A 56,458-nucleotide genomic window follows, 5' to 3' on the forward strand; every position below is an offset into this window, starting at 1 on the left:
CGCAGCGTCGAGCGTACGACGCGCACGTTCGACTACAAGCAGCCGCCCACCGCGTCGAATCCGAAGGCGACTCATCTGCCGACGATCGCGAACCAGGGCGACCTGCCGCAGCAGCTCGAAGTCTACGAATACACCGGCGCCTACACGTACCCCGAACAGTCTCGCGGCGACCATCTGTCGAAGCTCTGGATGGAGCAGCAGGAGTCGCTTGCGAAGCGTTTTCACGGCATCGGCGGCGTCCGGCGCATGGATGCGGGACGCACGTTCGAGCTCGCCGATCACCCCGAACACGACAAGGACGACGCGGGCCAGCGCCGCTTCGCGGTGATCGAGACGGCCTGGCTGATCGCCAACAACCTGCCCGTCGCCGACCGACAGGCCGGGTTCCCGCACAGCCTGCAGGCCGACATCGGCGAGCTCGTGCGGGCCGGCGGTGCGGACCTGTCGTACGTCCGGCATCCGGACGGCAGCGAGGGTATTTTCCAGGTCAGCATCGAGGCGCAGCGCACGACGGTGCCGTTCCGCAGCCCATTCGAGCACGCGAAACCGCCGATGCATCTGCAATCCGCGATCGTCGTCGCACCGCAGGGCGAAGAAGTCCACACCGACGCGCTCAACCGGGTCAAGGTCCGATTCCATTGGGATCGCCTGAACGACGGCGACGAGAAGGCGTCGTGCTGGCTGCGTGCCACGGCATCGGATTCCGGAAACGGCTATGGCGCCGTTCATCCGCATCGCAGCGGCGAGGAAGTGCTGGTCGACTTCCTCGGCGGCGACTGCGATCGTCCGATCATCGTCGGCAAGGTCTACAACGGTGCGACGAGCCCGCAATGGCACAGCAACGGCATCCTGTCCGGTTACCGGTCGAAGGAATATGCGGGTGCCGGCTACAACCAGCTGGTGCTCGACGACGCGACGTCGCAGAACCGCGTACACCTGTACAGCAGCCAGGCCAACACGCACCTGCACCTGGGCTACCTGATCGACCACACGGGCAACGATCGCGGCGGCTATCTCGGCAGCGGCTTCGACCTGCGCTCGGATGCATACGGCGCGGTGCGCGCGAACCGCGGGCTGTACGTCACGACGCACCCGAAGCAGCCGGCAAGCCAGCCGCTCGACGTGAAGGAAACGCAACAGCAGCTCGTCCGCGCGGAAGGCCTGATGGAAACGATGTCGGAGGTCAGCGCGCAGCATCAGGGGGAGTCGCTCGACCCCGGCCACACGGCGCTGAAGCAGTTCAGCGATGCGACGCAGAACAGCGTGAGCGGCAGCACCGCGGGCGGCAGGACCGCCGGCGGCGGCACCGGCACGGCCAACGCGTTCAAGGAGCCCGTGATGCTGTTCGGCAGCCCGGCCGGCATCGCGCTGTCGACGCAGCAGTCCGTGCAGTTCGCCGCGGACCGGCACGTCAACCTCGTCAGCGGACAAAGCACGCACGTCGCGGCCGGCAAGTCGCTGATCGCGAGCGTCCTCGACCGGATCAGCCTGTTCGCGCAGAACGCAGGCATGAAGCTGTTCGCCGGCAAGGGCAAGGTGGAAATCCAGGCGCAGGCGGACAACATCGAACTGACCGCGCAGAAGGCGCTGAAACTGGTGGCGGCCACGCAGTCGATCGAAGGCGCGGCAGCGAAAGAAATCCTGCTGACTTCCGGCGGCGCCTACATCCGCATCGCGGACGGCAACATCGAGGTGCACGCGCCCGGCAAGATCGACATCAAGGGTGCGCAGCACCTGTTCAACGGCCCCACGCACCTGTCGCAAACCATGCCGACGCTGCCGAACTCGAGCGGCAACTACGACCAGGCGTTCATCGCGCACTGGGCCGGCACCGACATTCCGGTCGCGAATACGCGATACCAGATGTTCTCGAACGGCACGCTGATCTCGGAAGGCGTCACCAACGCGGCAGGCGAGACCGGGCTCACGCAGAGCCACGTGCCGCACGACGTCGTCGTCAAGTTCTTGGGGAAATCGAATGGCTGACGTGCAACAGAAGGACAACGTGCTGGGTACCGGCGCGGGGATGCTGACGCCGACGGGGTACAAGGATCGGCCGAAGGTGGCGATCAATATCTGCGACAAGCATGTGACGCCGGCGGCGGATTCCATCGTTGGTACTTGCCCGTTCTACTACCTGCCGCTTCACGGCGAATACTGGGAAACGGTAGAGAAGGTCAGCGTGTCGAGCGCATGGGAGACCGTGAAGAAATTCGCAACGTCATGGGATCCGTGGAAAGACAAGAAAGTCGTCCATGAACTGCTGCATCGGCGAGAGGAACTGATCAAACCGAAAAGCACCGATTCGGACTGGTCCCGCCACGGTAATTTCATGATGCGCCATATCGGGTGCGGGCATAAGCCGCCCGATTACTATGTGAGTTACGGCTACTACTATTGCTCGGATTACGGCGCCAATCTCTATCCCGCCCTCACGATAAAAGGAAAGAAATGGCTGGATAACGCGCGCTGGTGGCTTCAGAAATACATCGAGATCGGGCTGTATCAGAACATGCAGGGAAACCAGATCGCATTCAATAGCGCGAAACCGGGAAACGGCAAGCTCTCGATGCAGGTGAAGCGATACGAACTGGAACTGGACAAGGGCGGAGATACGTTCAAGACCTTCGCCTTTGTCACTCACCCATTGGCGTATCTGGACGGAGGGCTGGCCGGCCTGCCGGTCTCGGATCTCATCAAGATCGGCAGGCGGCCGAACATCGAGGAATGGGCCGACGGGCGCACGCGCAAACAGGCAATCGACGCGGGCATTCCCGTCGCCAAGGCAAAGGCGCGCGAATGGAGCAAGGACGCGGTCGACAAAGCCCGCGAGTGGGGCTCGGACGCCACCGACAAGGCGCGCGAGTGGGGTTCGGACGCCGCCGACAAGGCACGCGAGTGGGGTTCGGATGCGGCCGACGAAGTTAATCGCGCGCTCGAACGTTTGCTGAAAAAGTGACATGCGAAAACACAAGCGCTGGAAATGGATCGCCGGTGGCCTCGTTGCCCTGGCCATTGCAACATACGGGTACGTAAATATGACGACGGGCTGGGAGACGATTTCGACAAGCTTCATGCGGGACGACGCGCCGTATGGCGGCGGCAACTTCCGCATCAAGGGCAACGACGTGATGAGCGTCAAGCTCGCCAATCCCGAAGTGACGTTCAAGCCGCAGGCCGAATCGAACGAGCCGCAGCGGCCCGAGCCGACCGAAGCATGGATGAACGACACCGGCGAGTTGCTGAACCGCATGACGATCAGCTTCTTCCGCGGCACGATCGACGGCGGGATGAAGCGCCATTTCCAGCAGGTTGGCCAGGAGGCCGCCTGGTGGTACTCGCCGGACTGGACCGTTCAGTTCATCAGCACGTCATGGATGAACTACAAGGCTCCCGAGGCGCACGGCGGCGACGCGCCGCAAACCACCAGGCTGTGGAAATCGAGCAATGGCGGCCAGACATGGTCGCAACTTCAATGGCCCGAAAACCGGAACATCGGCCGCCTGCTCTTTCTCGATCCGCAGCGTGGCTACGCGGCCGGCTGGGGCCCCCGCATATGGCGGACCGCGGACGGCGGAAACACGTGGCAGGCGATCGACGTGCCGGCCGATGCCCACAGCGGCAGCGACACGCGCCAGGATTTCAATGCAATCAGCCTCGGCCCGGACGGGGTTCTGCGGATCGCCTACTACGTCGCACAGACTGCCGAAGCGCCGGGTCACAGCGTGGTCGATCGGCTCGACTGGGGGCAGCACGCATTCGTGACGGATACCGTGCTGCCAGGCCAGGTCGTCACTGCGCTCGACACCACGCCACCCACGCCGGGATCAGGGTCACGTTATTCGTTGTACACGCTGTCGCATCTCGACAAGCCGCAAAACGGCGAGGGTCCCGACAACGGCCGCCGGACGGGCGCCATTTCCACGTGGACGAACGACCATCCCGAGGCCGTGCAGCAACTGCGCACGTTCGACGAGAAGCTCACGCTCGACAGCATGAGCATCGGTCGCAACGGCCTCCTGCTCGTCTATGCGACCGATCCGAACTCCGGAAGCGGCGGCACCGGCGGCGGCGCACCGGTCGACCTGACGTTCAGCAGCACCGACGCCGGCAAATCGTGGAATAAAACGACCGACAAGACCGCACAGGGCGGCTACTTCGACGCGCAGACCAACACGCTGTACTGGCTGCATGCCTATACGCTGAAGAAACGGACCTTCTGAAGCGCGCACCGGAAGCCTCGGTGGCCGGCCCTCGCTGCGGCTGCGCAATCGCGAGCCGCAGCGAACTGTCTCGCGTACGACGGCCCTGGCCGCACACGCATCAGCGGCCACGGTGCCTCGCGTCACTCGCCGCGACGCGGCTCGAACACGAACGGTTGCGTGAGCAGGAACGGATTCGCGGTGGCGCCGGTCTGCGCGCAGGTCGCATGCGTCATCGCGTCGACGGCCGCGCGGTCTGCCGCGGCATTGCGGCTGCTGGTCGTCACGGTGACGTTCTGGGCTTCGCCCGAGGTCGTCATCAGCGCGCGCACGAGCACGGTGACGGGACGCGTGAGCGGCTTCGCGCCATCCGGGTAGACGGCGCGCGGAATGCGGCAGGTCAGCTTGCTTTCCTGCGACGACGACAGCATCGCGCAGCCGGAAAGCAGCACGGCGACGGCAGGCAGGATCAGGATGGTCGAGCGAAGAGCCATGGTCGAATATCGTTCTTGAGTACTGTTGCGGACGATTGCCGCGCCGGCCGACATCGTCCGGCCGCATCGCGTGCATCGCCCCGCGCCGCGGCCATCGGACCGGCGCCCCGTTGCGGCCGCACGACCGACGGTTGCCCGGTCGCGATCCTGCTGCGCGGGTTCCCGGAGATCCGGGGGCAGCGTTCGTGCCGGCAACCCGCTCCGGGCGGCCATGCACGCGAACGCTTTCGCGCATTGTGCACGCGCCGCCTCGCGCGTGGCGGCGATTTGACAATGGTTGACGCGAATCGCGCCGTATCCGGCCGGCATCCATTCTTCGCGGGAAGCAATCGCCGCACCGTCCCGGGCCGCCATCGCTCCCCTGCTCCACCGCAATCCGACCGACGCCGGGATTCCCCGCCCGGCGCCGCGCGGCGTCACTCCGAATCGTCGTCCGAGTCGTCGTCGTCCGCGTCGGCCGGGACTTCTCCGTACTTCGCGACCACCGCCGCCTTGAACGCCTTCAGCGCCGGCTGCTGGTCGCACAGCTTGTACAGCAACCCAAGCTGCTGCGGCCAATCCTTCAACTCCTTCGCGAACACATGCAGGCGCGCAACCGTATCGAGCGCGTCGGCGTCGCGGCCGGCCAGCGCCTGCAGCGCCGCATAGCGGCGCAGCACCGTCTCGCCGGGCAGCAGCGCGATCGCGCGCTCGTGCGCGACGAGCTTGAGCGGCAGGTTGTCCGGCGAAATCGTCAGCAGCGTGGCCGCGCCGTAATCGCCCCACGCGCCGAACAGCAGCGACGGCGCGTCGCGGTACTGCGCGGCCGGTTCGCTGCCGTAGTACAGCACTTCCGCGCGCTGGTAGTCGCGCAGCACGGGCACTGCCGCCAGCACGCCGCCGACCGACAGCACCGCGAACAACCCGAACGCCACGCGGCCCGGCAGGATACGCAGCGGCTTCACGTCGAGCAGGCCGATCACGAACATCGCCGGCAGCAGGAAGAACATGTATTGCTGCGGATATTCGACGAGCGCATGCATCAGCAGGATGCCGATCAGCGCGAGGCCGAACACGCGCGTGCTCGACTGCGGCGCGCGCACCGCGCGCACGAACCATGTGACGAGCGCGACGACGAGCACGCCGAGGCCGACGAGGCCGGACTTCGCGAGCAGGTCGATGAAGATGTCGTGCGAGTTGTTCGCGATCTCGACACCGCCGAGCGTACGCACGAGCGCGAACTGATGCGACGGGAATTCGCCCCAGCCGACGCCGAGCAACGGATGCTCGCGGAACATCGCAAGCCCGTACTTCCACAGCGCGAGGCGCGGCGCGATCTGCCCCGCGTCGCGCATCCGGTCGGCCGCCGACTCGGCGAGCCCCAGGTGGAAGTGCACGTTGGCCCAGCGCACCGCGACGTTCACCGCGACGAAGATCACCGCGAGCGCGACCGGCATCAGCCATGCGCGGCGGTTGCCCGGCGCGCGGCGCGACTCGAGCCATGCCATCCAGAAACCCGCGACGACCAGCACCGCGACCTGCAGCCACGGGCCGCGCGACACCGTCAGCGCGAGCCCGACCGACAGCGCGATCGACAGCGCGAGCCACGCCCATGCCGCGAGCCGGCGCGTCTGCGCCAGATACAGCGCGCCCGCGAGCGCGAACGCGATGTAGGTCGCCAGGTGGTTCGCCTGCGCCATGTTGCCGTACGGGCGGCGATCGACCGCGATGTTGTACACGACGACGAACGGCGACACCGCGGACTCGAGATGGAACAGCTGAACGATCTGGCTCGCGACCGCGAACACCCCGCCGACGAGCAGCGCGCCGGACATCATTCGCGCGACGGCTTCGGCGAGCCCCTCGCGCGCGAGCGTGTAGCCGGCCTGCATCGCGACCAGCGCGGCGGCCAGATAGCCGACCGCCAGCCAGTTCATCGACGGCACCTTCAGCGGCATCAGCGCGACCTGCGCGATCAGCACCGCCGCGAACCCGAGCGGCGCGACGAACGCGGCCGGCGCGGCGAACGGCTCGGCCGGGCGGCCCGTGCGCGCGAGCAGGACGACGGAGAGCCCCACCAGCAGATACAGCACCAGCGCGGCAAATTCTGAATAGAAGGTTGGAATCGGATACGTGTGATTCGTGATCGAGTACGGCACGATCAGGGCGACAGCCAGCGCAACGAGCGGCAACGAACGGGAAAAAGTAGAAGGCATGAGCGAACCGGATGTCAGCAACCGGCGCACTATACAAAACTTTCCCCGCTCTGTGCGGGCCCGTCGCACCGTCACCCGACGCGGCGCGACCGGTGCGACCGGCGCAACCCGCCGGCACGGCGGGCGCCGTGCCGTGCACGCGGCCCCGCACTGGCCGGCATGCCCCCGCCCCTACGCGCGGCATTCCGCCGGCGCATATTTCGCGGGCAACGTCGCGGCCTCCGCCGGTAGCGGGCCCGCTCCCGGCGCCGGGAGCGACGACGCAGCCTTGCCGGCGGCAAAGCACTCCCATGCGATCGCCCCGGCCTGCATCGTGCCCTTTTTCAGCGGTACGCGCGCGGTCGGCGTATCGGCCTTGTCCGGCGCGGACGGCACCAGGACGAGCGTATTCGCGCCGGCCGCGGCGACGCGGGCGGTAAACGCCACCGTGATCTGGCCCGTGTCGCCGTCGATGACGACGGATTCGACGTTGCGGGTGGCGGCCGGCGGGCTATAGCCGCCGTCGAGGCCCGCGCCGCTCGCGGCATTGTCGGCGACCGCGAGCCGCGCGGACGACGCGAGCGCGAGCCCCTCGCCGACGCGCGAGCGCGCGAGGTAATCCTGGTACGCGGGAATCGCATAGGCCGCGATCACGCCAACGATCGCGAGCACGATCATCAGCTCGATCAGCGTGAAGCCGGCCGGCCGCCAGCGCGGCGCCGGCCGGCGCGCGCGCCGCAGATCGGCGGCGATGCGACGGAACAGGGAAACGGAAAAGGCTTCGAACATGACTGGCTCCGGAAACGAAAAACGCCTGCCGGATCAGGCAGGCGTTTCGATCGTAGCCAGCGGGCCGCGGCCCCGGCAGTCGGCCGGACGGCCAACGTCAATGCGCGCGCGGGACGCCGCGGCGGCGCCGGAGCGCGTAACCCGCGGTGACGACGAACAGCGCGCCGGCGATGCTCGCGCCGTAGATCGCGGCCTGCGTATCGAGTACCGGCCAGCGGTCGCCGACCGGGTCGTGCACCATCAGCCCGCCGGCGATCCAGCCCAGCAGCCCGGCGCCCAGCGCGACGACGACCGGAAAGCGGTCGAGCAGCTTCAGCACCAGCGTGCTGCCCCACACGATGATCGGCACGCTGACGACGAGCCCGAAGATCACCAGCGCCAGCCGGTGCGACGGATCGGCCTGCTCGGCCGCGCCGGCGATCGCGATCACGTTGTCGAGGCTCATCACGGCGTCGGCGATAACGATCGTCTTCACCGCGTCCCACAGCCGGTCGGCCGGCTTCACGTTGTCGTGCGCATCGGCGTCCGGCGCCATCAGCTTGACGCCGATCCACAGCAGCAGCAGGCCGCCGCCGAACTTCAGGAACGGCACGTCGAGCAGCACGACCGCGAATGCGATCAGCGCGACCCGCAGCAGGATCGCGCCGGCCGTGCCCCACACGACGCCGCGCAGCCGCTGGTTGGCGGGCAGGTTGCGGCATGCGAGCGCGATCACGACCGCGTTGTCGCCGCCGAGGAGAATGTCGATGATGACGATCTGAAACACCGCGCCCCAGTGGAGCGACGTCAGGAATTCAAGCATGAGCAGTATCGGGTGATCGGGTGCGGGGCAACGGCTGTCGAACAGGCGGCCCGGGTCAATGCCGGAACATGCATCGCGCAGCCCCGGGGCTTACAAATTCATTGCGCGAGCATAACAAAAAACGCCGGCGAAGCCGGCGTTTTTTGCAGGATGAACCACGCGGAAATTACAGCGCCTTCTTCAGCAGGCGACCCATTTCCGACGGGTTGCGCGTGACGGTGATGCCGCACGCTTCCATGATTTCCAGCTTCGCTTCGGCCGTATCCGCACCGCCCGAGATCAGCGCGCCGGCGTGGCCCATGCGCTTGCCCGGAGGCGCCGTGACGCCAGCGATGAAGCCGACGACCGGCTTCTTCATGTTGTCCTTGATCCACTCGGCGGCATTGGCTTCGTCCGGACCGCCAATTTCGCCGATCATCACGACCGCATCCGTATCCGGATCGTCGTTGAACATCTTCATCACGTCGATGTGCTTCAGACCGTTGATCGGGTCGCCGCCGATACCGACTGCCGACGACTGGCCGAGGCCCAGTGCCGTCAGCTGCGCAACCGCTTCATACGTCAGCGTGCCCGAACGCGACACGACGCCGATGCGGCCCTTGCGGTGGATGTGACCCGGCATGATGCCGATCTTCAGTTCGTCCGGCGTGATCGTGCCCGGGCAGTTCGGCCCGAGCAGCAGCGTCTTGCGGCCTTCGCGACGCATGCGGTCCTTCACTTCGATCATGTCGCGAACCGGAATGCCTTCCGTGATGCAGATCGCGAGATCGAGGTCGGCTTCGACCGCTTCCCAGATCGCAGCAGCAGCACCTGCCGGCGGAACGTAGATGACCGACACGGTCGCGCCGGTTTCGGCCTTCGCTTCCTTGACGCTCGCGTAGATCGGAATGCCTTCGAAATCTTCGCCGGCCTTCTTCGGGTTCACGCCCGCGACGAATGCTTCGCGGCCGTTTGCGTATTCACGGCAGGCGCGCGTGTGGAATTGACCGGTCTTGCCGGTAATGCCCTGCGTGATGACCTTCGTGTCCTTGTTGATCAGAATCGACATGTATTTTGACCTCTGTTCGATTGGCGTCGCGTGCAAACCGCGCCGCCATACCTATTCATTGAGCGCGCTTACTTGCCTGCGGCAGCCGCGACAACCTTCTGCGCAGCCTCTTCCATGCTGTCAGCCGAGATGATCGGCAGGCCCGAATCGGCCAGCATCTTCTTGCCGAGGTCTTCGTTCGTGCCCTTCATGCGCACGACGAGCGGCACGTTCAGGTTCACGGCCTTCGAACCGGCGATCACGCCTTCCGCGATCACGTCGCAGCGCATGATGCCGCCGAAGATGTTCACGAGGATCGCCTTCAGGTCCGGGTTCTTCAGCATCAGCTTGAACGCTTCCGTGACCTTCTCGGTCGTCGCGCCACCGCCGACGTCCAGGAAGTTCGCCGGCTCGCCGCCGAACAGCTTGATCGTGTCCATCGTCGCCATCGCGAGGCCTGCGCCGTTCACGAGACAGCCGATGTTGCCGTCGAGCGAGATGTATGCGAGGTCGAACTTCGACGCTTCGATTTCAGCCGGATCTTCTTCGTCCAGGTCGCGGTACGCGACGATTTCCGGGTGACGGAACAGCGCGTTCGAGTCGAAGTTGAACTTCGCGTCGAGTGCGATGACCTTGCCGTCGCCGGAGACGTTCAGCGGGTTGATTTCAGCCAGCGATGCGTCGGTTTCCCAGAATGCCTTGTACAGGCCTTGCAGGATCGCGCGTGCTTGCGGAATCGAAGCGGCCGGCACGCCGATCTTCGCGGCGAGGTCGTCGGCCTGGGCGTCCAGCAGGCCCGTCGACGGCTCGACGATGACCTTGTGGATCAGTTCCGGGTGCTTTTCGGCAACTTCCTCGATGTCCATGCCGCCTTCGCTCGAACCCATCAGCACGATCTTCTGCGAGATGCGGTCGACGACGAGGCTGACATACAGTTCCTGCTTGATGTCGGCGCCTTCTTCGATCATCAGGCGGTTGACCTTCTGGCCTTCCGGACCGGTCTGGTGCGTGACGAGCTGCATGCCGAGGATCTGGTTCGCGTATTCGCGGACCTGCTCGATCGACTTCGCCACCTTCACGCCACCGCCCTTGCCACGGCCACCCGCGTGAATCTGAGCCTTCACGACCCAAACCGGGCCGCCGAGCTCTTCTGCCACCTTGACGGCCTCGTCAACCGAGAACGCCGGCTTGCCGCGCGGTACCGCGACTCCGAATTTCCGCAGGATTTCCTTACCCTGGTACTCGTGAATCTTCATGCGTGATTCCCTTCAGTCTGAGAGTTGGATGAAATGTCGCTTAAGACGCTTCTTCGAATGATTTCCGTTCATTCCTTCGTGCTGCCCTCACCGGGCAGATCCGGCCGAAGCGCGCCGTACCACCGCGGGTAGTACTGCCGCACGACCTCGCCGTCGAACCGCAATGCCCGGCAGCGGCCGAGCTGGAAAGGCGGCTCGACGTGCTCGCCGTCATGGTCCGGCCCTTCGCCGCCCTCTTCGCGCACGTTCCACACGTCACCGGCGAACGCCTGGATCGCTGCCGTCGGCAGCACGGCGCACAGTTCGGTCAGATGGGAACAGCCCGCGACGCCGGCGAGCAGCCGGTTCGCGTTGCGGCGGAAATTGCGGAAGAGGTTGAGCCCGATGAGGGCCCGATAGGCGGGAGGGGCGGATTGACAGTGACCGGGATAGGGAACCCACTCCGAAGACGCTTCGGCGTCGACGACATTGAGGTCACGATCGATGGTCACGCGCAGCCAGAGTTCGTGGATCGGCAGGCCCTGGGGCCGGATGCCCGACGCAAGCGCGACATCGCGCGGCTTGTGGTCGGTCAGGCAGGCTTCGATGTCCCACAAGCCGTCGTCGCGCTCGTAGGCTTCCGCTCGGATTGCGCGTCGATGTCGCAACTGACGGGGCACGGGCTCGGATAGCGGCATGCTGGAGGTTGAGGCCGAAGAGGAAAACCCGTGGATTTTAGCATATTGGGTATTTGAGGCATCCGGCCGCGACGGCGGGTATTCCCGCCTGTCCGGAAACGGTTGCATTGCAGCAAAATCGCGCGCAGCGCGCGCGACCGAAGCGGTCAGTCGTCGATCGGGAAATCGTCGCCGACCTTCAGCAACTTCACGATGGTCGCGCTCGAAAAGCCGCGCGCGGCAAGGAAGCGCGCCTGCTTCGCGCGCTCGGCGGGCGTTTGCGGCAGTGCACCGAATTTCTTGCGCCAGACGGCCTGCGCGCGGGTCCACTCGGTCTCGCGCAACTGCGCATTCACTTCCTCGACGAGGTTGTCGCCGACCGCATGGCGCTTCAGTTCGCTGACGATGCGTGCGACGCCGACGCGCGATGCGCGGCGATGCACGAGGCTCTCGGCAAAGCGTGCATCGGACAGCCAGCCTTCCTGTTCCAGCGCATCGAGCACCGGCTCGACCGATTCGTCCTCGCCGACGTACGGCGCGAGCTTGCGCGCGAGTTCGGCGCGGCTGTATTCGCGCCGTGACAGATAGCCGAGTGCGCGGCCCTTCAGCGAACGTGGCGGTTTCGACGACTTGCGCCCGGTGGCGCCGGCCTCGTCGCCGGAAGCAGCGCTGCCTGAACCGCCGGCCGCACGGCGTGTGCGACGCGGATGCTGGCTGCTGCGCGTATACACATCTTCCTTGACCGACGCCGCCGCATCGGCTGCGCGCTCGCCCGGGAAGCCGACACCGGACACGCGACGGCGCGACCGGTCGTGCGCGTCGAACGATTCGTCGTCGTCGAACGGATCGACCGGTGCGGTGATCTCAAACGAAACGAGGGCATCGTCGGATGCCCTCGTCGCGGTGCGGTGCGCGGACTGACTGCCCGCGCCCCGCCGGTCGGCACCCGAGGATGCGGCTCGCCGGCCGGAGCGGCCCGCCGTGTCGGGCGCGTCGCTCGGGTCCGGTTCGCCAGCGTGACCTCGGCGCCCGACCATCACTCTTCTTCGTCCATCGCCTCGGCTTCGTCGACTACGCCATCGGGCATCGCGGCAACGCCGAGCGACTCGCGAATGCGGTTTTCGATCTCGCGGGCGATTTCCGGGTTCTCGCGCAGGAATTCACGCGCGTTGTCCTTGCCCTGGCCGATCTTCTCGCCGTTGTAGCTGTACCAGGCGCCGGCCTTGTCGACGATCTTCGCCTGCACGCCGAGATCGATGATCTCGCCCTGGCGCGAAATGCCTTCGCCGTACAGGATGTCGAAGATCGCTTCGCGGAACGGCGGCGACACCTTGTTCTTGACGACCTTCACGCGGGTTTCGTTGCCGATCACCTCGTCGTTCTTCTTGATCGAGCCGATCCGGCGGATATCCAGACGCACCGACGAGTAGAACTTCAGCGCGTTGCCGCCCGTCGTGGTTTCCGGGTTGCCGAACATCACGCCGATCTTCATCCGGATCTGGTTGATGAAGATCACGAGGCAGTTCGTGCGCTTGATCGTGCCGGTCAGCTTGCGCAGCGCCTGCGACATCAGGCGAGCCTGCAGGCCCGGCAGCGAATCGCCCATCTCGCCTTCGATTTCCGCCTTCGGCACGAGCGCCGCGACCGAGTCGATGACGATCATGTCGATCGAGCCCGAGCGCACCAGCGCGTCGGTGATTTCGAGCGCCTGCTCGCCGGTGTCCGGCTGCGAGATCAGCAGCTCCGGCACGTTCACGCCGAGCTTCGCTGCATATTGGACGTCGAGCGCGTGCTCGGCGTCGATGAACGCTGCGGTGCCGCCCAGCTTCTGCAGCTCGGCGATGACCTGCAGCGTGAGCGTGGTTTTACCCGACGATTCCGGACCGTAGATCTCGACCACCCGGCCGCGCGGCAGACCGCCGACGCCGAGCGCGATATCGAGACCCAGCGAGCCCGTGGAGACGACCTGGATGTCTTCGGCCGCTTCGCCGTCGCCCATCCGCATGATCGACCCTTTGCCGAACTGCTTCTCGATCTGCGCGAGTGCGGCCGCCAGCGCCTTGCTCTTCTCGGCGGTCATCCCGGAGCCCTTCTTGCTATCTTCCATGAATCGTCCTTTGCTATGATGAGCAGCGTCTGTCAGAGGCGCGCCCGCTTTCAAGCGCTGCCCACGAATGCAGACACTGTATAAAAAAACAGTGTTTTATGCAAGCCCGCAATGCAGGCTGCGTTGTACACGGATAACTTCGGAGACAGCCGCGCCGGCGCGCACGCCCCGCCGGCCATCGGTCAGCAACATGCGAATTCTCATCGCCGAAGACGACAGCATACTCGCGGACGGCCTCACCCGGTCACTCCGCCAATCGGGCTATGCGGTCGACCACGTGAAGAACGGTATCGAGGCCGATACCGCGCTGTCGATGCAGTCCTTCGACCTGCTGATCCTCGATCTCGGGCTGCCCAAGATGTCCGGGCTCGACGTGCTGAAGCGCCTGCGCGCGCGCAATTCCAACCTCCCCGTGCTGATCCTGACCGCCGCCGACAGCGTCGACGAGCGCGTGAAGGGGCTCGACCTCGGCGCGGACGACTACATGGCCAAGCCGTTCGCGCTCAACGAGCTCGAGGCGCGCGTGCGCGCGCTGACCCGGCGCGGCGCGGGCGGCGGCCCGACCGTCGTGCGCCACGGCTCGCTCGCGTTCGACCAGGTCGGCCGCATCGCGTATGCGAACGAGCGCGTGCTCGATCTGTCCGCGCGCGAGCTCGGGCTGCTCGAGGTGCTGCTGCAGCGCATCGGCCGGCTCGTGTCGAAGGAGCAGCTCGTCGACCATCTGTGCGAATGGGGCGAGGAAGTCAGCAACAACGCGATCGAAGTGTACGTGCACCGGCTGCGCAAGAAGATCGAGCCGAGCGGCGTGCGGATTTCCACCGTGCGCGGCCTCGGCTACTGCCTCGAGAAAGTCGCGCCCGCGGCGCCAGCCGACCCGGCCGCGCCCCAGCCCGCGGCGGCCGGCACGCCGCTGCGCTGAACCCGGCCGTCGCCGCGATGGCCACGCCGGCCCATTCCCGCCATCCGACCGGCGAGCCATCGTCCGCCGCCGACGCCGTGCGCGACGCGCGCTACGAGAACCCGTTCGCGCCGCCCGACGAAACCGATACGCCCGAGGCCGCGCGCCCGCGCTCGCTGTTCGGCGAAATCCTCGACTGGATGCTCGCGCCGCTCCTGCTGCTGTGGCCGATGAGCATCGCCGTCACCTATCTCGTCGCGAAAACGATCGCGAACGGCCCTTTCGACCGCGCGCTCGAGACCAACGCGTATGTGCTCGCGCGGCAGATCCATCCGGTCAACGGCGTCGCCGAGCTGACGCTGCCGCAGCAGACGCGCGACTTCCTGCGCGCGGACAACGTCGACAGCGTTTACTTCCAGGTGCTCGGCACGCGCGGCGAGCTGGTCGCGGGCGAGGCCGACATGCCGCTGCCGCGCGACGAGGACCGCCCGCCGCCGGGCGTCGTCGTGTTCCGCGACGACCTGCTGCGCGGCAACGACGTGCGCGTCGCGTATACGACCGTCGCGCTGCCGGAGTCGAGCAGCACGCAGCCCGTGCTCGTGCAGGTCGGCGAGACGCTCGACAAGCGCAACGCGCTCGCGAACGACATCATCAAGGGCGTGATCCTGCCGCAATTCGTGATCCTGCCGCTCGCGATCCTGCTCGTGTGGTTCGGGCTGTCGCGCGGGCTCGCGCCGCTCAACGCGCTGCAGGCGCACATCCGCGCGCGGCGGCCCGACGACCTGTCGCCCGTCGAGGCGCAGCGCGCGCCGCCCGAGATCGAGCCGCTCGTCACGTCGTTCAACGACCTGCTCGCGCGCCTCGAACAGAACATGGCGCTGCAGAAGCGCTTCATCGCCGACGCCGCGCACCAGATGAAGACGCCGCTCGCGGGGCTGCGCACGCAGGCCGAGTTCGCGTTGCGCCATCCCGTGCCGCCCGACGTCCAGCGTTCGCTCGAGCAGATCGCGACGAGCTCCGAGCAGGCCGCCCGGCTCGTCACGCAGTTGCTCGCGCTCGCGCGCGCCGAGAACCGCGCGAGCGGGCTGACCTTCGAGCCGGTCGAGATCGGGGCGCTCGCGCGCCGCACGGTGCGCGACTGGGTGCAGGCCGCGCTCGCGAAGCGCATGGACCTCGGCTACGAAGGCCCGGAGGACGACACGCCGCTCGACGTCGACGGCAATCCCGTGATGCTGCGCGAGATGCTCGGCAACCTGGTCGACAACGCGATCCGCTACACGCCCGAAGGCGGCCGCATCACGGTGCGCGTGCGGGCCGAGCCTGCGGCGCGGCGCGTGCATCTCGAAGTGGAGGATACGGGCCCCGGCATCCCGGCCGGCGAACGCGAGCGCGTGGTCGAGCGCTTCTACCGGATCCTCGGCCGCGAAGGCGACGGCAGCGGCCTCGGGCTCGCGATCGTGCGCGAGATCGCCGCGCAGCACGGCGGCACGCTGACGCTCGACGATCACGTCTATCAGAGCGCACCGCGCCTCGCTGGCACGCTCGTGCGCGTCAGCCTGCCGTTGTCGGACACCGCCGCGGATCGATCCTGATACGGGCGGATCCGAACCGCATACCGCCGCATACGCGCTGCGATCGCATCGAAACCGGCGTTTTACCGCCCTGCCGCGACACGATCGGGGCACGAAACGGCCGATTCGGCGCGGGTTAACGTGCAGTCGTTTTGCGCCCGCGAGTCAGTGCGCCGTAAGTTTCCGTGCCAATAATCGTCGACAGGCCCGCCCACCCAAGGCGGCCACACATCTATATCAAGGGACTTGGAGACGATTCATGGCAACGTTAGGCGGGCAAATTTCGCACTCGCCGATGACGGGCGAAGAGAAGAAGGTGATCTTCGCGTCGTCGCTCGGCACCGTGTTCGAGTGGTACGACTTTTACCTGGCCGGCTCACTCGCGGCCTACATCAGCAAGAGCTTCTTCTCCGGAGTCAATCCGACCGCGGCATTCATCTTCACGCTGCTCGGCTTCGCGGCCGGGTTCGCCGTGCGTCCGTTCGGCGCGATCGTGTTCGGCCGGCTCGGCGACCTCGTCGGCCGCAAGCACACGTTCCTCGTGACGATCGTGATCATGGGCATCTCGACCTTCGTGGTCGGCTTCCTGCCCGGCTACGCATCGATCGGCATCGCGGCGCCCGTGATCTTCATCGCGATGCGGCTGCTGCAGGGCCTCGCACTCGGCGGCGAGTACGGCGGCGCGGCGACCTACGTCGCCGAGCATGCGCCGGCGAACCGCCGCGGCTTCTACACCGCGTGGATCCAGACGACCGCGACGCTCGGCCTGTTCCTGTCGCTGCTCGTGATCCTCGGCGTGCGCACCTTCATCGGCGAGGAAGCGTTCGGCAGCTGGGGCTGGCGGGTGCCGTTCGTCGCATCGATCGCGCTGCTCGCGGTGTCGGTGTGGATCCGGCTGCAGCTGAACGAATCGCCGGTGTTCCTGCGCATCAAGGCGGAAGGCAAGACGTCGAAGGCGCCGCTGACCGAAGCGTTCGGCCAGTGGAAGAACCTGAAGCTCGTGATCCTCGCGCTCGTCGGCCTGACCGCCGGCCAGGCCGTCGTGTGGTACACGGGCCAGTTCTACGCGCTGTTCTTCCTCACGCAGACGCTGAAGGTCGACGGCGCCAGCGCGAACATCCTGATCGCGATCGCCCTCCTGATCGGCACGCCGTTCTTCCTGTTCTTCGGCTCGCTGTCGGACAAGATCGGCCGCAAGCCGATCATCCTCGCGGGCTGCCTGATCGCGGCGCTCACCTACTTCCCGCTGTTCAAGGCGCTTACGCACTACGCGAACCCGCAGCTCGAACTCGCGACGCAGAAGGCGCCGATCACGGTCCTCGCCGATCCGGCCGCCTGCTCGTTCCAGTTCAACCCGGTGGGCACGTCGAAGTTCACGAACTCGTGCGACATCGCGAAGAGCGCGCTCGCGAAGGCCGGCCTGAACTACGAGAACGTCGCGGCACCGGCTGGCACGACCGCGCAGATCAAGGTCGGCGATACGGTGATCCCCGCGTATGACGGCAAGGCGGCCGACGCGAAGGCGCAAGGCGCGGCGTTCGACAAGACGCTCGCGTCGACGCTGAAGGCGGCCGGCTACCCGGCCAAGGCCGACCCGGCGCAGCTCAACTGGCCGATGACGATCGTGATCCTGACGATCCTCGTGATCTACGTGACGATGGTCTACGGCCCGATCGCGGCGATGCTGGTCGAGATGTTCCCGACGCGGATCCGCTATACGTCGATGTCGCTGCCGTATCACATCGGCAACGGCTGGTTCGGCGGCTTCCTGCCGGCGACCGCATTCGCGATCGTCGCGGCGAAGGGCAACATCTACTCGGGGCTCTGGTATCCGATCGTGATCGCGCTGGCCACGTTCGTGATCGGTGTGCTGTTCGTCAAGGAGACGAAGGACTCCAATATCTACGCGCAGGATTGAGGTCGGGTAGCGGGCGGCCACCCCGCCCGCTACACTGCCCGAACGGGCCGCCGGCAACTTTTTTCAGGGAAGATGAAAAAAGGTGTTGACAGCCCGGCGGCACATCAGCATAATTCAAGTCTTCGGCGAATTAGCTCAGTCGGTTAGAGCGACGGAATCATAATCCGCAGGTCCGGGGTTCGAGTCCCTGATTCGCCACCAAATGCGAAAAGCCGCTGTTCCGCAAGGATCAGCGGCTTTTTTCATTGCGTCATCCGGCGCGTGCGACGAATTCGCGCGTCGCCTGCCCTGCAGGCACGCGCATCCCACACGTTACGCCACCACCGATCCCCGCTCCTCCACGGCCGCCGCCCGCACCTTCCCCCGCCAGTTCTCGCCGCCCTCCAGCGCCGGCGTCGACTCGAACAGCTCCGCGATCCAGTCCGCGAACACGCGAACCTTCTGCGACAGATGCCGGTTGTGCGGATACACGATCGAGATCGGCTTGGGCTTCGGATTGCAATCGGGCAGCACCTCGACCAGCGTGCCGTCGCGCAGGTTCGGCAGCACCATGAACAGCGTCGGCTGGATCATCCCGAACCCTTCGAGCCCGCACGTCACGTACGCATCCGAATCGTTCACGGTGACACTGCCGTTCATCCGCACCTCGACCGGCTTGCCCTCGATCATGAACACCCACGGAATCGCCCGCGCGCCGTGGCTCGCGCGGAAATTCACCGCATGATGGTCCGCCAGGTCGGCGATCTCCTGCGGCTCGCCGTGACGCGCGAGATAGTCGGGCGACGCGCAGGTCACACGCTTGAGCATGCCGATCCGCCGCGCGACCATCGACGAATCTTCTAGCGGCCCGACCCGGATCATGCAGTCGATACCCTCCTCGACCGGATCCACGTAGCGGTCCGCCAGGCCGAGATCGAGCGTGATGTCCGGATAGCGCTGCCGGAAGATCGACAGCGCCGGCAGCACGACGCGCCGCCCGAGCGAACTCGGCATGTGGACGCGCAGCACGCCGCTCGGCTTGCGGTTGCCGGTCTGGAAACTCGCGTCGGCTTCCGCGATCTCCGAGATGATCTTCACGCAGTGCTCGTAATACGCGGCGCCCTCCGGCGTCAGCGACAGCCGGCGCGTCGTCCGGTGCATCAGGCGCACGCCGAGCAGCGCCTCGAGATTCTGGATGATGGTCGTGACCGACGCGCGCGGCATCGCGAGCGTGTCGGCCGCGCGCGTGAAGCTGTTCGCGTCGACCACGCGGGTGAAAACTTCCATTGCCTGGATGCGGTCCATGCTGCGCCCCCTTCGAATCGCCAACGGAACAGAATAGAGCGCGCAACGCGTGCGGCACAAGCCCCCGCCCATTGTTCTCCTCGCCCGAATAGTCGCAGCGTTTCGGACTCGAAAGTGATCGCGATTCGCGCAGTTCCGAACGTCGACGGCTCCGTCCCCGGTTGCCACGCGCGGCATGCTCGCCGCGCACCGGCACGTTATCGCACGAACCGCTCGCGATAGCCCTGCGGCGACACGCCGAGCACGCGCACGAAACTGCGCCGCAGCGTCTCTTCCGAACCGAAGCCGCACCGCGTGGCGATCCGTTTGACGGGCCACGCGGTTTCGCCGAGCAAGCGCTGCGCGGCCTCGACGCGAATCTGTTCGACCGCGCGCGCGGGCGTGCGGCCGGTCCCCGCGCGGTAGTGCCGCACGAAGCTGCGTTCGCTCATGCTGACGCGCTCGGCGAGCGCCGGCACCGACAGGTCGGCCGTCAGGTGCTCGGCGATCCACGCATGCAGTTCGCCGAAACGGTCGTCGGTGCACTGCATCGACAGCATCGCGCTGAACTGCGCCTGCCCGCCCGGCCGCTTCAGGAACACGACGAGTTCGCGCGCGACATCGAGCGCGATCGCCCGCCCGAGATCCTCCTCGACCAGCGCGAGCGCGAGATCGATGCCGGCCGTCACGCCGGCCGACGTCCACAGCGCGCCTTCGCGGATGAAGATCGGATCGGGCTCGACGCGCACGTTCGGATAGCGCGCGGCGAATTCGTCGCAGCGCGCCCAGTGCGTGACCGCGCGCCGCCCGTCGAGCAGACCGGCCTCGGCGAGCAGGAACGCACCGGTGCAGACCGACGCGACACGTCGCGCGCGCTGCGCCTGCTGCCGGACCCAGCGCACCGTGCGCGCATCGCGCGACGCGGCCTGCACGCCCTTGCCGCCGGCCACGATCACCGTGTCGGGCCACCCGGCCGAGCGCAGCGAATCGGCCATCACGACGAGCCCCGACGACGTCTCGACCGGCCCCGCCTCGGCGGCCACGACGCGCGGCGCATACGGCGCGGGCCGGCCGCGCTCCTGCGCGAGTTCGTTGACGGAGGCGAACACCTGTAGCGGCCCGGTCACGTCGAGCAACTGCGCACGGGGGAACGCGAGGATCAGGATCGAGCGCGGAGCGGCTGGCATGGCGATTGGCTGAAAACGTGGGCGATCTGGCAATTTCGCCAAACACTACGCGCCTAGAATCGATCTGTCCATCGTGCGCCGGCCGCGGCGCCGCCCCTTCCCTTCGGAGTGTTCGCATGACCCTGCATATCGGCTTTCTCGTGTTTCCGGGTGTCCAGCAACTCGATCTCACCGGCCCGCACGACGTGCTCGCATCGCTGCCCGACGCGGCGGTTCATCTGGTCTGGAAATCGCGCGACACCGTCGCGTCGAGCAGCGGCCTCGCGCTCGCGCCGACCTGCACGTTCGACGACTGCCCGCCGCTCGACGTCATCTGCGTGCCCGGCGGAATCGGGATCAACGAACTGCTGCTCGATGCCGAAACGATCGCGTTCGTGCAGCAGCGCGCGGCCGCCGCGCGCTACGTGACGTCGGTCTGCACGGGCGCGCTGCTGCTCGGCGTGGCCGGCCTGCTGCGCGGCCGCCGCGCGACGACGCACTGGGCGTTTCATGCGCTGCTCGCGCCGCTCGGTGCGGTGCCCGTGCGCGAACGCGTGGTGCGCGACGGCAACCTGATCACCGGCGGCGGCGTGACGGCCGGCATCGACTTCGCGTTGACGATCACCGCCGAACTGGTCGGCGACGAAGAGGCGCAGGCGATCCAGCTCGCGCTCGAATATGCGCCCGCGCCGCCGTTCGATGCAGGCTCGCCGGATACCGCGCCGGCATCGGTCCTGAAGCGCGTGACCGAGCGTTCGGCTGCGGGGCTCGAGAAGCGGAAGCAGACGATCGACGCGGCCTTGCGCGCGATGTCGCGCTGATCCCCGGTACACGGAAACCGGCGCGCGGACGTGCAGCCTGCCCGCGCTCCGCAGCCTTCACATTCACGGACCGGACCTACCGATGAACATCATCCGCAGCACCGCCTTCACCGCACAGCGCGCATGGGGCGCGCTGGACATCGCGAACCTGAACGGCATCACGGTCCGCCTGCACTGGACCGATCAGCCGTACCGGTGGCACGTGAACGACGGCGAGGAAGTCTTTGCGGTGCTCGACGGCCGCGTCGAGATGCGTTACCGCGAAGCAGGCATCGAGCACGCGACGGTGCTCGAAACGGGAGACGTCTTTCATGCGACGGTCGGCACCGAACACGTCGCGCATCCGCTCGGAGAAGCGCGCATTCTGGTGATCGAGACCGCAGGCAGCGTCTGACGACGGGCGGCGCGCCGCGCGCGTCGCACGGAGTCGACGGGCATCAGCCCGAGATGGTGCCCGTCCCCTGCGACGGGATCAGCTTCGGCTGCGGCGTGCACAGGCACTGGCACAGGTCGTGTTCGAGCGCGACGACCTTGCCCATCACGGTCATCGTCCGCTCGCCGCCATCGGAGACGATCACCCCCTGGGTCTTGCACGCGGCGCAGAACACCGGCGCGCCGAGATAGGCAAGCTCGCGGCCGTCGAACGACGAATTGGCGATCCCGTCGAGCACGACGCCGCCGTGATCGGTCGTGTCGCCCTTCAGAATGAATTTGCGGCTCATGGTTCGGCTCTCCCTCGGAAACGCCGCGCAGCGCGGCGTCGGGCCGCGTGCGGGCAGTCGGTATCCGCCCGTCGGTCGCGGGCGTTTCGCGAGGATATCACCGCGCAGCCGCTCGCCGTCGCCCTGATCAGAACTTGTGGCGCATGCCGATCCGCGCCTGGAACTGCCGGTCGTTCGCGGAGGCGCCGGGGCCGTTGATCGCCGCGACCGCCGCATGCCCGGTCGAGTCGGTGCCCGACGCACGCTGGAACACGGCGCTCACGTAGACGTCGGTGCGCTTCGACAGGAAATAGTCGAGCCCCCCGGCAACCTGGTGATACGTCGCGCCGTCGCGGCCGTCCACGCCGCCGCCGCGCGTGTAGTCGTACGCCACGCCGCCGAACAGGTAAGGCGTGAACTGATAGCGCACGCTCGCCTCGGCGTTGTTGAACACCGCGTTGCCGGACACGCCACCCGGATTCGGGCCGGACGACAGATCGCCGAGCTGGCGAAACGACGTGTTCGTGTACATCGCACCGAGCGTCACCGCGCCGATCGCATAGGTGCCGCCGAGCGCCACGACCTGCAACGTGCGCGCCGACGCATAGCCCGAATACACCGGCGACAGCATGTTGTTGCCCGGCACGCCGCCCACGGTCGGCGCGGGGCTGCCGGTCGTGCCGAAGAACGACACGTTCGGGTTGCGCGCATTCAGGTAGCCGGCCGCCACCGCGAGCGGCCCGCGCGTGTAGCCGGCCGTGGCCGACCACACCTGGTTGCGCGTCGTCGCGCCCGCCACGCCGCCGACCCCGTACATCGCGGCGACGCGCAACCCGCCGTAGTCGTTGCTGGTGAACTTGATCGCGTTGTTGGTCGAGTTCGCGTTGTTCACGTTGTCGAGGTCGCCGGGGTGCGCGACCATGTAGCCGCCGAACAGCGCGGCGGCCTCGAGCGGGCCGAGGAAGTCGACGTTGGTGTCGTACTGCCGCCCGAGCGTGACGGTGCCGAACGGTCCCGACAGCCCGACGAACGCCTTCTTGCCGAAGATCAGCCCGCCCTGCCCGAGCTTGCCGGTGCTCGGATCGAACCCGTTCTCGAGCGTGAAGACGGCCTTCAGCCCGCCGCCGAGATCCTCGCTGCCACGCAGCCCCCAGCGGCTCGCCTGCTGCACGCCGCCGAGCATCCGCAGCGCGGGCTTGCCGCTTGCCACGCCGTTCGCGCCGGTCACCGCGACGTTGCTCGAGTAAGTCAGCCCTTCATCGATAATGCCGTACAGCGTGACGCTGCTCTGTGCGTGCGCCGCACCCGCGATCAGCGCGACGCCCGCGCCTGCCAACAGCCGTTGTTTCATCGAGAGATCTCCATTGCGCGGGTCGAATGGCCAAACGCTGGCGTGCGCGCCCCCCGCAGGCGCGCGGCCTGCCGGCACGGACCGGAACGGTCCGCTATCAGCCGGGAAAAGTGGTCAGCGCAGCGCGTCGGCGACGACGGGCGGCAGCGTCCGGCGACTGCCGGCCGCGACTTCGTACGCATGGCCGAACTGGAGCACGCCCCAGTCGTCGCGGTAGCGGCCGACGATCTGCATGCCGATCGGCAAGCCGGTCGCGGAGAAACCGCACGGGACGGACAGGATCGGCGCCTCGGTCGACGACAGCAGCCAGCACACGCGCATCCAGTCGATGTAGGTCGTGTTCGCGATACCGCGCACATCGGCGGGCACGCGCAGCGCGGCGTCGAACGGCATCACCTGCGTCGTCGGCAGCAGGTAGAACGCATAGCGCTGCATGAACGCACGCATCCGGTCGAACAGCCGTGTCTTGCGCACGAACATGCGGCCGAGATCCGCGGCCGAGAGCGACCGATGCAGCCGGTATTCGTCGAGGAGTTCGGGCTTCAGCGCGGCACGCTGCCGTTCGTCGAAGCCGTCGACCAGCGTGCCGATCATCCAGGCACGCTCGATGCGGAATACTTCTTCGGCTTCCGAAAGATCGGGATCGTCGAATTCGACTTCGCAGCCGAGCGACGCAAACACGTGCGCCTGCGCATCGACGGCGCGCCGGATCTCCGGATCGACCGGCACGCCGGGCAAGCCGCGCGACATCGCGATGCGCGTGCCGCGGAAATCGCGTTCGAGCGGCTGCGCGAAGCGCGCGCCCGGCTCCGCGATTTCAGTCGCGGTTTCGCCGCTCGGCCCGGCGATCGCGGACAGCAGCAGCGCGGTGTCGGCGACGTCGCGCGCCATCGGCCCGTCGACGCCGAGCGTCGCCCAGCCGTTCAGGTCCGGCGCGCGCGGCACGCGGCCCGGCGACGGCCGCAGCCCGACCACGCTGTTCCACGCGGCCGGGTTGCGCAGCGAGCCGCCCATGTCGCTGCCGCACGCGAGCGGATTCATCCCGCAGGCGAGCGCCGCGGCAGCGCCGCCGCTGCTGCCGCCCGCGGAACGCGTCAGGTCCCACGGGTTGCGGGTCGCGCCGAACACCGCGTTGAACGTATGCGAGCCGGCGCCGAATTCCGGCGTGTTCGACTTGCCGATCATCAGCGCGCCGGCACTCGCGCAGCGGCGCACGATCAGCGCGTCGTGCTGCGGCACGTGATCGGCGAACAGCGGCGAGCCGAAGGTCGTGCGCACGCCGCGCGTCGCGGTCAGGTCCTTCTGCGACACCGGCAGCCCGTGCAGCGGCCCCAACCATTCGCCGCGCGCCCAGCGTGCGTCGATCTTGCGTGCGCGGGCACGCAGCGCATCGGGATCGACGACAGTGACGAGCGCGTTCACGCGCGGGTTGACCGTCGCGATGCGCGCGAGATGCGCATCGAGCAGGTCGCACGCGCTGATCTGCCGCGCCTTCAGCAGATCGAGCATGGTGCGTGCGGGCAGGTCGCACAGGTCGCCGGCGGCGACGTCGGCCGGCGACGACGAAAACGAAACGGTGGTGGTCATGGGGCGAATGGAAGAAAAGGAAGATCGGTCAGTCATCCTGAGCGCTTCGATCGGACGCAAACGCGAGCGCGACGAGCGACAGCACGCCGCAGACGATCACGTACCACGCCGGCGCGGCCGGATTGCCGGTTGCCCCGATCAGCCAGGTGACGATGAACTGCGCGAAGCCGCCGAAGATCGACACGCCGCCCGCATACGCGATCGACAGCGCGGTCGCCCGCGTGCTCTTCGGAAACAGTTCCGCGAGGATCACGCCGTTCGCGCCGGCATTGATCGAGTGCAGCGCGGCGAGCAGCATCACGACCGCGTACATCGTCGCGATCGACGGCACCGCGCGGATCAGCCAGAAGCCCGGCAGGATCAGCACGGTCAGCGCCACGCGCGTCCACAGTGCGACGCGCTTGCTGCCGGTGCGGTCCGACAGCCGTCCGCCGATCGGCGCGGCGACGAACATCACCGCACCGGACAGGATTCCGCACCACAGCGCGGTATCCATCGGCAGGTGCAGCACGCGGATCGCGTACGTCGACATGTAATAGAGGACGATGAAGTGCGCCGCGGTGCCGCCGACCACGAGGCCGAGCGCGGTCAGCACGGCGCCGCCGTCGCGCCGCAGCACGGTGCCGAGTACCGCGGACGAGCGCCGCGCGGCCGCGGCCGGCGCGTGCTGCTCGATCGCATTGAAGCGCGCGCGCAGATACAGGCCGACCGGCGCGATCAGCACGCCGGCGAGGAACGGCACGCGCCAGCCCCACGATTCGAGCGCGGCGGGGGCGAGGAAATGCGACAGCAGGAAGCCGACGAACGAGCCGGCCAGCGCCGCGGCGCCCTGGCTCGCGAACTGCCAGCTCGTGTAGTAGCCGCGCTCGCCGGGCGGCGCGCGTTCGGCGAGCAGCGACGTCGACACGCCGACCTCGCCGCCGGCCGAAAAGCCCTGCAGCAGCCTGGCGAGCACGACCAGCACGGGCGCCGCGATGCCGATCTGCGCATAGGTCGGCAGAATGCCGATCATCCCGGTGCCGAGCGCCATCGTGACGAGCGTGAGGTTCATCGCCGGCACGCGGCCGAAGCGGTCGGCCACGAGCCCGATCACGACGCCGCCGACCGGCCGCGCGATGAAGCCGACGCCGAACGTCGCGACCGACATCAGCAATTGCTGCTGCGCGGACGCGGCCGGAAAGAACAGTTTGCCGAGCAGCACCGCGAAAAAGCTGAACACGGTGAGATCGAAGAATTCGAGGCCGTTGCCGATCGTGATCGCGACGATCAGCTGGCGATTGGACGGGGATGCGGCAACGTCGCCGACATGCCCGCCGAACATGCTGTCCGCTCGGGGCGCCTTCATGAAGATGAGTCTCCGTACTGGTTATGCGGGTCTGGTGCGCGGCCCGTTCGACGGCCTGCGCATGCAGTCTAGGCATTCAAAATACGCAGCCCGGAGCGACATTTTCCGATCGTGATAACGCCCGGTTATCGCGTGCTTTTCGCGCGCCGCCGCGGTGTAGGATGCGAAGGTCGCCACTGCCGCCGCGCCCTGCCACGCCGTGAAACACCACCAGCTCCGGGCGCTTGCCGCCATCGCCGAACACGGCAGCCTGCGCGCCGCCGCGCGCGCGATCCACCTGTCGCAGCCCGCGCTCACGAAGGCGATCCGCGAACTCGAGCAGGACCTCGGCGTGCCGCTCGTCACGCGCAACGCGCGCGGCGCGCAGCTCACGCGCTTCGGGCAGGCCGTCTATGCGCGTGCGCGCCTGATCCTCGCGGAGATGCAGCACGCGCGCGACGACGTGATCCAGCTTTCAGGCGGCAAGGAAGGCGCGCTCGCGTGCGCGCTGACGCCGCTGATGTCGCTCGGTTTCCTGCCGGCCGCGCTCGACGCGTTTCGGCAGCGGATGCCGACGATCCGCCTCGACGTGCGCGAAGGCTTTCTCGACACGGCGCTGCCGCGCCTGCGCGACGGCTCGCTCGACTTCGTGATCGCGATCGTCGATGCGACGCGGCTGTCACCCGAATTCACGTTCCGGCCGCTGCTCGAATCGGAGCTGATCCTGATGACGCGCGCGAGCAATCCGCTGCGCCACTGCACGTCGCTCGCGCAGCTGCAGGATGCGCAGTGGGTGCTGAACACGTCGCCGGAAAGCATCGGCCGGCTGCTGCAGAACGTGTTCGTCGCGCACGGCTACCGGGCGCCGCAGCCGATCGTCGAATGCACCTCGTTCAGCGCGGCGTTCTCGCTGTCGGTGCACACCGACACCGTGTCGTGCGTGCCGAAGCATTTCATGGAAGTCGACTGGATCCGGGAGCGGATGGTCACGATCAACGTGAAGGAGACGATTCCGACCGTGTCGGCCGGCGTGCTGACGCGCCGCGACGCGCTCAACACGGTCGCGTGCGACTACCTGATCCACTGCTTCGTCGAGGCCGTGCGGCGGCACGATCCCGCGAAGCTTCTGTGGCGATAGCGACGCCGGTCATCTGTACCTCGCCCAGATCCGGCACGTAATCGAGGAAATCGACCGCGTCGAGGAAACGATCGCGTCGATGCACCACGAGCCCAACAACATCGGGCTGATCCGCAACTGGGCGCTCGCCGGCATGGGCATCGCGGTGCCGCCGGACTTCCTCGCCGCACCGGATCTCGCTGCCGGCCGGCTGCGCGAACTGCTCGCCGACTATCGGCTCGAGGAACTCGAGATGAACGTCGTATACCCGAGCCGGCGCCATTTTCCTCGCAAGGCGCGGCTTTTCATCGATCACCTGATCGATCATTTCGTCAGGTGAATGAAAGGCTGTAATCACGCGCCATTTTTACCAACGCCGGCGTCGCCGTACGACCAGCGCCTCGGTTATTCGATGCTTCCCGCATTCCAGCAGCAGCTGCTCGCGCGCGGCTTCGTCATCGGCAAGCAGGTGCGCGATTCGGGCGTGCGGCCAGCTGATCCACTGCTTCGTCGAGGCCGTGCGGCGGCACGATCCCGCGAAGCTGCCATGGCGACAGCGACCTGCTCAGACGAACAGCGCGACGCATAGCGCGGCGCCGCACAGATACGTGCCGAGCGCGCCGATGAAACGCAGGGGATTCGGCCTCGCCATGGTCGGCCATGCGAGCAATCCGATCACGAGCAGGCAGCGGCACGCGGTTGCCGCGACGATCAACGAGACGATCGCGCGCGATGGGTCGTGTGCGCCGAAATAGAGAAACAGCACCGCGAGAAACGGTGCGTATTCGGCCGTGTTGCCATGCGCGCGCACGATCTTGTGCAATCCGTCGGTCGGATCGGACGCACACCCGGAATTGGTGGTACGCCGGAAGCGCGTGACGGACACGACCAGGCCGAGCCCGAACAGCATCAACCCCAGGATCGCCGTGCAAACGAGCGCGACGGGATGAATCGACATGGCACCCCCGGCGAAAACGGACATGCGCCGCATATCCGGCGATCGTACCTGCGGCCCGTGCATCCGGCTATCTCGGAAATTCGTAGCTTGGTCGCGCATCGCGCCATGACTTCGGCAATACGATCGGACCCGATTTGTCGCGATTTCGCAATGCACAAGGCCGGTGCGTAAAACGATCGGCGCGATCGGCACGGCCACTCTCGTCGCCGTTGACACACGCGGGCACGCGAGCGGAACGCGCAAACGTTACGTCACGGCGACACGCGCCACCGCACCACCGGCCGGTTCCCGCATGTCACAGGCATGCGCGTTGCGCCGACGCATCTCGGTAGTGAACCACCCTTGGCAGCCCGCTGCGGAGGACTACACTAATCCTTAATGGGGTGCGGCCGGAGCCTGCGCCTTCAGGGAGACGCCGCCATGAATCGGCCGCTGAATCGCATCCTGCCGCGCGTGACCGGGAGTGCATCGGTCTGGACGTGGATCAAGTGGTCCTTGCTCGCCGCGCTGGTGATCGCGGTGGCGATCATTGCCCGGCTCGTGATGACCGAGTTCGAGACGTCGCGCCTGCAGGCGCGCTACCTGTCCGAGCTCACCCGCGACATCGGCTATACCGTCGAGGCGGGCGCGAGCGATCACATCCGCTTCCCCGTCAACGGGCCGTACGACCAGCGCCTCGGCTATTCGCTGCTTCCCGCGTTCCAGCAACATCTGCTCGCGCGCGGCTTCGTCATCGGCAAGCAGGCGCGCGATTCGGAACGGATGCTGTCGCTCGCCGATCGCGGCCTGTTCCTGCCTTACGAAGAGAAAGACCAGGCCGGGCTGATGCTGTTCGACTCGACCGGCTCGCCGCTGTTCGCGACCGTGTTCCCGCAACGCGTGTACGCCGACTTCGACACGGTGCCGCGCGTCGTCGCCGATTCGCTGCTGTTCATCGAGGATCGCTACCTGCTCGACGCGAACCAGCCGAACCGCAACCCGGCGATCGACTGGGGCCGCTTCGGCCGCGCGCTCGCCGACCAGGCGCTGCACGTCGTCAACCGTCATCAGGCACGCCCGGGTGGCAGCACGCTCGCGACGCAAATCGAGAAGTTCCGCCATTCGCCGGACGGCCGCACCGCGACGCCGCCGGAGAAGCTGCGGCAGATCGCGTCCGCGTCGATCCTCGCCTACATGAACGGCCCGCAGACGATGCTCGCGCGCCGCGCGATCGTCGTGCGCTACCTGAACTCGGTACCGCTCGCCGCGCGGCCGCACGTGGGAGAAATCACCGGCATCGGCGACGGTCTCGCCGCGTGGTACGGCCGCGACTTCAACGACGTGAACCGCATCCTGTCCGCGCCGACGACCGGCGACAACGTCGACGAACAGGGCAAGACGTTCCGCGAAGTGCTGTCGCTGATCATCGCGCAGCGCGCGCCGTCGTACTTCCTGAATCGCGGCTATCCGGCGCTGCAGAAGCTGACCGACAGCTACCTGCGGCTCCTGTCGAACGGCGGCGTGATCTCGCCCGCGCTGCGCGATGCGGCGCTTGCCGCGCAGATCGAACGCAGCGCGCCGCCGGCCGCCGCGCACGTGCAGTCGTTCGTGTCGCGCAAGGCCGTGTCGTCCGCGCGCGCGTCGCTGCTGTCGGCACTCGGGATCAGCGACCTGTACCAGCTCGACCAGCTCGACCTGGAAGCCACCAGCACGCTCGACAACGGCGTGCAGCAAGCGGTCGCCGAACGGCTCGCGAAGGCGTCGACCCGCGACGGCGCGCAGGCCGCCGGCCTGTACGGCTTCGAGATGCTCGCGCCGAAGGACGACCCGTCGCACCTCACGTACAGCTTCACTCTGTACGAGCATCGCAACGGCGCGAACATGCTGCGCGTGCAGACCGACAGCGTGAACCAGCCGTTCGACGTGAACCGCGGCGGCCGCATCAACCTCGGCTCGACCGCGAAGCTGCGCACACTGATCACCTACCTGCAGATCGTCTCCGACCTGCATGCGCGCTACGGCAACCTGTCGAACGCGCAACTCGCGAAAGTGAAGCCCGACCCGCTCGACGGGCTGTCGCACTGGGCGCTCGACTACCTGTCGCATACGCGCGACCGCTCGCTGCAGGCGATGCTCGACGCGTCGGTCGAACGCAAGTACTCGGCGAGCCCCGACGTGTTCTACACGGGCGGCGGCGCGCAGGTGTTCTCGAACTTCGAGAAATCGGACAACGGCCGCATCCTGACGCTGCATACGGCGTTCGAGCACTCCGTCAACCTCGTGTTCGTGCGGCTGATGCGCGACATCGTCCATTACGAGATGCTGCAGGCGGCCGGCCCGTCGTCGTCGTGGCTCGACGATCCGGCGCAGCGCAAGCATTACCTCGAGCAGTTCGTCGACGGCGAAAGCCAGGTCTACGTGAAGCGCTACTACACGCGCTATGCGGGCAAGGCGCCCGACGATGCGCTCGCGCTGCTGCTGCAGACCGTGCGCAAGTCGCCGCCGAAGATCGCGACGGTGCTGCGCAGCGTCGCGCCGAACGAATCGCTCGCGTGGTTCGATGCGCAGATGCGCGCGCAGCTGAAAGGCACGCCGGCCGCGACGCTGTCGGACGACGATCTCGCCGCGCTCTACGCGAAATACGCGATCGACCGCTTCAACCTCAACGATCGCGGCTATATCGCGAGCGTCCACCCACTCGCGCTGTGGACGCTCAACTACCTGCGCGCCCACCCGAACGCGTCGCTCGCCGAGGTCCGGCGCGACAGCCGCGATGCGCGCTTCTACACGTACTCGTGGCTGTACAAGACGCGCTACCACGCGACCCAGGACCGGCGCATCCGCCGCATGGTCGAGCTGCGCGCGTATGCGGAAATCACGAAGGCGTGGCGCGCGCTCGGCTACCCGTTCGAGGAAGTCACGCCGTCCTACGCGGCCGCGATCGGCGCATCGGGCGACCAGCCCGACGCGCTCGCGAAACTGATTGGCCTGATCGCGACCGGCGGCCGAAAGGCGCCGACCGAGACGATCACGCGCCTCGACTTCGCGAAGGGCACGCCGTACGAAACGCGCTTCGTGCGCGCGGCCGCGCAGCCGCAGCCGATGCTGTCGCCGGAGATCGTCAACGTGGCGCGCACGCTGCTGCGCGACGTCGTGCTGAACGGCACGGCGCGGCGCCTGTCGGGCGGCTTCACGCTGCCCGACGGCAAGACGCTGCAGGTCTACGGCAAGACCGGGACGGGCGACCAGCGCTTCAATGTCTACGCGCGCGGCGCGCGGCTGATCGAGTCGCGCAAGGTCAATCGCAGCGGCACGTTCGTGTTCGTGCTCGGCGACCGCTTCTTCGGCGTGCTGACGGCGACCGCGCACGAGCCTTACGCGGCGCGCTACGACTTCACGAGCGCGATGGCCGTGCAGTTGCTGAAGTCGATGGCGCCGGCGCTCGCGCCGCTGATCGAACGCCCGGCCGCGGCCGGCACGCGCACGACGGGCCCCGCGCCGCAGGCGGAAACGCCGGCGCCGCAGGTCGAGCCGTCCTGACGGCGGCCCGCGCGCTCATGCAACGACGCGCCGCTCAGTGCGAGCGGCCGTCGTAGTGCGTGACGGGCAGCGCATCGAGATCGACATCCTCGAGGCATCGCACGTTGATCGCGGCCATCGCCGTGCCGTCCGGATGGGTCCCCTCGGCGAACGTGTGGATCCCGCAGCGCTTGCAGAAGCGATGGCGGATCACGTGCTTGTTGAACAGGTAGGTGGCGAGATTGTCGTCGGGCGTGAGGAGCGTCATGTGATCGCGCGGCACGAACCACATCAGCGCGCCCTTGCGCCGGCAGATCGAGCAGTTGCAGGCCATCACGCCCTGCAGGTCGCCTTCCGCCTCGAACTTCACGTCGCCGCAATGACAGCTTCCGTGATAAAGCATGGTCGTCTCCCGGGGCGGCCCGTGCGCGTCGGCGGTATCCGGGCGGACACCGTTGGCCAGGCCAGTCCAAACGCGTACAGTAGCGCTCGCATGCGCCGCACGCAACGTCCGGCGGCGCCCGTCCCGACCCTCTCCGACCAAGGAAAACCGTCATGCTCGAACTGCGCCCCGGCTGCGAATGCTGCGACAAGGACCTGCCGCCCGATTCGGCGGAGGCGCGCATCTGTACGTTCGAATGCACCTTCTGCGCGACCTGCGCCGACGACGTGCTGAAGGGCCGCTGCCCGAACTGCGGCGGCGACCTGGTCGCGCGTCCGCGGCGGCCGGCGAGCCTGCTCGCGAAGTACCCGCCATCGACGGAGCGCATCGTCAAGCCGGGCGGCTGCGCGAACGCCTGACGGCGCCGCACCGCCCGTCCCTTTCCGTCACGCCATCTCGATCCGCGCGCGCGTCACCGCGAGCAGCGACGCCATCGCGCGGCGCGCGCCGTCCTCGTCGCGCACGCGGATCGCATCGCTGACGGCAACGTGCTCGGCGAGCGATGCGTTGTAGACGTGCGCCCGGCGCGCGTTCAGATGCAGCTGTGCCTCGAGCGTGCGATCGATCAGCGCGCCGAGCGGCACCAGCAGTTCGTTGCCACCGGCCTCCAGCACGCTCAGGTGAAAACGCAGGTCCGCACGCACCCACTCGTCGACGTTGCGCGCGGCGGCCATCGCGCGCGCCGCGCCATCGATCGCATCGAACGCTTCGGGCGTATGCGTGCGAGCAGCCAGCGCGGCCGCATGCGGCTCGATCATCTCGCGCATTTCCTGCAGCTTCAGCGCGAACGCGAGCGGCGGCGCGACGCGCGCGTACCAGTCGAGCAGGTCGGCGTCGAGCAGGTTCCATGCGCGGCGCGGCCGCACGCGCGTGCCGACCTTCGGCCGCGATTCGACCAGTCCCTTCGACGTCAGCGTGCGCAGCGCCTCGCGCAGCACCGTGCGGCTCACCCCGAACATCGCCATCAGGTCCGGCTCGCGCGGCAGCAGCGACTCGGGCGGATAGTCGCCCCGCAGGATCGCCGTCGCCAGCCGGAAGGCCGTCTGTCCATGCAGGTCGCGTTGAATGATCGTTCTCCGGTGATGGGCAACGCCGCGGCTGCCCACTATCTGCACAATAGTGCTATTAATACTATTTTTTAACGCGCTACGCTAGGATCGTCGTCACGTACTCGACCGGCGCCGCGTCCGCACGTCCGCGCCGGTCCACCCTGGAGACAAGCGACATGAAAATCACCCGCCTCGAAACCTTCGTCGTCCCGCCGCGCTGGCTGTTCCTCAAGATCGAGACCGACGAGGGCATCGTCGGCTGGGGCGAGCCGATCGTCGAGGGCCGCGCACACACGGTCGAGGCCGCGGTGCAGGAACTCGCCGACTACCTGGTCGGCCGCGACCCGCTGCTGATCGAGGATCACTGGCAGGTGATGTACCGCGCCGGCTTCTACCGCGGCGGCCCGATCACGATGAGCGCGATCGCGGGCGTCGACCAGGCGTTGTGGGACATCAAGGGCAAGCATCACGGCGTGCCCGTGCATGCACTGCTCGGCGGCCAGGTGCGCGAGCGCATCAAGGTGTATTCGTGGATCGGCGGCGACCGGCCGAGCGACGTCGCGAACAATGCGCGCGCAGTGGTCGAGCGCGGCTTCAAGGCGGTGAAGATGAACGGCTCCGAAGAGCTGCAGATCGTCGACACCTACGACAAGGTCGAGCAGGTGATCGCGAACGTCGCGGCGGTGCGCGACGCGGTCGGCCCGCACGTCGGGATCGGCGTCGACTTCCACGGCCGCGTGCACAAGCCGATGGCGAAGGTGCTCGCGAAGGAGCTCGATCCGTACAAGCTGATGTTCATCGAGGAGCCGGTGCTGTCGGAGAACGCCGAGGCGCTGCGCGACATCGTCAACCAGACCAACACGCCGATCGCGCTCGGCGAGCGGCTCTACTCGCGCTGGGACTTCAAGCACATCCTCGCGGGCGGCTACGTCGACATCATCCAGCCCGACGCGTCGCACGCGGGCGGCATCACCGAGTGCCGCAAGATCGCGACGCTCGCGGAAAGCTACGACGTCGCGCTCGCGCTGCACTGCCCGCTCGGCCCGATCGCGCTGGCCGCATGCCTGCAGCTCGACGCGGTCAGCTACAACGCGTTCATCCAGGAACAGAGCCTCGGCATCCACTACAACCAGGACAACGACCTGCTCGACTACCTGCGCAACCCCGAGGTGTTCCGCTACGAGGACGGCTTCGTCGCGATCCCGCAGGGCCCGGGGCTCGGCATCGACGTCAACGAGGAGAAGGTGCGCGAGATGGCGAAGACGGGCCACCGCTGGCGCAACCCGGTGTGGCGCCACTCGGACGGCAGCGTCGCCGAGTGGTGATGCCGAGGTGAGATGAGACGCGTTGCGCGGCGGGCATGCCGCGCATCGGCTTCGAGACGGCCGCCCGGCAGGCGGCCGTTCTTGCATCCGCAGCACGCGGCGCGCGGGCACCCGGCCCTGCGCCGCGCCGAGCCGGCCGTCAGCCGAGCGCCGCGAACCCCGGCACGCAGGACGCCAGCACGGCGGCCGCGACGAACACGCCGATCATCGTCAGCGCCTCGAGATGCAGGATGTTGCGGAACGTGTGCGCATCCTCGGTCGACGCGGTACGGCGCAGGCGCGGCAGCGCGGAGAAGCGGTTCAACCCGCCGAGCACGAGCGCGAGCGCGACGAGCAACAGCTTGAGCAGCAGCACGCGCCCCCACGTGCTGCCGTCGAGCGGCGCGAGCGCGCCGCCGAGCCCGCGCAGTGCATTGAGCACGCCCGTGCCGAGCACGAAGACGACCGCGATCACCGACGTACGCGACAGGTGCTGGCCGATCCGAATCAGCGCGCCGCGCGCGACCGACGAGCCGAGCACCGGCAGCACCGCGAGCCCGCCCGCGAGCACGAGGCCGCCCCACACCGCGGTGGCGAGCAGGTGCAGCGTCTGCACGCCGACCGCCGCGGACAGCAGGCCGGTATCGGCCGCATGGCCGAGCGACGCCTTGCCGCCCGCGACCACGATCACCGCGAGCCACAGCACCGCGTGCGCGACCGGCCCGTCCGGCTTCGCGAGCGCGACGATCGCGAGCGCCACGGCGCCGGCGAACGCGACGCTCCACGCGAAGCCCGCGTGGGTCTGCGCGAGCATGACGGGAATCGCGGCGAACGCACCGCCGAGCCCCGCGCCGCTCATCGCCGCGGCTTCGTACACGAGCCAGCCGAGATCGGCGAGCACGAGCGCGAGCGCCGCCGCGACCAGCGAATGTTGCGCGCGCAGCCATGCGGGATGCGACGGCGCGACGACCGGCCGCGCGCCGTCCTTGCCGAGCCACGCCTTGAGCAGCGCCGAGCCGACCGCCATCGCGAACGTCGCGTCCATCAATGCCGCCAGCGCGACCTGCCCGATCCACAAGCTGTCGATCCTCATCGCGCGCACCCTCCCGGGAACGGCCGGCCGGCGGCGCGGCGGCAAGTGGAACGACAGCGGGAAGACGGCAACGGCACGGTAAGGAACGTCATCGATGAATCCGGAAACGGGAGAAATGACTGGATCTGCGGCGGAGGCGGCGCCGCGCGACCCGCGAGTGTACGGTCTTCGATGGTCAAAGCGCACGCCGGTTCACACGATGCGTGCAGATAGCGCGTCAAATTGTCGCAAGTCGTAAACAGGCAGGAACCGATGACCTTTTGCCAAATAGCCGTCATTACCCATCGATGATAGAATGCCGCGTCGCAGCAGCCCGGCTGTCCTGCCGTCCATGCGCCGAGCCGATCGTAGCCCGGACAGGTCCCCGACGAATAAACATGGAGTCTCGTGTGTCTTCAAGACGCCTCTTCCGTCCGTTGCTTGCCGTTCTCCTGATCGGTGGCGCGGGCCTTATGAGCGCTGCCCAAGCGCAGACCAAGCCCACGGAGCAAGCGCACGCCCAGCAGGCGCCGCTCAAGGCACCCGATACGATGGCCGAGCGTGTGCGCGGCTGTACCGCATGTCACGGCGTTCACGGCCAGGGCACGGACAACGACTATTTCCCGCGTCTTGCCGGCAAGCCGGCGGAGTACCTGTACAACCAGCTCGTCAACTTCCGTGATGGCCGGCGCAAGTACCCGCCGATGAACTATCTGCTGACCTACCTGAACGACGATTACCTGAAGGAAATCGCCGAGCACTTCTCGGCCGAACGTCCGCCGTACCCGACGCCGGCCAAGCCGACGCTGCCGGCTGCCACGCTCGCGCGCGGCAAGCAGCTCGTCACGCAAGGCGATCCGTCGCGCAAGCTGCCGGCCTGCGTGGCCTGCCACGGCGCAGGGCTGACCGGCATGCAGCCGGCGATCCCGGGCCTCGTCGGCCTGCACGCCGATTACCTGAGCGCACAGCTCGGCGCATGGCGCTCGGGCAACCGCCACGCGAAGGCACCGGATTGCATGCACGACATCGCCGCGAAGCTTTCCGACGAAGACGTGACGGCCGTGACCGCATGGCTCGCCGCGCAACCGGCGCCCGCCAACCCCGTGCCGGCACCGGCGCGTTCGATGAAGACTCCGCTCGCCTGCGGCAGCGAACCGCAATAAGGCAAGGGAGACAGACACAATGAAACGCAAGTCCCTGTTTGCACTCTCGGCTGTCGCGATCGTCGCGGCCGCCGCCCTCGTGCCGGTCCTGTGGCCGGGCAACGACACGCTGCACGGCGCTGCCGCCGTCGCGGCCACGCCGGCCGACCAGGCCGCGCTGATCAAGAAGGGCGAATACCTCGCGCGCGTCGGCGACTGTATCGCGTGCCACACCGTGCGCGGCGGCAAGTCGTTCGCGGGCGGCCTGCCGATGGCGACGCCGTTCGGCACGATGTACACGCCGAACATCACGCCGGACGACAAGGACGGCATCGGCAAGTGGACGTCGGACGACTTCTACCGCGCGATGCACACCGGCCGTTCGAAGGATGGCAGCCTGCTCTACCCGGGCTTCCCGTTCGCGAGCTACACGAAGGTCACGCGCGCCGACTCGGACGCGATCTACGCGTACCTGCGTTCGGTCCCGCCGGTCTCGGTGCCGAGCCGTCCGCACGAACTGAAGTTCCCGTTCAACAACCGCAACCTGCTGATCGGCTGGCGCACGCTGTTCTTCAAGGAAGGCGAGTACAAGCCGGATCCGACCAAGTCGGTCGAATGGAACCGCGGCGCGTACCTCGTCGAAGGCCTCGGCCACTGCTCGATGTGCCACACGTCGATCAACATGATGGGCGGCCCGGTGAACTCGGCAGCCTTCGCGGGCGGCCTGATCCCGCTGCAGAACTGGTATGCGCCGTCGCTGACGAACGACAAGGAACTCGGCCTCGGCGACTGGCACGTGCAGGAGCTGTCGGACCTGCTGCAGGCCGGCGTGTCGAACAAGGGTGCGGTGTTCGGCCCGATGGCCGACGTCGTGCACAACAGCCTGCAGTACATGAGCGACGAAGATACGCGCGCGATGTCGACGTACCTGAAGTCGATCCCGCAGAAGGCTGAAGCGCCGAAGAACATGCAGTACGAGCCGTCGAAGCAGTTCGGCAACACGCTGTTCGACCAGGGCAAGAAGATCTACGCGGACAACTGCGCGACCTGCCACGCCGAAACCGGCGCGGGCAAGCCGCCGGCGTATCCGCCGCTCGCGGGCAACCATTCGATCGTGATGGAATCGGCGGTCAACCCGATCCGCATGGTGCTGAATGGCGGCTATCCGCCGAGCACGTTCAAGAATCCGCGTCCGTACGGGATGCCGCCGTTCGCACAGTCGCTGTCGAACCAGGAAGTCGCGGCAGTCGTCACGTATATCCGGATGTCGTGGGGCAACAACGGTACGCCGATCTCGCCGCAACAGGTGAGCGACCTGCGTTCCGCGCCCCTTTGCTTTTTTGCGACGCCGTTCCCCGCGCTGGCCGCGCGAGGCGTCGCCGATCATAAAACTCAAGAGTGGTATCTATGTCTTTCGAATCTCTCGGCCTGGCCGAACCGCTTGTCAAGGCGGTCAACGAGCTCGGCTACACGTCGCCGACGCCCATCCAGCAGCAGGCGATCCCTGCCGTCCTCGGCGGCGGCGACCTGCTCGCCGGCGCACAGACCGGCACCGGCAAGACCGCCGGCTTCACGCTGCCGATCCTGCAGCGCCTGCACACGTTCTACGCCGAGCATCGCGGCGCGAAGCGCGCGGTGCGCGCGCTGATCCTCACGCCGACGCGCGAACTCGCCGCCCAGGTCGAGGAAAGCGTGCGCGCGTACAGCAAGTACCTGAAGCTGCGCTCGACCGTGATGTTCGGCGGCGTCAGCATCAATCCGCAGATCGATGCGCTCAAGCGCGGCGTCGACATCGTCGTCGCGACGCCGGGGCGTCTGCTCGATCACATGCAGCAGAAGACGATCGACCTGTCGGATCTCGACATCCTCGTGCTCGACGAAGCCGACCGGATGCTCGACATGGGCTTCATCCACGACATCAAGCGCGTGCTCGCGAAGCTGCCGCCGCAGCGCCAGAACCTGCTGTTCTCGGCGACCTTCTCCGACGAGATCAAGTCGCTCGCCGACAACCTGCTCGATTCGCCGGCGCTGATCGAAGTCGCGCGCCGCAACACCACCGCGGAAAGCGTCGCGCAGAAGATCCACCCGGTCGACCGCGATCGCAAGCGCGAGCTGCTCACGCACCTGATCCGCGAACACAACTGGTTCCAGGTGCTCGTGTTCACGCGCACCAAGCACGGCGCGAACCGGCTCGCCGAGCAGCTGACGAAGGACGGTATCAGCGCGATGGCGATCCACGGCAACAAGAGCCAGTCGGCCCGCACACGCGCGCTCGCGGAATTCAAGAACAGCACGCTGCAGGTGCTGGTCGCGACCGACATCGCCGCGCGCGGGATCGACATCGACCAGTTGCCGCACGTCGTCAACTTCGACCTGCCGAACGTGCCGGAAGATTACGTGCACCGGATCGGCCGCACGGGCCGTGCAGGCGCGACCGGCGAAGCCGTGTCGCTCGTGTGTGTCGACGAGAAGCAGCTGCTGCGCGACATCGAGCGGCTGATCAAGCGCGAGATTCCGCAGGAAGTGATCGCGGGCTTCGAACCCGATCCGACCGCGAAGCCGGAGCCGATCCAGCAACGCCGCGGCCAGCAGCCGCGCGGCGGCGGCGGTGGCGGCGGTGGCGGCAATCGCCAGCCGCGTGCAGGCGGCTCGGGCCAGCCGGCCGCGAAGCGCGACGGCAATGCGCAGCCGAAGGCCGCGAAGGCGGCCAAGCCGCGCGCGGCCGGCGGTGCGAGCGGCAACGCCAGCGGCGGCGGCCGCCCGTCAGGCGGCAACGGCGCGCGCCCCGCGAACGGCAACGCCGCGCACGCGAACCGCAACCGTTCGTCGCGCAGCGGCCAGCGCGGTCACTAAAGCCGCGCGGCCGCGCGCCGCAGGTGCTCGACCTGGCGCTGCCAGCGCGCGAGCACCTCGGCGCGCGCCTCCCCTTCCAGCGCAAACGTGACGCCCGTCGCGAGACGCGCATAGCCGACCCGCTGCGCATCGCCGTGCGCGATCGTCGCAGCGAATCCGGCAAGGCCCCCGAAGTCCCCTTCGAGCGGCTCGATCCTCAGTTGTGCCTGAAAGAATGCGCCGTCCGCGACGAGCGTCAACGCGGCCGCGCGCCGTTGCGTCAGCGCACGCGCCGCGCGCGATTGCGGCCAGAGCGCGAGCAGCAGCGTATGCGCGTCGCGCGCGTGGATCTCGCCGACGCTGAGCAGCGTCGTGCGCAGCTGGCCGTCGTCGGTCGCGACGATCAGCGATGCGGCGAAGTCGGCATGGCGTTCGAGCGCGGTGCCGTCGAACAGCGCAACGACGGCCGGCGGCCACGCGTCGAACGTCCATTGTTCGAGCGCGTGGCGATGGAAATCGGTCATGATGGCGGCCCCGGTGAAAAGCAGATGATGATCGCGCAGCATACGCGCGCCGGACCGCGCGGTGACGATCAGCGCATGAACACGTGCCGCGTGATCTTCGTCAGCGGATAGTGGACGCTCGGCTGGATCTTCGCGGGCAGGTCTAGCGGCTTGAGCAGCATCTTCACGCACATGTCGGCCGACAGGTTGCGCCGCACGAGCGAGCTGATGCGCGCGGCACGCTCGCGGTTGTATTGACTGTCGCCGACGCGATCCGGGTAGCGGACTGCGAACACGTGGCGCAGCGCGATCTCGGAATCCTCGTTCTTGATTTCCATCACGCGGCGCATCAGCGCGCCGAGCACCGCGAGACGGCCGTTGCCTTCGAGCTTGTTGTACTTCTTGAAGAACTTGAAGAAGTGCTTGTAGTGACGCACTTCGTCCGAGCGGATGTTGTCGGTGATTTCCTTCAGCACCGGCTCGTCCGAGCATTCGTTGATCGCGCGATAGAGCGTGGCCGTGCCCGTCTCGACGACGCAGCGCGCGACCATCTCGAGCGCGCGGGTCTTCTCGAACGCGTCGACCGAGCAGGTCTTCGAATACTCGGCGAAGAAATTCGCGAACGCGGTGTCCCAGTCGAACTCCGGCCACACGTGCGCGATATACGCCTTCAGCGCGCGCCCGTGCTGCAGTTCCTCGTGCTCCCACGCATTGTTGAGCCACGCGGACACTTCCGGATCGTCGTTGAAGAACTCGCTCAGGTTGCTCGTGTAGAGATCCGAGCCGCTTTCGATGAACGACGACGCGCACAGCAACAGCAGCAGATCCTCGTTCGCGGCGGCGCGCTGACGATCGATCCGGTTCAGGTCGATGTCCTCGATACGCCACGGCATGACATGCGTCGTTTCAGTAGGCATGGTGATGCGCTCCCAGTCGTCGCGCGGCAGGCCGGCCCCTCTCTTCGCACAGGCCCGGCGTGCCCGCAGGCGACGTTTTGCTTGCATTTATTAGTGGATTGGTCCGGCCGAACCATGCTGGCATCTTAGCCGGACTTTTATGTTCGTGCTTCAAAGCACTGACCATGCCCGCCGCGCGCAGTTCCGCCGCGCATGTTGCGGACCGTTAGATGAGTTGTTCGAACCGGTTGCGCGCGCGCGACGGCATGCGCTGCATCCAGGCAAAACGGGCGGCCATCCGGCCGCCCGTCGGGCACAACGCTGGAAGCGTTCCGTCAGAAACCGGCCGCAAGACCGTCGCGACGGCTGTCGCTCGCGGCCACGTAGCCGCGGTCGGGATCGTCGCGATCGAGACGCCACACGAACTGCCCCGAACCGAAATCCATGTAAGGATCGTCGATCGACTTGATCGTATGGCCGCGCGCGGCGAGCCCGTCGACCGTCTCGCGCTTCATCGTCGACTCGACGTCCAGCGTGAAGTCGCGATTGACCTTCCAGCGCGGCGCGTCGCAGGCGGCCTGCGGCTGCTGCCCGTAGCCGAGCATGCGCACGACGGTCTGCAGGTGGCCCTGCGGCTGCATGTCGCCGCCCATCACGCCGAAGCTCATCACGGCCTCGCTGCGGCCGTCGACTTCCTCGGTGACGAACGCGGGGATGATCGTATGGAACGGCCGCTTGCCGCCCGCGACGACGTTCGGCGACGCCGGGTCCATCGAGAAGCCGTGCCCGCGGTTCTGCAGGGCAATGCCGGTACCGGGCACGACGAGCCCCGAACCGAAGCCCATGTAGTTCGACTGAATGAAGCTCACCATCATCCCGCGCTCGTCCGCCGCGGACAGGTAGATCGTGCCGCCCGACTGCGGGCGGCCGGCAGCGAAGTGCGTCGCGCGCGCGCGATCGATCAGCTTCGCGCGTTCCGCGAGATACACATCGTCGAGCATCTGCGCGGGCGTCACGTCCATCGCGCGCGGATCGGCGACGTAGCGATAGACGTCCGCGAACGCGAGCTTCATCGCCTCGATCTGCAGGTGCTGCGAGTCGACCGAATCGACCGGCCATTCGCTCAGGCCAGCCTGCTCGGCGATCCCGAGCGCGATCAGCGCGGCGATGCCCTGCCCGTTCGGCGGGATCTCGTGAATCGTATGACGGCCGAAGCGCTTGCCGATCGGCTCGACCCATTCCGGCCGGTACGCGCGCAGGTCGGCTTCGGTCAGCGCGCCGCCGCCTTCGCGCGCGAACGCCGCGAGCTGCGCGGCGAGCGCGCCTTCGTAGAACGCGCGCGGGCCGTCGTTCGCGAGCGTGCGCAGCGTCTGCGCGTGGCCCGGCAGGCACATGCGCTCGCCGACGTGCGGCGCGCGCCCGCGCGGCATGAAGGTGTCGGCGAAACCCGGCAGTCCCTGCAGTTCGGGCACCGCGGCCGCCCATTTGTGCGCGACGATCGGCGACACCGCATAGCCGCGCTCGGCGATCTCGATCGCCGGCTCGAGCAGATCCGCGAACGGCAGCGAGCCGAACTTCGCATGCAGCGCTTCCCAGCCCGCGATCACGCCCGGCACCGTGACGGTGTCCCAGCCGCGCGTCGGCTTGTTCGCGATGCCGTGCGCGTCCTCGCCGTGGCGCTTGCGGAAATAGTCGGGACTCCATGCGGCCGGCGCGACGCCCGACGCATTCAGCCCGGACAGCCGCGCGCCGTCCCACACGAGCGCGAACGCGTCGCCGCCGAGCCCGCACGACACGGGCTCGACCACCGTGATCGCGGCCGCGGCGGCCAGCGCCGCATCGACGGCATTGCCACCCTTCCACAGCATCCGCAGCCCGGCCTGCGCGGCGAGCGGGTGCGACGTCGACACGACGTTGCGCGCGAATACCGGGATGCGGGTCGTCGGATACGGGTTGTGCCAGTTGAAGCCAGTCATCGGTTCCACCTCGTCGAAAGCTGAATGAACGCGCCGGACGCACGACCGGCATGCGCGGACAGTCCGCCATTGCAGCGCGATCCGCGCGATCGCACAAATTCATTTGTCACATGAATCCATGTACTTTCCGCATGAATTCCGGGCGGTGATGCGCCGCAGGCCGGTCGAACGCCCTTCCCGCCCTTACAATACCCGCTCCGCCTCACGATCCGACCGCCGAGCCATGACCCGAGATCCCCGCCTCACCCTCAACGCGCGCCAGCAGGAACTGCTCGAATGGGTGCAGCGCGACGGCTTCGTGACCGTCGACGATCTCGCCGCGCACTTCGCGGTCACGCCGCAGACGATCCGCCGCGACGTGAACTGGCTCGCCGACCTGAACCTGCTGCGCCGCTACCACGGCGGCGCGAGCCTGCCGACCAGCTCGGAAAACGTGTCGTACACCGCGCGCCAGCGGATGTTCCATGACGAGAAGCGGCGCATCGCGGCGCTCGCCGCGTCGCACATCCCCGACCAGGCGTCGCTGTTCATCAATCTCGGCACCACGACCGAGGAAGTTGCGCGCGCACTGAATCGTCATCACGGGCTGCACGTGATCACGAACAACCTGAACGTCGCGTCGATGATGAGCGGCTATCCCGACTGCGAGGTGCTGATCACGGGCGGCATCGTGCGGCCGTGGGACAAGGGCATCGTCGGCGAGCTCGCGATCGACTTCATCCGCCAGTTCAAGGTCGACTACGCGATCATCGGCACGTCGGCGATCGAAGCCGACGGCACGCTGCGCGACTTCGACACGCGCGAGGTGCGCGTGGCCGAGGCGATCATGCAGCATGCGCGCACGGTCTACCTCGTCGCCGATCATTCGAAGGTCGGCCGTCCGGCGCTGGTGCGCCAGGGCCACCTGAGCCAGGTTCATGCACTCTTCACCGACAAGCCACTGCCGCCGGAGATGGCCGACGCGGTGGCGAACGCGGGCACCCAGGTGTACGTCGCGGAATGACCCCGCGGAATGACCCGCGCGATGCTGCACCGCACCTGAAACTTCAAGTGAAATCAAGAAGTTGGCGCGCCCGCTGAACCGCTAGCGGTTTGCGTGCCTGTCAAACTGAAAATTAACGGGGCACGATTTGTCGTTGCCCGCGCGCTCGACTAGACTCCAGTTCCCCGGCCCGTTCGCGCGATCCGCCCGTGCCAAGGCGTGTGCGAATCCGAAGGCCGGCGAATACAGCTTTCCCCCCAAGCCATACCCCGCCGGGTATCGCGCAGCGGCGTTTGCGCCGGCTGCGCGGGCAAACCGATTGCCATGGAGAGAACGATGCTGAGTCCGCATGAATTCGCCACGCTACTGCTTGTGAAGGATGCCCCCGATCATGGGGACATGGATCGCGATGAACTCGACGCGCTGCTCGAACAGCAGCTCGTGCGGCTGGAAGGGCTGGGATCGGGACGCAAATACTGCGTGACCGAAACCGGCGACGCCGCGTTGCGATCCATCAAATGCCGCTATTCCTGAAGTCCCGCTGTTCCTGACTTGAGCGCGCCGGCCGGATTTCCGGCCGCGCCGCTTTTCCCGCGCTTTTCCCGCCTCCCGCAGCGCTCCGGCGTCAGCCGCCACGCAGCGTCGGATCGACCGCGGCCCGCCAGCTGACGGCCTGCGCGCGCGCGCCGTTGAAATACGCGACCCATCCGGCGCGCCCCGCCGCGTCGGGCGCCGCATAGTGCGCCGAAAGTTCGTTTACGAACGCGCAATAGTTCGCCTGCGTCAGCCCGCGATACCGTTTCGCCACATACGCGTCGTACAGCGTCGAATAGACCGGCTGCGCGTCCGAGCCCCAGTCGCGCGCGGTGCCGCCGCACGACGTCTGCAGGTCGACGAACGACGGCGCCCGCCAGTTGCCGGCAAGCGGCGGCGTGCCGGCGCTGCATCCTGCCAGGACGACGGCGCACGCGCCGGCCCACATCCCAATACGCATGATTCACCTCGCGAAACGGTCGATTGCGCCAGTATCGTCCGGGATCGCGCCACGCGCTACTGGCCCCGCTTTTTCGAACTTTACTTTTTCGATTTCGTTCGTTAAATTTCGAATTCGAACATTTCATGTTCGTCCATTTCCATCAGACGATAAGGACAGCAGGTGACCCAACCGAATCGCTACGATCTGCTCGTCGTCGGCGGCGGCATCAACGGCGCCGGCATCGCGCGCGATGCGGCCGGCCGCGGCCTGTCGGTCCTGCTCTGCGAGCAGGATGACCTCGCGTCGCACACGTCGTCGTCCAGCACGAAGCTGATTCACGGCGGCCTGCGCTACCTCGAATACAACGAATTCGGACTCGTCCGCAAAGCGCTGCAGGAGCGTGAGACGCTGCTGCGCGCGGCGCCGCACATCATGTGGCCGCTGCGCTTCGTGATGCCGCACATGCCGAACCTGCGGCCGGCCTGGCTGATCCGCATCGGCCTGTTCCTCTACGATCACCTCGCGAAGCGCGAACTGCTGCCCGGCTCCCGCGGCATCGACATGCGCCGCCATGCGGCCGGCGCGCCGCTGATCGACTCGATCAAGCGCGGCTTCGTGTATTCGGACGGCTGGGTCGACGACGCGCGCCTCGTCGTGCTGAACGCGCTCGATGCGAAGGAGCGCGGCGCCGAGATCCTCACGCGCACGAAACTCGTGTCGGCGGAACGCCACGGCGACGAATGGGAAGCGCGGCTGCGGCACGCGGACGGCTCGATCCGCGTCGTGCGCGCGCGCGCGGTCGCGAACGCGGCCGGCCCGTGGGTCGGCGAAGTGCTGCACGGCGCGCTCGGTCGCGGCGCGCAGCACAGCGTGCGGCTCGTGAAGGGCAGCCACATCATCACGCGGCGCCTGTTCGATCACGACCACGCATACATCTTCCAGAACCCGGACAAGCGGATCATCTTCGCGATTCCGTACGAGCATGACTTCACGCTGATCGGCACGACCGACGTCGAATACACGAACGATCCCGCGAAGGTCGCGATCGATCGCGACGAGACGCAGTATCTGTGCGATTCGATCAACCGCTACTTCAAGCGCAAGATCTCGCCGGCTGACGTGCACTGGACCTATTCGGGCGTGCGCCCGCTGCTGGAAGACGAAAACGCGGCGAATGCGTCGGCCGTCACGCGCGACTATCGCCTCGAGATGGACGACGGCGCCGGCGCGCCGCTGCTGTCGGTGTTCGGCGGCAAGATCACGACGTTCCGCAAGCTCGCGGAGGAAGCCGCCGACCTGCTGTGTCGCGCGCTCGGCCGCGACGCGAAGACCTGGACGGCCGGCGCGCCGCTGCCGGGCGGCGACATCGCGAACGCGAAGTTCGACGTGTTCGCCGACGCATTCGCGAAACGCCATCCGTGGCTGCCCGCCGCGCTTGCGCGCCGCTATGCGCGCGCGTACGGCACGCGCGCGGAACGCGTGGTGGACGGCGCGACGTCGCTCGCCGACCTCGGCGCCGAGATCGCCCCGGGCATCCACGATGCCGAACTGCGCTACCTGCGCGACGTCGAATGGGCGACCTGCGCGCAGGACGTGCTGTGGCGCCGCTCGAAGCTCGGCCTGCACGTGGCGCCCGGCACGCTCGACGCGGTGACGGCCGCGGTCGATGCGTGGTTCGCCGCCGCGCACGCGCCGCACGCGTGATCCGTTTGCAGTTGCAGTTGCCTGACCGACGTTGATTCACCGACGCGCCGCGTAACATGCGGCGCGCATCACAACTACGCCAATCCACGGATGGAGATGAGAGACATGCAGGATCAGTACATCCTCGCGCTTGACCAGGGCACGACGAGCTCCCGCGCAATGCTGTTCGATCGCCAGGGCAACATCGTATCGATCGCCCAGAAGGAATTCGAACAGATCTACCCGCAACCCGGCTGGGTCGAGCACGACCCGCAGGAAATCTGGTCGACGCAGGCGGGTGTCGCCGCCGAAGCCGTCACGCGCACCGGCCTGAACGGCACGTCGATCGCCGCGATCGGCATCACCAATCAGCGCGAGACGACGATCGTCTGGGATCGCGAGACGGGCCAGCCCGTCTACAACGCGATCGTGTGGCAGGACCGCCGCACCGCCGACTTCTGCGATTCGCTGAAAGCACAGGGCCTCGAGGCGAAGGTGCGCGCGAAGACCGGCCTGCCGATCGACTCGTACTTCTCCGCGACCAAGATCCGCTGGATCCTCGACAACGTGCCGGGCGCGCGCGACAAGGCGCGCCAGGGCAAGCTCGCGTTCGGCACCGTCGACAGCTGGCTCGTGTGGAACTTCACGAAGCACGAGCTGCACGTGACCGACGTGACGAACGCGTCGCGCACGATGCTGTTCAACATCCACACGCGCGAGTGGGACAGCGAGCTGCTCGAGCTGCTCGACATCCCGCGCAGCATGCTGCCGGAAGTGAAGGCGTCGTCGGAAATCTACGGCCATACGAAAACCACGGTGTTCGCGTCGAAGATCCCGCTCGCGGGGATCGCCGGCGACCAGCACGCGGCGCTGTTCGGCCAGATGTGCACGACGTCGGGCATGGTGAAGAACACCTACGGCACCGGCTGCTTCCTGATGATGAACACCGGCGACAAGCCGATCGAGTCGAAGAACAACCTCGTCACGACGATCGCGTGGCAGATCGGCGACGACGTGCAGTACGCGCTCGAAGGCAGCATCTTCATCGCGGGCGCGGTCGTGCAGTGGCTGCGCGACGGTGTCGGCATCATCAAGACGGCCGCCGAAATCGAAGCGCTCGCCGCGAGCGTGCCGCATACCGACGGCGTCTATCTGGTGCCGGCGTTCGCGGGCCTCGGCGCGCCGCACTGGAACGCACGGGCGCGCGGTTCGGTGTTCGGCGTTACGCGCGGCACGACGTCCGCGCACCTCGCGCGCGCGGCGCTCGACGCGATCGCGTACCAGTCGCTCGACGTGCTGGCCGCGATGGAAGCCGACTCGGGCATCAGCATCGGCGAGCTGCGCGTCGACGGCGGCGCGAGCGCGAACGACCTGCTGATGCAGTTCCAGGCCGACCTGCTCGGCGTCGACGCGGTGCGCCCGCAGATCACCGAGACGACCGCGCTCGGCGCAGCCTACCTCGCGGGCCTCGCGATCGGCTACTGGAAGAACCTCGACGAAGTGCGCAGCCAGTGGCAGCTCGATCGCCGCTTCTCGCCGTCGATGCCGAAGGAGCAGGTCGAGCGCTGCATGGCTGGCTGGCAACGCGCGGTGCGCGCCGCGAAGGCGTGGGCCGACGACGTGCAGTAAGCACCGCGGCAGAAATCACAAGAACTCCGAACGAAATACAACAACACCGGCGGACCGCGCAACGCGCGAGTCCGCCGCGACCTACGAGAGACAAACATGTCACCTTATATTGCAGAATTCATCGGCACCGCCATTCTCGTGCTGCTCGGCAACGGCGCGGTCGCCAACGTGCTGCTGGCGAAGACCAAGGGCAAGGGCGCGGACCTGATCGTGATCGTGATGGGCTGGGCGATGGCCGTGTTCGTCGCCGTCTACGTGACCGCATCGTTCAGCGGCGCGCACCTGAACCCGATCGTCACGATCAGCCTCGCGCTCGCGGGCAAGTTCGCGTGGTCGAAGGTCGGCGGCTACATCCTCGCGCAGATGCTCGGCGGGATGGCGGGCGCCTTGCTCGTGTGGCTCGCGTATCGCCAGCACTTCGCGAAGGAAGTCGATGCGGACCTGAAGCTCGCGGTGTTCTGCACGGCGCCCGCGATCCGCAGCACCACGCACAATGTGCTGACCGAAGCGATCTGCACGTTCGTGCTGATCCTCGGCGTGCTGTATCTCGCGTCGCCGCAGGTCGGCCTCGGCGCGCTCGACGCGCTGCCGGTCGGCCTGCTCGTGCTCGGCATCGGCATCTCGCTCGGCGGGCCGACCGGTTATGCGATGAGCCCGGCGCGCGACCTGTCGCCGCGCCTAATGCATGCGCTGCTGCCGATCCCCGGCAAGCGCGACAGCGACTGGCGCTATGCATGGGTGCCGGTGATCGGCCCGCTGCTCGGCGGCGCCGCGGCGGCCGGCCTGTATCTGCGCCTGCACGCGATGGCCTGAGCGCGGGTTTGTTCATTCGGGCTCGGGTTCGAACCCGAGTCCGAGTCCGAGTCCGAGTCTGAGTCCGAACCAGAACCCGAGCGCGCGGCAGCGACTGCCGCGCGCCTCCCCTTCTCCCTCGCCCACCGCCGCTAGCGTTCGCCCGCGGCCGACACCAGCGACTTCAGCTTCACCCCCGCATCCGCGACCGCGGCCGGCGTCACGCCGATCCCGCGCTCGACCAGCAGGCGCGCGACGCGCATCTCCTTCACGAACCCCGACGCACGACCGAAACCGCTCGCCGCGACGAGCCGCTCGCCGGCATCGAAATGGAAATGGATTTCCGCATCGTCGCCGAGCACGCGCGCGACCGTCCGCACACCGAGCGCCGGTTCGCCGGCCACCTGCAGTTGCGCGTCGTATTGATCAGACCAGAACCACGGCGTGTCGCGATACGGTTCGTCGGCGCCGAGCATGTTGCGGGCGGCGACGCGCGCCTGCGTTTCCGCGCCGTGCCAGGTTTCCTGACGCACGAGCCGCCCTGACGGCCCGCTCGGAAACACCGCGACATCGCCGGCCGCGTAGATGCCGCGTGCCGAGGTCTCGAGCCTCGCGTTCACGACGATCCCGCGTTCGACAACGAGGCCCGCGTCGCGCGCCAGTTCGTCGGCCGGTTCGATCCCGATGCCGGCCACCACCGTATCGGCGCTCAGCGTGTCGCCGTCTTCGAGCACGACGGCCAGCGCGCCGTCCGGCGCGCGCTCGATCGCGACGGGCCGGCGGTTCAGGCCGATCGCGACGCCCCGCGCCGCATGCAGCGCATGCACGCGTGCCGCGATCGGCTCCGGCACCGCACGCCCGAGCAGGCGCGGTGCCGCGTCGAGCACGGTCACGCGACAGCCGCGCAACCGCGCCGACGCCGCGACCTCGAGACCGATGAAGCCGCCGCCGATCAGCACGACGCGCGCGTCGGGCACGAGCCGCGCACCGAGCGCCGCCGCGTCGTCGAGCGTGCGCAACGCGAATACGCCGGCGAGCTCCGCACCCGGAACCGCGAGGCGGCGCGCACGGCCGCCGGTCGCGAGCAGCAGCGCTTCGCAAGCGAAGCCGCGGCCATCCGACACATGCACCTCGCGCGCCACCGGATCGATCCGCTCGACCGTCGCGACGATCGGCTCGATGCCGTCCGCGCGCCACGCATCCGGATCGCGCAGCCCGCATTGCGCGGCGCTGCGCTCGCCGGTCAGCACGCCCTTCGACAGCGGCGGCCGCTCGTACGGCAAGTGCGCCTCCGCGCCGATCAGCACGATGCGCCCGCGCCAGCCGCCCTCGCGCAACACCTGCGCCGCCCGGCCGCCCGCATGGCCCGCGCCGACGATCGCCATCACCCGGTCGTTCGCCATCGCGTCACACCTCGATCAGGATGCGGCCGTTCTCGATCTTCGCGCGGTAGGTGCGCAGCTTCTCGCACGCGGGCGCCGACAGTGCCCGGCCGTCGCGCACGTCGAAGCGCCCGTTGTGCTTCGGACATTCGATCACGTGATCGATCACGAGCCCGTCCGCGAGATGCACGTGCTCGTGCGTGCACAGCCCGTCGCTCGCATACACGTTCCCGTCGATCCGGTAGATCGCGTATGTGCGGCCGTCGTGGTCGAAGCGCGCGACGTCTTCGTCGTCGATGTCGTCGAGGGCGCCGGTGTCGATCCATTGCGTCATGTTGCGTGTCTCCTTCGTTGGAATGTTCGATGCGTTGTCATGCGCGCGCCGCGTCGGGCACCGGCCGCACGACGTAATGCGACGGGTCGCGCGTCTGCCGGACGAGCGCCGGCACGATCTCCGCATACGCGGCCAGCGTGCTGCGGTAAGGCGGCGGCATGTCAGCCTTCACGGCTTCGTGCAGTTTCGGCAGCGCGTGGAACGGCACCATCGGGAACATGTGGTGTTCGACGTGATAGTTCATGTTCCAGTACAGGAAGCGGAATACCGGATTCATCCTCACGGTCCGGCAGTTGCGCCGGTGATCGAGCACGTTCTCCGGCATGCCCGCGTGCTGCGTGAGGCCGAAGTACAGGTACAGCCACGCGCCGTACAGGCTCGGCAAGCCGATGTAGAGCACCGGCAGGATCGTGTGCCAGTACAACGCCGCACCGATCACGCACGCATAAACGGTCAGATGAATCCGCACCTCGCGCACGGCCTTCGGCCACTCCGATTCAGGCACGTAGGTGCGCTCCTCGGCGTCGAGCCGGCCGGCGAACGCGAGCACGATCATCTTGCGCAGCTCGCTCGCGACGTGCTTCAGCGCCACCACGTTCAACATGAGCCCGAGCCAGTCGGTCGGCTTCGGCGCGGCGATTTCCGGATCGCGGCCGACGATCAGCGTGTCGGTGTGATGGCGCGCGTGGCTCCAGCGCCAGACCGTCGCGCGGCGGAACACCTGGAACGACGCGACCTGGTACAGCACGTCGTTCATCCAGCGCGTGCGGAACGCGGTGCCGTGTCCGCACTCGTGCCAGCGCGAGTCGGCCGGGCTGCAGTAGAGCGTGCCGTACACGAAGAACGCGAGGATCGCCCACGCGGAATGCGCACGCCAGGCGAGCCACGCGAGCACGCCGCTCGCGACGATCGCCGCGTACCAGATCAGCGTGTCGCGGATCGCGCGCGCATCGTCGCGCTGCATCAGCTGCTTCATCAGCGGCCGCGGCACCGGGCACCGGTACCACGCGGCATTGACGAGGCCCGCGGCACGCGCACGCTCGCCGGCACCGCCGATCATTCGGTAATCCTGACGGCGCGCCGCCGCGTTGCGGTCGTGCGCCTGATCGTTCGTGTGGGCCACGCGTGTCTCCTGATTGTTCGTTTGCGGGAAGCGCGGCGCGCGCTTCGCATGCATTCAAAATTAGGCGACGGCCATGCCCCGCTCAATCGAAACGTTGACGAAATTTCGCCATCGCTTTAGCGTTCCGGACAGCGCCACACCCCGCTGGCGACGACAGACGAACACGGAGACGACCATGGCCGACCCGACCGGTCCGCGCTGGCGCAAGCGCACCGCGCGCTTCGACGAGATCGCGGCGCTCGCCGGGGTCAGCACGACCACCGTCGACCGCGTGCTGAACGAGCGCGGCAGCGTGTCCGCACAGGCACGCGAGCGCGTGGTCGCGGCCGCGCGCCAGCTCGGCGTGCCGCGCCAGTTGCCCGACACGCGGCACGGGCTGCTTCACGTCGACGTGCTGCTGCCCGACACCGATGCACCGTTCTTCCGGCGGCTGCAGCAGGCGGTGCAACGCTCGCTGCAGATGCTCGACCGGCGCGTGGTCGTGCACCGGACCATCCTGCCCGCCGCGGACGACGAGCGCGCGGCCGCGCTGATCGAACGGCCCGCGTACCGGCGCGCGGCTCTGATCGTCACCGCGCGCGACACGCCGCGCGTGCGCGACGCACTGGCCGGCGCGATCGCGCGCGGCGAGACCGTCGTCACGATGGTTACCGACATCGGCGGCGTCGGCCGCGTGCACTACGCGGGCATCGACAACTACCGCGCCGGACGCACGGCCGGCTACTACATCGGCCGCCTCGCCGCGCGCCCCGGCCGCGTGCTGCTGCTCGCCGGACGGATGGGCTACCGCGCGCACGCCGACCGGATGGCCGGCTGCATCGACCAGTTGCGGGAAGCCTTTCCCGACCTCCGCTGCGACGACGCGCCGATCGAAACGCTCGACCAGGACGACCGCTGCTACCGCGCGGTGACGAACACGCTGCACGCGCACGACGACATCGTCGGGATCTACAACAGCGGCGCGGGCTCGGCCGGCATCGAGGCCGCGCTGCGCAAGGCGGGCGCGTCCGGGCGCGTCGTCTGGATCGGCCACGAGATGATCGACCTGCACCGCACCTACATCGAGGCCGGTTCGATGGACATCGCGATCGACCAGGATCCGGACGGCCAGGCGATTTCCGCGCTGCAGCACGTGCTGCACGCGTGCGGGATCGTCGAACAGCCGCCACCGGGCGACCCGGTCGAATTCCGCGTGTTCTGCTCGGCCAACGTGCGCACCAGCGCGTACCTGCCGGCCTGACGCCCGCCGCGCATCGCGCGGACGCGCGCCGCAAAAAAATCGACCGCCGCATGGGCGATTTTTCGTCAACGTTTGTCATGCAGCCCGCTCGGCACGTCCGTACATTTGGCAGCCATCCAGAACCGGAACGGACGGAGACGATGGCTGAAGCGATACTCATCGGCGTGAACCTCGACGGCGTGCTCGAACACGACGGCCTGCCGCTGCCCACGCCTGCCGAGCGGTTCCAGATGATCGCGGACGCCGGCGTGTTCGACTACGTCGAGAAGAACCCGGTGCACGGCGAGGACCTGTCGCCGTACTTCGCGCTCGTCGACCGGCATGCGCTGCCGATCCGCGTGATCGGCGGCATCTGGTGCGCCGGCCGCGACGAAGCGCACGTCGTCGAGATCGTCGACGCCGGCGCGCGGTTCGGCAGCACGGTACTCAACTGCCAGCTGTACCCGCATCATGCGGACGGCCATCCGCTGTCGGACCGCGAAGTCGCCGACTTCTACCTGCGCGCATACGAACGCGGCGAGCCGGTTGGCTGCCTGCCGAGCCTCGAAGTGCACGTCGACATGTGGAGCGAGGATTTCCCGCGGATCGCGCGCGTCGCGCAATGCGTCGAGCAAACAGGCGTGCCGTTCCGGATCACGCTCGACCATTCGCACCTGCTGTTCAAGCTCGGCAATCGCCCCGAACTCGATGCGTCGGGCCTGCGCGAGCCGGTCGAGCGCGTGCGGCAGCTGCTCGACCCGGCCTCGCCGTCGGCCGTCTACGCCGACTGGATCGCACGCGGCTGGGTCCGCCACGCGCATGCGCGCAGCGTGATTCCGAACAATCCGGAGAACCGCTGGATGCGCCGCGCGGACGGACGGCCCGGCCGCGGGATCCAGTACCCGTTCGTCGAACCGGCGCCGGGCGCGTATCACGGCGAATGGCGCGCGGCACCGCTCGACACGTGGAAGACGGCGCTGCGGCGCCTGCTGGAGTGGCAGGTGCATACGCGGCCGACACCGCTCGAGCAGATCAGTTGCGAGTTCATCCCGTTTCCGGACTACGGCGGCGGCGCCCGCTATTCGATCTTCGACAACAACGTCGCGTGCGCGCAATGGCTGCGCGCCACGTGGCACGCGCTCGTCGCGGAACCGGCGGATGTGCCGCCCGGCGCCGGCGCACGCAGCTTCACCTGATTCGCCCCGCCCCATTCGACACCTGAGGACCGAACGATGACGCAACCCGCCTTTCACTTTTCGCTGAACCGGATGAGCGCGCCGCGCCTGCCGCTCGACCGCTATGTCGCGCTGTGCCGGCGGCTCGGCATCGACTCGATCGAGATCCGCAACGATCTCGACGGCGTCGAGATCACCGACGGCACGCCGGCTTCGGCCGTGCGCGCGACGGCCGAAGCCGGCGGCGTGACGATCCTGACGATCAACGCGCTGCAGCGCTTCGACCAATGGAACGCCGAGCGCGCGGACGAAGCGACCGTGCTCGCCGACTACGCCGCGCAATGCGGCGCACGCGCGCTGGTGCTGTGCCCGACCAACAGCCGCGGCGACACGCGCGAGCCCGCCGCGCGGCACGCCGATCTCGTCAAGGCGCTCAAGGCGCTCGAGCCGATCCTCGACGCGCGCGGCCTGCTCGGCTTCATCGAGCCGCTCGGCTTCGAGGAATGCGCGCTGCGCCGCAAGTCGGACGCGGTGAAGGGCATCTACGCCGCGGCCGGCGAGCGGGTATTCCGGCTCGTGCACGACACGTTCCACCATCATCTGTCGGGCGAGGACATCTTCTTCCCGAACCTGACAGGCCTCGTGCACATCTCGGGCGTCGAAGAAGGCGACCTGCCGGTCGACCGGATGCGCGACGGCCATCGCGTGCTGGTCGGCGGCGCCGACCGGCTCGGCAATGTCCGGCAGCTGCGCGAGCTGCTCGCGCGCGGCTATCGCGGGGCATTCTCGTTCGAGCCGTTCGCGAACGAAATCGCGGAAGCGGGTGACATCGAAGACCGGCTGCGCGCCAGCATCGACTACATCCGCGGCGAGCTGGCGGCTCGCTGAACATCGCGGCGGCGCACGCCGCCGCGGCAATCGCCGCGCGGCACGTCGCGTCGCGCATCCTGCCGCGCATGATACGGCATGCGATGCGGCACACGACGTGACGTACGCGCTAGGCATGCGCGACAGGTTGCAGGCACGCAGGCAATCCACAACAAAACGACGACAGGTCTGGAGACGACATGAAACGAGTTTCGCCAACGGCACTCATCTGCTCAGGATTCCTCTGTTATTCGAGCGCTTTCGCGCAAACATCGGTCACGCTATACGGCGTCGCCGACGCCGGCCTCGACTACGTGAGCCAGGTGCAGGCCGGCGACGGCACCACCGCGTCGCGGCTGCGCGCGCAAAGCAGCGACTGGGGCGCGAGCCGGTTCGGGCTGCTCGGCCAGGAAGACATCGGCGGCGGCTATCGCGTGGTCTTCAATCTCGAATCGGGCATCAACCTGATGTCGGGCACCGCGGGCGACGGCAACGGCAGCCTGTTCAGCCGCAAGGCGCTCGTCGGCGTGCGCCACGACCGGCTCGGCACGCTGACGTTCGGCCGCAACCTGTTCATCGCGAACGATCAATGGGACATGGATCCGCTGCTGCAGCAAGCCTATTCCGCGACCGCGCTGGTGCGCAGCCGCAACGTGCCGATCACCAGCAACAACGTCGAATACCGGTCACCGTCGTGGAACGGCTTCAGCGTGCATGCGCAGTACGCGCTCGGCAATCAGGCGGGCGGCTTCAATCTCGGCGCGGCGCACGAGTACGGCCGCAGCGACGGCATTCAGCTCACGTACCGCAACGACTTCGTGATGCTGCGCGCGATGTACGACGAGCTGCGCGACGCGAACGGCCGGATGAGCAACGTGTTCACGAGCTCGCGCGAGGTCTTCGCCGGTGCGAACCTCTATTGGCGCGCGCTGACGTTGCAGGCCGCGTACACGCACCTGAACGCGCCCGACACGCCTGCCGGCCTTGCGCGCAATGCCGATCACTACTGGATCGGCGCGCAGTATCGCGTGACGCCCGCGCTATCGCTCGGCGGCGCCGCGTACTACGTGCACGTCGGATCGGGGGCCGGCGACGCGACGCACGATCAGTCCGGCCACGCGTCGATGTTCGCGCTCGGCGGCGCCTACAGCCTGTCGAAGCGCACGCTGCTCTACGCGACCGTCGCGCACGTGCGCAACGCGAGCGGCTCGAATTTCTCGGTCGCGAACAACAACCCCGGCACGGACAACGACAACCTCGCGAATCCGCTGCCGGGCCGTTCGCAGACCGGCGTGAACATCGGCATTAATCACTCGTTCTGACGAGCGCGACGGTGCGTGGCCGACGTGAGCCACGCAGCGTCCCACACAACGGAATCACCAGGAGAAAGGAGCACACCA

Annotated in this window: 50 protein-coding genes, 1 tRNA gene and 2 pseudogenes (2 of these 53 running past the window's edge); 27 read left to right on the forward strand and 26 right to left on the reverse strand. The window is 67.8% G+C overall.

The window, feature by feature from the left end; genetic code table 11:
• The 3 genes from DIE02_RS09055 to DIE02_RS09065 all read left to right on the forward strand — a co-directional run.
• Positions 1 to 1,986, forward strand: the 3' portion of a protein-coding gene (locus DIE02_RS09055) for a type VI secretion system Vgr family protein (protein WP_124486921.1). The gene continues 702 nt to the left of window position 1, outside the view; the window shows 1,986 of its 2,688 coding nt (coding positions 703-2,688); the start codon falls outside the window, past its left edge; the stop codon is at positions 1,984 to 1,986.
• A complete protein-coding gene (locus DIE02_RS09060) occupies positions 1,979 to 2,959 on the forward strand; it encodes a hypothetical protein (RefSeq protein WP_044844515.1) in 981 nt (326 codons plus the stop codon). The genes DIE02_RS09055 and DIE02_RS09060 overlap by 8 nt, the downstream gene beginning before the upstream one ends.
• Positions 2,960 to 3,038: 79 nt before the next feature.
• Positions 3,039 to 4,223 (forward strand): glycosyl hydrolase, encoded by a 1,185-nt coding sequence (locus DIE02_RS09065; protein WP_124486920.1) that lies wholly within the window; start codon positions 3,039 to 3,041, stop codon positions 4,221 to 4,223.
• Between the two features lie 122 nt (positions 4,224 to 4,345).
• Here DIE02_RS09065 and DIE02_RS09070 read toward each other — a convergent pair whose 3' ends face one another.
• The 9 genes from DIE02_RS09070 to recA form a co-directional block, all read right to left on the reverse strand.
• Positions 4,346 to 4,696 carry a TonB family protein gene (locus DIE02_RS09070; RefSeq protein WP_124487000.1) on the reverse strand — a complete coding sequence of 117 codons (351 nt, stop codon included), beginning with the start codon at positions 4,694 to 4,696 and terminating at the stop codon, positions 4,346 to 4,348.
• A gap of 416 nt (positions 4,697 to 5,112) precedes the next feature.
• Positions 5,113 to 6,891, reverse strand: a complete 1,779-nt coding sequence (locus DIE02_RS09075; RefSeq protein ID WP_124486919.1) for a Wzy polymerase domain-containing protein — start codon at positions 6,889 to 6,891, stop codon at positions 5,113 to 5,115.
• A gap of 171 nt (positions 6,892 to 7,062) precedes the next feature.
• Positions 7,063 to 7,659: a pilin gene (locus DIE02_RS09080; RefSeq protein WP_044844519.1), complete on the reverse strand. Its 597-nt coding sequence runs from the start codon at positions 7,657 to 7,659 to the stop codon at positions 7,063 to 7,065.
• A 97-nt stretch (positions 7,660 to 7,756) separates the two neighbouring features.
• Entirely contained in the window at positions 7,757 to 8,461 is a 705-nt protein-coding gene (locus tag DIE02_RS09085; protein ID WP_044844520.1) for a TerC family protein, read from the reverse strand.
• A 166-nt stretch (positions 8,462 to 8,627) separates the two neighbouring features.
• Entirely contained in the window at positions 8,628 to 9,509 is an 882-nt protein-coding gene (gene sucD / locus DIE02_RS09090) for a succinate--CoA ligase subunit alpha (RefSeq protein ID WP_006477916.1), read from the reverse strand.
• Between the two features lie 68 nt (positions 9,510 to 9,577).
• Complete coding sequence (sucC, locus tag DIE02_RS09095) at positions 9,578 to 10,744, reverse strand: ADP-forming succinate--CoA ligase subunit beta (protein ID WP_006755512.1); 1,167 nt, start codon at positions 10,742 to 10,744, stop codon at positions 9,578 to 9,580.
• A gap of 68 nt (positions 10,745 to 10,812) precedes the next feature.
• Positions 10,813 to 11,421, reverse strand: coding sequence for a DUF2889 domain-containing protein (locus tag DIE02_RS09100; protein WP_124486918.1), 609 nt, complete (start codon positions 11,419 to 11,421; stop codon positions 10,813 to 10,815).
• Positions 11,422 to 11,567: 146 nt separating this feature from the next.
• Positions 11,568 to 12,437, reverse strand: a complete 870-nt coding sequence (gene recX, locus DIE02_RS09105; protein ID WP_124486917.1) for a recombination regulator RecX — start codon at positions 12,435 to 12,437, stop codon at positions 11,568 to 11,570.
• Positions 12,437 to 13,507, reverse strand: a complete 1,071-nt coding sequence (recA, locus tag DIE02_RS09110; protein WP_044844523.1) for a recombinase RecA — start codon at positions 13,505 to 13,507, stop codon at positions 12,437 to 12,439. Before recA ends, recX begins: the two co-directional genes overlap by 1 nt.
• A 190-nt stretch (positions 13,508 to 13,697) precedes the next feature.
• Here recA and DIE02_RS09115 point away from each other — a divergent pair, with 190 nt between their 5' ends.
• The 4 genes from DIE02_RS09115 to DIE02_RS09130 all read left to right on the forward strand — a co-directional run bounded on the left by DIE02_RS09115 (position 13,698) and on the right by DIE02_RS09130 (position 18,095).
• The gene (locus DIE02_RS09115; protein WP_124486916.1) at positions 13,698 to 14,426 is read left to right on the forward strand and encodes a response regulator transcription factor; all 729 of its coding nucleotides are present in this window, start codon (positions 13,698 to 13,700) and stop codon (positions 14,424 to 14,426) included.
• 17 nt (positions 14,427 to 14,443) lie between these two features.
• Positions 14,444 to 15,997, forward strand: a complete 1,554-nt coding sequence (locus tag DIE02_RS09120) for a sensor histidine kinase (RefSeq protein WP_124486915.1) — start codon at positions 14,444 to 14,446, stop codon at positions 15,995 to 15,997.
• Positions 15,998 to 16,235: 238 nt separating this feature from the next.
• Complete coding sequence (locus tag DIE02_RS09125; protein ID WP_124486914.1) at positions 16,236 to 17,894, forward strand: MFS transporter; 1,659 nt, start codon at positions 16,236 to 16,238, stop codon at positions 17,892 to 17,894.
• Positions 17,895 to 18,018: 124 nt separating this feature from the next.
• A tRNA-Met gene (locus tag DIE02_RS09130) sits at positions 18,019 to 18,095 on the forward strand.
• 111 nt (positions 18,096 to 18,206) lie between these two features.
• Here DIE02_RS09130 and DIE02_RS09135 read toward each other — a convergent pair.
• Entirely contained in the window at positions 18,207 to 19,178 is a 972-nt protein-coding gene (locus DIE02_RS09135) for a LysR family transcriptional regulator (protein WP_124486913.1), read from the reverse strand.
• A gap of 197 nt (positions 19,179 to 19,375) precedes the next feature.
• Positions 19,376 to 20,344, reverse strand: coding sequence for a GlxA family transcriptional regulator (locus DIE02_RS09140; protein ID WP_124486912.1), 969 nt, complete (start codon positions 20,342 to 20,344; stop codon positions 19,376 to 19,378).
• 116 nt (positions 20,345 to 20,460) lie between these two features.
• On the opposite strand from DIE02_RS09140, the gene DIE02_RS09145 reads away from it, so the two are divergent.
• Both DIE02_RS09145 and DIE02_RS09150 read left to right on the forward strand, forming a co-directional pair.
• On the forward strand, positions 20,461 to 21,144 hold the full coding sequence (locus tag DIE02_RS09145) for a DJ-1/PfpI family protein (protein ID WP_124486911.1): 684 nt from the start codon (positions 20,461 to 20,463) through the stop codon (positions 21,142 to 21,144).
• Positions 21,145 to 21,226: 82 nt separating this feature from the next.
• Positions 21,227 to 21,538: a cupin gene (locus DIE02_RS09150; RefSeq protein WP_124486910.1), complete on the forward strand. Its 312-nt coding sequence runs from the start codon at positions 21,227 to 21,229 to the stop codon at positions 21,536 to 21,538.
• 43 nt (positions 21,539 to 21,581) lie between these two features.
• Here DIE02_RS09150 and DIE02_RS09155 read toward each other — a convergent pair whose 3' ends face one another.
• The 4 genes from DIE02_RS09155 to DIE02_RS09170 all read right to left on the reverse strand — a co-directional run bounded on the left by DIE02_RS09155 (position 21,582) and on the right by DIE02_RS09170 (position 26,128).
• On the reverse strand, positions 21,582 to 21,866 hold the full coding sequence (locus DIE02_RS09155) for a PAAR domain-containing protein (protein WP_011657840.1): 285 nt from the start codon (positions 21,864 to 21,866) through the stop codon (positions 21,582 to 21,584).
• 127 nt (positions 21,867 to 21,993) lie between these two features.
• Entirely contained in the window at positions 21,994 to 23,196 is a 1,203-nt protein-coding gene (locus DIE02_RS09160; protein WP_124486909.1) for a porin, read from the reverse strand.
• Positions 23,197 to 23,310: 114 nt separating this feature from the next.
• Positions 23,311 to 24,783: an amidase gene (locus DIE02_RS09165; RefSeq protein ID WP_124486908.1), complete on the reverse strand. Its 1,473-nt coding sequence runs from the start codon at positions 24,781 to 24,783 to the stop codon at positions 23,311 to 23,313.
• Between the two features lie 28 nt (positions 24,784 to 24,811).
• Positions 24,812 to 26,128: an MFS transporter gene (locus DIE02_RS09170; RefSeq protein ID WP_124486907.1), complete on the reverse strand. Its 1,317-nt coding sequence runs from the start codon at positions 26,126 to 26,128 to the stop codon at positions 24,812 to 24,814.
• Positions 26,129 to 26,327: 199 nt separating this feature from the next.
• On the opposite strand from DIE02_RS09170, the gene DIE02_RS09175 reads away from it, so the two are divergent.
• Both DIE02_RS09175 and DIE02_RS09180 read left to right on the forward strand, forming a co-directional pair.
• Entirely contained in the window at positions 26,328 to 27,245 is a 918-nt protein-coding gene (locus tag DIE02_RS09175; RefSeq protein ID WP_124486906.1) for a LysR substrate-binding domain-containing protein, read from the forward strand.
• Positions 27,244 to 27,564: pseudogene (locus tag DIE02_RS09180) on the forward strand (LysR substrate-binding domain-containing protein); the annotation flags it as partial. The gene DIE02_RS09175 and the pseudogene DIE02_RS09180, both read left to right, overlap by 2 nt.
• 225 nt (positions 27,565 to 27,789) lie before the next feature.
• Here the strand turns inward: DIE02_RS09180 and DIE02_RS09185 are convergent.
• Complete coding sequence (locus DIE02_RS09185; RefSeq protein WP_124486999.1) at positions 27,790 to 28,182, reverse strand: MAPEG family protein; 393 nt, start codon at positions 28,180 to 28,182, stop codon at positions 27,790 to 27,792.
• Positions 28,183 to 28,602: 420 nt separating this feature from the next.
• Here DIE02_RS09185 and DIE02_RS09190 point away from each other — a divergent pair, with 420 nt between their 5' ends.
• Positions 28,603 to 31,701: a transglycosylase domain-containing protein gene (locus DIE02_RS09190; protein ID WP_124486904.1), complete on the forward strand. Its 3,099-nt coding sequence runs from the start codon at positions 28,603 to 28,605 to the stop codon at positions 31,699 to 31,701.
• Between the two features lie 34 nt (positions 31,702 to 31,735).
• Here the strand turns inward: DIE02_RS09190 and DIE02_RS09195 are convergent, their stop codons facing one another.
• Positions 31,736 to 32,083: a GFA family protein gene (locus DIE02_RS09195; protein ID WP_124486903.1), complete on the reverse strand. Its 348-nt coding sequence runs from the start codon at positions 32,081 to 32,083 to the stop codon at positions 31,736 to 31,738.
• A 152-nt stretch (positions 32,084 to 32,235) separates the two neighbouring features.
• Here DIE02_RS09195 and DIE02_RS09200 point away from each other — a divergent pair, with 152 nt between their 5' ends.
• Positions 32,236 to 32,481: a DUF1272 domain-containing protein gene (locus tag DIE02_RS09200; protein WP_124486902.1), complete on the forward strand. Its 246-nt coding sequence runs from the start codon at positions 32,236 to 32,238 to the stop codon at positions 32,479 to 32,481.
• A gap of 27 nt (positions 32,482 to 32,508) precedes the next feature.
• On the opposite strand, the gene DIE02_RS09205 is transcribed toward DIE02_RS09200, so the two are convergent.
• Positions 32,509 to 33,228: a FadR/GntR family transcriptional regulator gene (locus tag DIE02_RS09205; RefSeq protein ID WP_260426203.1), complete on the reverse strand. Its 720-nt coding sequence runs from the start codon at positions 33,226 to 33,228 to the stop codon at positions 32,509 to 32,511.
• 119 nt (positions 33,229 to 33,347) lie between these two features.
• On the opposite strand from DIE02_RS09205, the gene dgoD reads away from it, so the two are divergent.
• A complete protein-coding gene (gene dgoD / locus DIE02_RS09210) occupies positions 33,348 to 34,496 on the forward strand; it encodes a galactonate dehydratase (protein ID WP_124486901.1) in 1,149 nt (382 codons plus the stop codon).
• Between the two features lie 139 nt (positions 34,497 to 34,635).
• Here dgoD and DIE02_RS09215 read toward each other — a convergent pair whose 3' ends face one another.
• Positions 34,636 to 35,568: a CopD family protein gene (locus DIE02_RS09215; protein WP_124486900.1), complete on the reverse strand. Its 933-nt coding sequence runs from the start codon at positions 35,566 to 35,568 to the stop codon at positions 34,636 to 34,638.
• Positions 35,569 to 35,945: 377 nt separating this feature from the next.
• Between DIE02_RS09215 and DIE02_RS09220 the strand changes: the two genes are divergently transcribed.
• The 3 genes and pseudogenes from DIE02_RS09220 to DIE02_RS09230 all read left to right on the forward strand — a co-directional run bounded on the left by DIE02_RS09220 (position 35,946) and on the right by DIE02_RS09230 (position 39,542).
• Positions 35,946 to 36,710 (forward strand): c-type cytochrome, encoded by a 765-nt coding sequence (locus DIE02_RS09220; RefSeq protein ID WP_044844542.1) that lies wholly within the window; start codon positions 35,946 to 35,948, stop codon positions 36,708 to 36,710.
• A 19-nt stretch (positions 36,711 to 36,729) separates the two neighbouring features.
• Positions 36,730 to 38,022 (forward strand): annotated as a pseudogene (locus tag DIE02_RS09225) (c-type cytochrome); the annotation flags it as partial.
• Between the two features lie 74 nt (positions 38,023 to 38,096).
• Positions 38,097 to 39,542 carry a DEAD/DEAH box helicase gene (locus DIE02_RS09230; protein ID WP_124486899.1) on the forward strand — a complete coding sequence of 482 codons (1,446 nt, stop codon included), beginning with the start codon at positions 38,097 to 38,099 and terminating at the stop codon, positions 39,540 to 39,542.
• Here DIE02_RS09230 and DIE02_RS09235 read toward each other — a convergent pair.
• The 3 genes from DIE02_RS09235 to DIE02_RS09245 form a co-directional block, all read right to left on the reverse strand.
• Entirely contained in the window at positions 39,539 to 40,045 is a 507-nt protein-coding gene (locus DIE02_RS09235; protein WP_124486898.1) for a hypothetical protein, read from the reverse strand. The genes DIE02_RS09230 and DIE02_RS09235 overlap by 4 nt on opposite strands.
• Positions 40,046 to 40,113: 68 nt before the next feature.
• Positions 40,114 to 40,941, reverse strand: a complete 828-nt coding sequence (locus DIE02_RS09240) for a ferritin-like domain-containing protein (RefSeq protein ID WP_044846781.1) — start codon at positions 40,939 to 40,941, stop codon at positions 40,114 to 40,116.
• A 314-nt stretch (positions 40,942 to 41,255) separates the two neighbouring features.
• Entirely contained in the window at positions 41,256 to 42,896 is a 1,641-nt protein-coding gene (locus tag DIE02_RS09245; RefSeq protein ID WP_124486897.1) for a gamma-glutamyltransferase family protein, read from the reverse strand.
• 223 nt (positions 42,897 to 43,119) lie between these two features.
• Here DIE02_RS09245 and DIE02_RS09250 point away from each other — a divergent pair, with 223 nt between their 5' ends.
• Together DIE02_RS09250 and DIE02_RS09255 are read left to right on the forward strand one after the other, a co-directional pair.
• Positions 43,120 to 43,899: a DeoR/GlpR family DNA-binding transcription regulator gene (locus DIE02_RS09250; protein ID WP_044846783.1), complete on the forward strand. Its 780-nt coding sequence runs from the start codon at positions 43,120 to 43,122 to the stop codon at positions 43,897 to 43,899.
• Positions 43,900 to 44,214: 315 nt separating this feature from the next.
• Positions 44,215 to 44,412 carry a hypothetical protein gene (locus DIE02_RS09255; protein ID WP_044846784.1) on the forward strand — a complete coding sequence of 66 codons (198 nt, stop codon included), beginning with the start codon at positions 44,215 to 44,217 and terminating at the stop codon, positions 44,410 to 44,412.
• 91 nt (positions 44,413 to 44,503) lie between these two features.
• Here DIE02_RS09255 and DIE02_RS09260 read toward each other — a convergent pair whose 3' ends face one another.
• Positions 44,504 to 44,872 carry a hypothetical protein gene (locus tag DIE02_RS09260; protein ID WP_185702611.1) on the reverse strand — a complete coding sequence of 123 codons (369 nt, stop codon included), beginning with the start codon at positions 44,870 to 44,872 and terminating at the stop codon, positions 44,504 to 44,506.
• Between the two features lie 162 nt (positions 44,873 to 45,034).
• On the opposite strand from DIE02_RS09260, the gene glpD reads away from it, so the two are divergent.
• The 3 genes from glpD to DIE02_RS09275 all read left to right on the forward strand — a co-directional run bounded on the left by glpD (position 45,035) and on the right by DIE02_RS09275 (position 48,979).
• Positions 45,035 to 46,558: a glycerol-3-phosphate dehydrogenase gene (gene glpD, locus DIE02_RS09265; RefSeq protein ID WP_124486896.1), complete on the forward strand. Its 1,524-nt coding sequence runs from the start codon at positions 45,035 to 45,037 to the stop codon at positions 46,556 to 46,558.
• A 105-nt stretch (positions 46,559 to 46,663) separates the two neighbouring features.
• Positions 46,664 to 48,166 (forward strand): glycerol kinase GlpK, encoded by a 1,503-nt coding sequence (gene glpK / locus DIE02_RS09270; RefSeq protein WP_124486895.1) that lies wholly within the window; start codon positions 46,664 to 46,666, stop codon positions 48,164 to 48,166.
• Positions 48,167 to 48,262: 96 nt separating this feature from the next.
• A complete protein-coding gene (locus DIE02_RS09275) occupies positions 48,263 to 48,979 on the forward strand; it encodes an MIP/aquaporin family protein (protein WP_044846788.1) in 717 nt (238 codons plus the stop codon).
• Between the two features lie 131 nt (positions 48,980 to 49,110).
• On the opposite strand, the gene DIE02_RS09280 is transcribed toward DIE02_RS09275, so the two are convergent.
• Genes DIE02_RS09280 through DIE02_RS09290 form a run of 3 tightly spaced genes read right to left on the reverse strand, consistent with a single transcriptional unit; the run spans position 49,111 to position 51,851 of the window.
• A complete protein-coding gene (locus DIE02_RS09280) occupies positions 49,111 to 50,361 on the reverse strand; it encodes an NAD(P)/FAD-dependent oxidoreductase (protein WP_124486894.1) in 1,251 nt (416 codons plus the stop codon).
• A 4-nt stretch (positions 50,362 to 50,365) separates the two neighbouring features.
• Positions 50,366 to 50,674 (reverse strand): non-heme iron oxygenase ferredoxin subunit, encoded by a 309-nt coding sequence (locus tag DIE02_RS09285; protein ID WP_044846790.1) that lies wholly within the window; start codon positions 50,672 to 50,674, stop codon positions 50,366 to 50,368.
• Between the two features lie 37 nt (positions 50,675 to 50,711).
• Positions 50,712 to 51,851 (reverse strand): fatty acid desaturase family protein, encoded by a 1,140-nt coding sequence (locus DIE02_RS09290; RefSeq protein ID WP_124486893.1) that lies wholly within the window; start codon positions 51,849 to 51,851, stop codon positions 50,712 to 50,714.
• 121 nt (positions 51,852 to 51,972) lie between these two features.
• Between DIE02_RS09290 and DIE02_RS09295 the strand changes: the two genes are divergently transcribed.
• From DIE02_RS09295 to iolG, 5 genes are all read left to right on the forward strand, one after another.
• Positions 51,973 to 53,037, forward strand: coding sequence for a LacI family DNA-binding transcriptional regulator (locus tag DIE02_RS09295; RefSeq protein ID WP_124486892.1), 1,065 nt, complete (start codon positions 51,973 to 51,975; stop codon positions 53,035 to 53,037).
• A gap of 140 nt (positions 53,038 to 53,177) precedes the next feature.
• Complete coding sequence (locus DIE02_RS09300) at positions 53,178 to 54,212, forward strand: xylose isomerase (RefSeq protein WP_124528867.1); 1,035 nt, start codon at positions 53,178 to 53,180, stop codon at positions 54,210 to 54,212.
• 36 nt (positions 54,213 to 54,248) lie between these two features.
• Positions 54,249 to 55,079, forward strand: a complete 831-nt coding sequence (locus DIE02_RS09305; protein WP_124489877.1) for a TIM barrel protein — start codon at positions 54,249 to 54,251, stop codon at positions 55,077 to 55,079.
• Positions 55,080 to 55,258: 179 nt separating this feature from the next.
• Positions 55,259 to 56,380, forward strand: a complete 1,122-nt coding sequence (locus tag DIE02_RS09310; RefSeq protein ID WP_124489878.1) for a porin — start codon at positions 55,259 to 55,261, stop codon at positions 56,378 to 56,380.
• 77 nt (positions 56,381 to 56,457) lie between these two features.
• Position 56,458, forward strand: a 1-nt sliver of a protein-coding gene (iolG, locus tag DIE02_RS09315; RefSeq protein ID WP_124528869.1) for an inositol 2-dehydrogenase. 986 nt of this gene lie beyond the right edge of the window; a 1-nt sliver of its 987-nt coding sequence is all that appears in the window; the start codon is cut by the window's right edge — 1 of its three bases falls inside, at position 56,458; its stop codon lies off the right edge, out of view.

Source organism: Burkholderia sp. Bp8991 (assembly GCF_003853795.1).
Taxonomy (GTDB): Bacteria; Pseudomonadota; Gammaproteobacteria; order Burkholderiales; family Burkholderiaceae; genus Burkholderia.

What these genes read in the sequence shown, in the direction of transcription:
- DIE02_RS09200 (WP_124486902.1), top strand. Translation starts at nt 32,236, where the DNA reads ATGCTCGAACTGCGCCCCGGCTGCGAATGCTGCGACAAGGACCTGCCG.
- DIE02_RS09290 (WP_124486893.1), bottom strand. Translation starts at nt 51,851, where the DNA reads ATGCATGCGAAGCGCGCGCCGCGCTTCCCGCAAACGAACAATCAGGAG.
- DIE02_RS09120 (WP_124486915.1), top strand. Translation starts at nt 14,444, where the DNA reads ATGGCCACGCCGGCCCATTCCCGCCATCCGACCGGCGAGCCATCGTCC.
- DIE02_RS09235 (WP_124486898.1), bottom strand. Translation starts at nt 40,045, where the DNA reads ATGACCGATTTCCATCGCCACGCGCTCGAACAATGGACGTTCGACGCG.
- DIE02_RS09310 (WP_124489878.1), top strand. Translation starts at nt 55,259, where the DNA reads ATGAAACGAGTTTCGCCAACGGCACTCATCTGCTCAGGATTCCTCTGT.
- DIE02_RS09250 (WP_044846783.1), top strand. Translation starts at nt 43,120, where the DNA reads ATGACCCGAGATCCCCGCCTCACCCTCAACGCGCGCCAGCAGGAACTG.
- recX (WP_124486917.1), bottom strand. Translation starts at nt 12,437, where the DNA reads ATGGTCGGGCGCCGAGGTCACGCTGGCGAACCGGACCCGAGCGACGCG.
- DIE02_RS09245 (WP_124486897.1), bottom strand. Translation starts at nt 42,896, where the DNA reads ATGACTGGCTTCAACTGGCACAACCCGTATCCGACGACCCGCATCCCG.
- DIE02_RS09065 (WP_124486920.1), top strand. Translation starts at nt 3,039, where the DNA reads ATGACGACGGGCTGGGAGACGATTTCGACAAGCTTCATGCGGGACGAC.
- DIE02_RS09240 (WP_044846781.1), bottom strand. Translation starts at nt 40,941, where the DNA reads ATGCCTACTGAAACGACGCATGTCATGCCGTGGCGTATCGAGGACATC.
- sucD (WP_006477916.1), bottom strand. Translation starts at nt 9,509, where the DNA reads ATGTCGATTCTGATCAACAAGGACACGAAGGTCATCACGCAGGGCATT.
- DIE02_RS09185 (WP_124486999.1), bottom strand. Translation starts at nt 28,182, where the DNA reads ATGTCGATTCATCCCGTCGCGCTCGTTTGCACGGCGATCCTGGGGTTG.
- DIE02_RS09230 (WP_124486899.1), top strand. Translation starts at nt 38,097, where the DNA reads ATGTCTTTCGAATCTCTCGGCCTGGCCGAACCGCTTGTCAAGGCGGTC.
- DIE02_RS09295 (WP_124486892.1), top strand. Translation starts at nt 51,973, where the DNA reads ATGGCCGACCCGACCGGTCCGCGCTGGCGCAAGCGCACCGCGCGCTTC.
- dgoD (WP_124486901.1), top strand. Translation starts at nt 33,348, where the DNA reads ATGAAAATCACCCGCCTCGAAACCTTCGTCGTCCCGCCGCGCTGGCTG.
- DIE02_RS09305 (WP_124489877.1), top strand. Translation starts at nt 54,249, where the DNA reads ATGACGCAACCCGCCTTTCACTTTTCGCTGAACCGGATGAGCGCGCCG.
- DIE02_RS09115 (WP_124486916.1), top strand. Translation starts at nt 13,698, where the DNA reads ATGCGAATTCTCATCGCCGAAGACGACAGCATACTCGCGGACGGCCTC.
- recA (WP_044844523.1), bottom strand. Translation starts at nt 13,507, where the DNA reads ATGGAAGATAGCAAGAAGGGCTCCGGGATGACCGCCGAGAAGAGCAAG.
- DIE02_RS09145 (WP_124486911.1), top strand. Translation starts at nt 20,461, where the DNA reads ATGACCCTGCATATCGGCTTTCTCGTGTTTCCGGGTGTCCAGCAACTC.
- DIE02_RS09280 (WP_124486894.1), bottom strand. Translation starts at nt 50,361, where the DNA reads ATGGCGAACGACCGGGTGATGGCGATCGTCGGCGCGGGCCATGCGGGC.
- DIE02_RS09255 (WP_044846784.1), top strand. Translation starts at nt 44,215, where the DNA reads ATGCTGAGTCCGCATGAATTCGCCACGCTACTGCTTGTGAAGGATGCC.
- DIE02_RS09170 (WP_124486907.1), bottom strand. Translation starts at nt 26,128, where the DNA reads ATGAAGGCGCCCCGAGCGGACAGCATGTTCGGCGGGCATGTCGGCGAC.
- DIE02_RS09155 (WP_011657840.1), bottom strand. Translation starts at nt 21,866, where the DNA reads ATGAGCCGCAAATTCATTCTGAAGGGCGACACGACCGATCACGGCGGC.
- DIE02_RS09195 (WP_124486903.1), bottom strand. Translation starts at nt 32,083, where the DNA reads ATGCTTTATCACGGAAGCTGTCATTGCGGCGACGTGAAGTTCGAGGCG.
- sucC (WP_006755512.1), bottom strand. Translation starts at nt 10,744, where the DNA reads ATGAAGATTCACGAGTACCAGGGTAAGGAAATCCTGCGGAAATTCGGA.
- DIE02_RS09070 (WP_124487000.1), bottom strand. Translation starts at nt 4,696, where the DNA reads ATGGCTCTTCGCTCGACCATCCTGATCCTGCCTGCCGTCGCCGTGCTG.
- DIE02_RS09260 (WP_185702611.1), bottom strand. Translation starts at nt 44,872, where the DNA reads ATGCGTATTGGGATGTGGGCCGGCGCGTGCGCCGTCGTCCTGGCAGGA.
- DIE02_RS09140 (WP_124486912.1), bottom strand. Translation starts at nt 20,344, where the DNA reads ATGCCAGCCGCTCCGCGCTCGATCCTGATCCTCGCGTTCCCCCGTGCG.
- DIE02_RS09165 (WP_124486908.1), bottom strand. Translation starts at nt 24,783, where the DNA reads ATGACCACCACCGTTTCGTTTTCGTCGTCGCCGGCCGACGTCGCCGCC.
- DIE02_RS09160 (WP_124486909.1), bottom strand. Translation starts at nt 23,196, where the DNA reads ATGAAACAACGGCTGTTGGCAGGCGCGGGCGTCGCGCTGATCGCGGGT.
- DIE02_RS09060 (WP_044844515.1), top strand. Translation starts at nt 1,979, where the DNA reads ATGGCTGACGTGCAACAGAAGGACAACGTGCTGGGTACCGGCGCGGGG.
- DIE02_RS09285 (WP_044846790.1), bottom strand. Translation starts at nt 50,674, where the DNA reads ATGACGCAATGGATCGACACCGGCGCCCTCGACGACATCGACGACGAA.
- DIE02_RS09080 (WP_044844519.1), bottom strand. Translation starts at nt 7,659, where the DNA reads ATGTTCGAAGCCTTTTCCGTTTCCCTGTTCCGTCGCATCGCCGCCGAT.
- DIE02_RS09100 (WP_124486918.1), bottom strand. Translation starts at nt 11,421, where the DNA reads ATGCCGCTATCCGAGCCCGTGCCCCGTCAGTTGCGACATCGACGCGCA.
- DIE02_RS09085 (WP_044844520.1), bottom strand. Translation starts at nt 8,461, where the DNA reads ATGCTTGAATTCCTGACGTCGCTCCACTGGGGCGCGGTGTTTCAGATC.
- DIE02_RS09075 (WP_124486919.1), bottom strand. Translation starts at nt 6,891, where the DNA reads ATGCCTTCTACTTTTTCCCGTTCGTTGCCGCTCGTTGCGCTGGCTGTC.
- DIE02_RS09150 (WP_124486910.1), top strand. Translation starts at nt 21,227, where the DNA reads ATGAACATCATCCGCAGCACCGCCTTCACCGCACAGCGCGCATGGGGC.
- DIE02_RS09125 (WP_124486914.1), top strand. Translation starts at nt 16,236, where the DNA reads ATGGCAACGTTAGGCGGGCAAATTTCGCACTCGCCGATGACGGGCGAA.
- DIE02_RS09220 (WP_044844542.1), top strand. Translation starts at nt 35,946, where the DNA reads ATGGAGTCTCGTGTGTCTTCAAGACGCCTCTTCCGTCCGTTGCTTGCC.
- DIE02_RS09300 (WP_124528867.1), top strand. Translation starts at nt 53,178, where the DNA reads ATGGCTGAAGCGATACTCATCGGCGTGAACCTCGACGGCGTGCTCGAA.
- DIE02_RS09135 (WP_124486913.1), bottom strand. Translation starts at nt 19,178, where the DNA reads ATGGACCGCATCCAGGCAATGGAAGTTTTCACCCGCGTGGTCGACGCG.
- glpK (WP_124486895.1), top strand. Translation starts at nt 46,664, where the DNA reads ATGCAGGATCAGTACATCCTCGCGCTTGACCAGGGCACGACGAGCTCC.
- DIE02_RS09215 (WP_124486900.1), bottom strand. Translation starts at nt 35,568, where the DNA reads ATGAGGATCGACAGCTTGTGGATCGGGCAGGTCGCGCTGGCGGCATTG.
- DIE02_RS09190 (WP_124486904.1), top strand. Translation starts at nt 28,603, where the DNA reads ATGAATCGGCCGCTGAATCGCATCCTGCCGCGCGTGACCGGGAGTGCA.
- DIE02_RS09275 (WP_044846788.1), top strand. Translation starts at nt 48,263, where the DNA reads ATGTCACCTTATATTGCAGAATTCATCGGCACCGCCATTCTCGTGCTG.